The organism is Streptomyces inhibens (assembly GCF_022221585.1).
In the GTDB taxonomy this organism is placed as follows: Bacteria; Actinomycetota; Actinomycetes; order Streptomycetales; family Streptomycetaceae; genus Streptomyces; species Streptomyces inhibens.
In genome coordinates this window covers 5623964-5681278 of sequence record NZ_CP084681.1, presented here as the reverse complement: position 1 = coordinate 5681278, position 57315 = coordinate 5623964, and the positions used below count along the sequence as shown (strand labels likewise).

Sequence of the window (57315 nt, the reverse complement as noted above, 5' to 3'; positions counted from 1 at the left end):
CCGACCTGCTCACCGACGTGGACCTGGATCTGTGACAGGTGCGCGTACTGGGTGTACATACCGTTGTCGTGCTTGATCACAATGGCGTTGCCGTACGCCGGGCCGTCGCCGCCACCCCAGGGGCCGGCCTTGACGACGGTGCCCTTGTGGACGGCCTTGACCGCGGTGCCGGTCGGCACGACGAAGTCCTGGCCACTGTGGTTGTGCGCCCAGTGGCTGCCGGCCAGGCCGAAGGACGAGCCGAGGACGTACTTCTCGACCGGCTTGACCCAGGCGTTGGCCTTCTTGGCCGCGTCCTGCTCGGCCTTGGCCGCGTTCTGCTTGGCCTTGGCCGCGGCGGCCTTGGCGTCGACGGCGGCCTTGGCCTGCGCGTCGGCCTGCGCGGTGACGGCCGAACCGACGCCCGAGGTGAGGCTCGTCAGACCGCCGTCGGCGGCGGAGGCGACACCGGCGCCCAGGGCGGCGGCGACACCGACACCGGCGGCCACAACGGCGACGCGATTGCGCAGAGCGGACTTCTTCGAATTGCGAACAGCGGTGAACTTCGACATGCGGGTTTTTCCTCCGTGAATTGATTGGTTTCCCGGCTGCGGACCGGGATCGCCATTCCTTGGTAACCCGCATGCGCCGCCCCGCCAAGGGGCCTTTCTACTATCCCGGCCCGTATCGCGGACCCCGGCAATGAGGCCCTTGCGGTCCGGCCAGACCTCTGCACCAAACCCCCGAAATGGGACAACTCGGGCGAGGCCGGGGAGCCCTCACACCCCGCTTGAGCAGGGGCTTTACCCGTACGTGGCACGGGCGGCGCACAGTCCGCCGCATCCGCCGCCCACACACCCCGCCCCAAGACCCCAAAACCCCCACCTCCCCGCCCCGCACTTCCCCTAATTTCTTTAGTAGGCCCCAAATCGCCTGTGCGCCATGTCACGGAGAAGCAAGATCCAATGCCTTTTCCCTGTGACCTGGGCTACTCCGAAATCTGTGACGCGGGTTACTCGGCACCGCCGGATATCCCATTCGGAAGACATCCGAACGGCATTTCCGTGACCGGCGCCACACCTTTCCGGCCGCATTCGCGCCGTACTCGCCCCGCATTCGCGCCGTACTCACTCCGCACCCGCTCCGTACGCGAACCTGGCCGATCCCCGCCCGGCGCCCCCGCGGCCGCTCTAGCCTGGCCCGACGACATCGCCGGCCACGGGGGAGGGCGCACCGCACGATGGACCCGTCAGCAGTAGGTGTCCGACTCGCCTCCGGCGTGGTCGCACCGCTCGTCAGAAAGCTCTTCGTCAAGGAAGGGCCGGGCGCCGGCCTGGTGGCGGGACCCGTACGGATGTCGGCGCTGGTGTCCTTCAAGGGCGAGCAGCGCACGCTGTCCGACAAGAACCTGCACAAGCTCGCGGCAGAGCTGGTGGACCGGGCCGTACGCGCCGCCGGCCCGGGCGAGCGGCCGGTCCCCGAGGACGAGGAAGGGGCCGTGGCCGACGCGCTGGCCACCACGCTGCGCGGCCTCGGCGCTCTCGACATGGACGATGTACAGGCCGTGCATCTGGGCTCCACCGCCCTCGCCGAACGCCTCGAAGCGGCCAGTCCCCATGCCGTCCGCGGCCTCTCACGGGACGCCGAGCTGCTGCACGGCACCCTGCTGGGCATCGCCTGCCTGCACATCGTGCACTTCTTCACCCAGCGGTCGACCTTTGTGGCCCGCACCCTCGTCCAGCAGAGCCGGAGCCTGGACAGCCTGATCACGGTCATCGACGAGTTCATCGAGCGGCATCCGTCGCAGCGGGCCTCGGACACCGCTTTCGAGCGCGGCTACCTCTCCTACATCGCCCGCAAGCACAGCCGCCTGACCATCTACGGCATCGATCTCGCCCATTCCCCGGACCGGTGGCCGCTCGATGCGGCGTACATGAGCCTGGAGGCGACGGCCCCGGCCGCCCGCGAGCCCAACGCCATCAGCCCCTGGGACGACGAAACCGTCCCGCAGGCCGCGGCGCCCGCCCCCGTCCCCGCCGACCAGGCCCTGGCCGGCCGCGACCGGGTCCTGCTGCGCGGCGTCGCCGGCTCCGGCAAGAGCACCCTCGTCCAGTGGCTGGCCGTCTCCTGCACCAAGGCCCCCGGCGAGACCGCCCTCCCCCACCTCTACGGCCGGATCCCCTTCGTCCTCCCCCTGCGCACCCTCACCCGCGACCGTGCGCCCCTGCCCACCCCCGACCGCTTCCTTCCGGCCGTCGGCTGCCCCGTGTCCGGCGCACAGCCGGACGGCTGGGCCGACCGCGTCCTGACGTCCGGGCGGGCGCTCCTCCTGGTCGACGGCCTGGACGAGATCCCCGAGCGCGAGCGCGAACAGGCCCGCCGGTGGCTGCGCGATCTCCTCGACGCCTTCCCGCACAACCTGTGGATGGTCACCACCCGCCCCTCCGCCGTACGCGACGACTGGCTGGCCGCCGACGGCTTCGGCGAGCTGACGCTCTCCCCCATGCGCCGCGCCGAGGTCGCCGCGTTCATCGGCCGCTGGCACGACGCGGCCCGCTGCGACGCCGAGGACCCCGAGCGCCTCGACGCCTACGAGCAGTCCCTGCTGGCCGCCGTCCACACCAAACAGGACCTCGGCAGGCTCGCCACCAACCCCCTGATGTGCGGCCTGATCTGCGCCCTGCACCGGGACCGCCGCGGCTATCTGCCCAGCGGCCGCAAGGAGCTTTACGACGCCGCCCTCGGCATGCTGCTCTCCCGCCGCGACCGCGAACGCGATATGGCCGCCCCTACGGGCATCGAGCTGAGCGACGAGCCACAGATCCAGCTCCTCCAGCGGCTCGCGTACTGGCTCATCCGTAACGGGCGTACGGAACTCGACCGCGAGCGGGCCGAGCGCATCATCGGCGAGGCGCTGCCGGCCGTCCCCACGGCCGCGGCGCAGGGCACCGCCGAGGCCGTCTTCCGCCATCTGCTGCTGCGGAGCGGGCTGCTGCGCGAACCGTCACCCGGCTCGGTGGACTTCGTCCACCGGACCTTCCAGGACTACCTCGGCGCCAAGGCGGCCGTCGAGGACGGGGACTTCGGGCTGCTGGTGGCGCATGCGACGGACTCCCAGTGGGAGGACGTGATCCGGATGGCGGTGGCGCATGCCAGGCCGCGCGAACGCGCCGAGATTTTACGTGAGTTGATCGCACACGGGGATCGCATCGAGGACGAGCTCACCCGTCTGCGCCTCCACCTACTCGGCCTGGCCTGCCTGGAGCACGCCACCGAACTCGATCCGCGCGTAAGGGACCTGGTGAACGAGCGCGCCAGGGCGATCCTGCCGCCCCGCAGCCGCGAGGAGTCGAAACTGCTCGCGGAGGTGGGGCCCCTGGTGCTGGAACTGCTGCCCGGCCCGGACGGGCTGGAGGACGACGAGGCGCAGGAGGTGGTGGCCACCGCCGCGCTGATCGGCTCGGATGCGGCGCTGGAAATTCTGAAGCGCTTCCGGGGCCTTCCCTCTCTCGGCTCCCAATACCAACTCGCCTGGGCCTGGGCGAAATTTGATACCGACTGCTATGCACAGGAAATCATCCGCCATCTCGGTACCAACGTAACGGTCACCGCAGCAACACCCGCCGAACTGCGCGCTCTCCGAGCCCTCGGTGGCCGGCCGCGCACCCTCGTCAGCGGATCCTTCACCTCCGACGAACTCCTCGATGGACTGCACCCCGGCCAGATCACACATCTGACCCTCGAACACAACCCGGAGATCAGCAGTCTCGAATTCATCCAGGAATTCCCGGTACTGGAGTCACTGGCGCTCTGGGACTGCCCATCGGTCGCAAGCTTCGCCCCTCTCGCGCCCCTGCCTATTAGGACGCTTTCCGTCACCGGCCTGGAGGGCGACGCGGTGCCCAGCCCGTGCGGGCTCGGCCACCTGCGCCATACCGAGAGATTGATGGTCGGCACCCCGCTCCCGCCGGAGGGCCTGGAGGCACTACCGACGGATGCCCGGTTGACCAGCCTGACACTGCAGATGCCGATCGGATCCGAATGCAGCCGAGTGACGGCCTGGCCCCATCTGCAGCACCTCCGGCTGGAGCGCATCACCCAGGATTTCGGCGAAGCCCAGTGGTGTGCTCTCACGCGCCTTCCCAAGCTGGAGCATTTTGAGTTCGGCGCAGACAGCCAAGGCATCCTGCGTGTGCCACCCGGCCTTCAACTGCCTCAGGTGAAGGACCTCAGCATCCTCAACTTCTCACGCCATCCAGCATCCGATCTGAGTCAGATGCTGCGCACAACTCTCCCGGCCTTCCCCGGCCTCCAGAGCCTCCATCTGTACGGCATGACCGGCGTTCCAATCGCCCTTCCCCCCTTGACGGCTCTTTCCGGCCTCAAGAAGGTGCATCTCTCCCAGCTCCGCCCAGAGCCCGCCCCCACCCTCCCTCCCCACATCAAACTCACCCTCCACCCCCGCCCCCGCGCCTAGGCTGGCCGGCAACAACCTCAATACCCTTACCCGGCAGCGCAGTTACGGGGAGCCATGGATCCCACAACCATCCTCGCCCGCCTCGCCCCACACACCATCGATCCGCTGATCCGCAAGCTCTTCGTCACCGACGGGCCGGTCGCCGAGCCCGTCGACCGGCCCGTACGCATCTCCCACCTGGTCTCCTTCACCGGCGAGAAGCCGGCCCTGACCGAGCAGGAGCTGCACCGCCTCGCCGCGGCCCTCGTCGAGCAGGCAACGGGCGGCGAGGACGAGGACGACGACCAGGCCGTCACCAGCGCCCTCGCCCGCACTTTCCGGGCGCTCGCCGACATCGAGATGGACGACCTCGACGCCGTCCGCCTGCTCCCCGCCGAATTCGCCCATCGCCTCTGCGAGACCGTGCCCGGCGTCACCCGCGGGCTGACCCACGACGGAGCCTGGCTGCACGGGCTGCTGCTGGACGCCGCGGCGTTGCACATCCTGCACTTCTTCACCCGTCGGTCGGCCTATGTGGCCCGCACCCTGGCCGAGCAGACCCGTACCCTCGCCGAGCTGATCCACCGCCAAGCCACCGCCGGCCCGCTCATACCGTCCCCGCCCCCCGCCGCCGAGGACGGCACCGCCCAGGACGCCGACGCCGCCTTCGAGGCGCGCTACGCCCGCGCCACCGCCACCCTCCACAACCACCTCACCATCTACGGCATCGATCTCGCGCACTCCCCGGACAGCTGGCCGCTGGACGCCGCCTACCTGGGGCTGCAGTGCGAGCCCGGTCCGCCGGAGCCCGACGGGGGCCGACCGGACGGTGGCGAGGCCGCCCCTCAGGACACGACCGGCCAGGACGACCCCCCGCTCCCCGCCGAGCAGGCGCTCTCCGGCCGCAGCCGGGTCCTGGTCCGCGGGGTGGCCGGGTCCGGCAAGACGACATTGCTGCAGTGGCTGACCGTCGCCACCGCCCGTGACGAGCTGCCCGAGGCACTGGCGGCGCTGCGCGGCCGGGTGCCGTTCCTGCTGCCCGTACGCCGCTTCGCCCGGGAGGGACTGCCCTCGCCCGGCACGTTCCTGAGCGCCGTCGGCCACGAGGACACGGCCAAGGCGCCGGACGGCTGGGTGGAGCGGGTGCTCGACTCCGGCCGGGCGCTCCTGCTGATCGACGGGATCGACGAGGCCCCGGAGAGCGACCGCGAGCAGGTGCGCCGCAAGCTCGGCGAGTGGACCACCCGCTATCCGGGCAACGTCTGGATCGTCACCTCCCGGCCCTCGGCCGTACCCGGCCATTGGCTGGCCGGTGAGGGGTTCAGCGAGGTGTCACTGGCCCCGATGAGCCGCGAGGACGTCGCCGCGTTCATCCAGCGCTGGCACCGCGCCGCCGCCCAGCAGAGCCCGGCCGACCTGGGCCGGCTCGGCCATTACGAGCGGACACTGCTCAATGCCGTACGCATCACCCGCGATCTGGGGCGGCTGGCGACCAATCCGCTGATGTGCGGGCTGCTGTGCGCCTTGCACCGCGATCGCCGCGGCTATCTGCCCAACGGCCGCAAGGAGCTCTACGACGCCGCGCTGTCGATGCTGCTGGAGCGGCGCGACCGGGAGCGGGCGATGGCCGCCACCGACGGCGTCGAGCTGACCCGACAGCCCAAGATCCAGCTGCTGCAGAAGCTCGCCCACTGGATGCTGGTCAACGGCCGCTCCGAGATGGACCGGGCCGCCGCGATCGACACCCTTGCCCGGCATCTGCCCGCCATACCGGACGCGGCCCGCCAGGGCGGCCCCGAGGACGTCTTCCGGCATCTGCTCAACCGGACCGGGCTGCTGCGCGAGCCCACCCCCGGCACCGTCGATTTCGTCCACCGCACCTTCCAGGACTATCTCTCCGCCCGCGCGGTCGTTCAGCGGCACGATTTCGGGTTGCTGCTCGACCACGCCCACCACGACGACTGGGAGGACGTCATCCGGATGGCCGTGGCGCTGGCCCGCCCGGACGAGTGCGCGGCCCTCCTGGACGGGCTGCTCGCCCCGCACTCCGGCGTCCGCGCCGCCGAGGCCCGGCACCGCAAGCTGCTGGCGGCCGCCTGTCTGGAGCACGCCACCGAGCTGGACCCGGCGGTCCGGGCGCGGGTGCGGCGCTTCACCCGCGACATGGTGCGCCCCAGCACCCCGTCCGCGGCCCGCGCGCTGGGCTGGATCGGGCCGATCGTGCTGGAGATGCTGCCCGATCCCACGCCGGTGCCGGACAGCGAGGCATATCTCCTCGCGATCACCGCCACCTCGATCGCGGACGACCGGGCGATCGACTATCTGACGGCGCTGCGCGGCCGGGCGCACCATGACGTACGGGCGCAGCTCGCCGGGGCCTGGCGGCGCTATGACACCGCCCGCTACGCCCGCGAGATCATCGCCCATCTCGAACCGGCCGAGCTGTACTTTCCGGTCTCCGACCTGGAAGAACTGCACGCCCTGCGGCGGCTGGGCGGCCGCCCGCAGCTGCGGATCTCCGGGCCCTTCACCCCCGATCAGCTCGTCGAGGGCATCGCCCCGGCCGACGGGCTGACCCGGCTGTGGCTCGCCTACGACCTCGGCGTCTCCATGGAATGGCTGTCCGCATTCCCGAAACTGGACACGCTCCGGATCGGCCGTCGCATTCCGCCGGTGATCGGCGTTCCCGACGGCATTCGCGTTGTCCAGATGTAGGCCGGACGGCGCCGACCGGTCGCGCCGATAAGATCCACACAATCCCGGCACACCGAATTCTTACCGGATATGACCCCGGTACCACCGAATACAGAACTGCCCCGGAATCGTACGAAACGATTCCGGGGCAGTGCCGTATGCGAGATATGCGCCTTTGGCGCTGTACCGCTTAGGCGTCCTTGCTCAGGTTCGGACCCGAACCGCCGGCCGCGGACTCGATCGGCGGGGCGTCCGGCAGCGCGGACTTCTCCTCGCCACGGAAGGTGAACTTGGCAGCCTCACCCTCGCCCTCGACGTCGACGACCACGATGTGGCCCGGACGCAGCTCGTTGAAGAGGATCTTCTCCGAGAGGGCGTCCTCGATCTCGCGCTGGATCGTGCGGCGCAGCGGACGGGCGCCGAGCACCGGGTCGTACCCGCGCTTGGCCAGCAGCGACTTGGCCTCGCCGCTGAGCTCGATGCCCATGTCGCGGTCCTTGAGCCGCTCGTCCACCTTGGCGATCATGAGGTCGACGATCTGGATGATGTCTTCCTCGGTCAGCTGGTGGAAGACGACGGTGTCGTCGACACGGTTGAGGAACTCGGGGCGGAAGTGCTGCTTGAGCTCTTCGTTGACCTTGTTCTTCATCCGCTCGTAGCTGGACTTGGTGTCGCCCTGGGCCGCGAAGCCCAGGTTGAAGCCCTTGGAGATGTCCCGGGTGCCGAGGTTGGTCGTCATGATGATGACCGTGTTCTTGAAGTCCACGACCCGGCCCTGGGAGTCGGTCAGCCGACCGTCCTCCAGGATCTGCAGCAGCGAGTTGAAGATGTCCGGGTGGGCCTTCTCGACCTCGTCGAAGAGCACGACGGAGAACGGCTTGCGGCGCACCTTCTCGGTGAGCTGACCGCCCTCTTCGTAGCCGACGTAGCCGGGAGGCGAACCGAACAGCCGCGAGACCGTGTGCTTCTCGCTGAACTCCGACATGTCGAGGGAGATCAGCGCGTCCTCGTCACCGAAGAGGAACTCCGCCAGCGTCTTGGACAGCTCGGTCTTACCGACACCGGAGGGACCGGCGAAGATGAACGAGCCACCGGGACGCTTGGGGTCCTTCAGGCCGGCACGCGTACGGCGGATGGCCTGGGAGAGCGCCTTGATGGCGTCCTTCTGGCCGATGACGCGCTTGTGCAGCTCGTCTTCCATACGGAGCAGACGCGAGGACTCTTCCTCGGTGAGCTTGAAGACGGGGATGCCGGTGGCCGTGGCCAGGACCTCGGCGATCAGCTCCTCGTCCACCTCGGCGACGACATCCATGTCGCCGGCCTTCCACTCCTTCTCCCGCTTCGCCTTCGCGGCCAGGAGCTGCTTCTCCTTGTCGCGCAGGCCCGCGGCCATCTCGAAGTCCTGCGAATCGATCGCGGACTCCTTCTCCCGGCGCACATCGGCGATCTTCTCGTCGAATTCGCGCAGGTCCGGCGGCGCGGTCATCCGGCGGATCCGCATCCGGGAACCGGCCTCGTCGATCAGGTCGATCGCCTTGTCCGGCAGGAAGCGGTCGGAGATGTAGCGGTCGGCCAGGGTGGCGGCGGCGACCAGCGCGGAGTCCGTGATGGAGACGCGGTGGTGCGCTTCGTAGCGGTCCCGCAGACCCTTGAGGATCTCGATGGTGTGCGGCAGCGACGGCTCCGCGACCTGGATCGGCTGGAAGCGGCGCTCAAGGGCCGCGTCCTTCTCCAGGTGCTTGCGGTACTCGTCGAGCGTCGTGGCACCGATGGTCTGCAGCTCGCCTCGCGCCAGCATGGGCTTGAGGATGCTCGCGGCGTCGATCGCGCCCTCGGCGGCGCCCGCACCCACCAGGGTGTGGAGCTCGTCGATGAACAGGATGATGTCGCCGCGGGTGCGGATCTCCTTGAGGACCTTCTTCAGGCGCTCCTCGAAGTCACCGCGGTAGCGGGAGCCGGCGACCAGGGCACCGAGGTCGAGGGTGTAGAGGTGCTTGTCCTTGAGGGTCTCGGGCACCTCGCCCTTGACGATGGCCTGTGCCAGGCCCTCGACGACCGCCGTCTTACCGACGCCGGGCTCGCCGATGAGCACCGGGTTGTTCTTCGTACGACGGGACAGCACCTGCATGACCCGCTCGATTTCCTTCTCGCGCCCGATGACCGGGTCGAGCTTGGTCTCGCGAGCGGCCTGCGTCAGGTTGCGGCCGAACTGGTCCAGGACGAGGGACGTCGAAGGCGTGCCCTCGGCGGGGCCGCCTGCCGTGGCGGCTTCCTTGCCCTGGTAGCCGGAGAGCAGCTGGATGACCTGCTGCCGCACCCGGTTGAGATCGGCGCCCAGCTTCACCAGGACCTGGGCGGCGACGCCCTCGCCCTCGCGGATCAGGCCGAGCAGGATGTGCTCCGTACCGATGTAGTTGTGGCCGAGCTGGAGGGCCTCGCGGAGCGACAGCTCCAGGACCTTCTTGGCACGGGGGGTGAAGGGGATGTGCCCGGACGGGGCCTGCTGCCCCTGCCCGATGATCTCCTCCACCTGCTGGCGGACCGCCTCGAGCGAAATCCCGAGGCTCTCCAGGGCCTTAGCGGCGACACCCTCACCCTCATGGATCAGGCCCAGGAGGATGTGCTCGGTGCCGATGTAGTTGTGGTTGAGCATCCGGGCTTCTTCCTGAGCCAGGACGACAACCCGCCGCGCGCGGTCGGTGAACCTCTCGAACATCGTTAATCGCTCCTCAGAGCGGTCAGGCAGTTAGGGGTCGGTCCCCTCCCTGTCCTTCCGCATGCTAGTCCCGCGGGGCGGGACAGCTCATTCCAACTGCCGACACCCGTCCGGATCACCCCCGCTCCGGCGGGGAAATTTACTGCCGAACAGCTGACATCTGCTCCAACTCGATGGTGCGAGACGATGTTCCCGCAGGCCAGGCATATACGCCCTCCGCCACTACGCCCGTGGCGAACGCGCCCTTCGCCGACACGCCGTCCGAAGTCGGCCATCGGCCGGGGCGAGGCGCCTTTGGCGCCGGTCACACCGACTCTTCCCACTGAGACTGTCTTACCCGCTGCCACTGACACTCCATGCGGCGTGGGCTCCTTCCATCCGCTACGGGCGAACATCCGCACACCACCGGATGCCTCGGCACGCCCCCTCGCGCGGGCACGGTACGTATCCATGCCTGTACCCAGCGTAACTTCCTGGGTTTTCGGGAGTTGCACCGGGCATGCCCCGCGTGCTTCCGCGCCCCCGCAGCCCTCTCGCCGCCCTCCGCCGGTGGTACGAGGAGGAAATGGGCTGGCCGACCACCGCGACGGAGCCGGTGCAGCTGCTGACGGGGCTGTGCTTCGACGTACTGGAGATGCCCGCCGACGCGGGGAGCGCCGTCCTGCGGCGACTGCCGCGTACCGGCCCGGTGGCGCTCCTTCGGGCCGGACGCGGCGGGAATCACCCGGGTGATCGGCCGAAATTGCTCATGCTCATCGCGGCCGGCGGCGCCGAGGAACTCCCGGGAATCCTGGAATGGCTCGAGTGGGGCGCCCTCACCACGGATCTCACCACGCGTGGGCCCGGAGACCGGATGCCCGCGCCGTCGTTCCCCACAGACGCATCTTCGTCATACGGATTCGAGTCGTACGGATTCGGCGCATGGGAGGCCGCGGGATGGGTGCGACCTCCCCGGCCCGAGTACGAGGCGGAGAATTCCCTGCCCACCACGGGGCTCGGGGCAGGAATCGGGGACGGTGGGGGCGCCCCCGACCTCGTACGACTCGTGAGCACGGCGGCAACGGAGTGCCACCGAGCCCGGTTGTTGCGTGCTCGTAATGCCCAATCGGACCGCGCCTACGGCGATCAGCCGTTGGCCTTCTCGAATGCCTCGCGAATGTCGGCGGGGACACGGCCACGGTCATTGACGTTGTAGCCGTTCTCCTTCGCCCAAGCGCGGATCTTCGCGGTGTCCTGGCCGCCGGCGGAAGCCGCCGCACGCGCCTTGCCGCGGCCCGCAGAACGACCACCGGTCTTGCGGCCCGCCTTCACGAACTCCGCGAGCGACTCGCGCAGCTTCTGGGCGTTGGCGTCGGAGAGGTCGATCTCGTAGGACTTGCCGTCGAGAGCGAACGTCACCGTCTCGTCCGCCTCGCCACCGCTGAGGTCGTCGACAAGAAGAACCTGAACCTTCTGTGCCACCGGTTTCCCTTTCATCGAATGCGGATTACGACGGAAAGCAAACCGCTTTTCCGGGAAAAACACAAACCCTTGGGTAGGGTTCACTTGCCCACAGACCGGGGAACGCATGCTTCCGTAGCCATGAGATAGGGGAGCGATTCGGACATAGAACACTCATCACAGGTGCAGAAGCATGCGACTGTTACCCAGGGTGTTGGGCTTCACTCGTTCGAGACCGAGGAACTCCGCAACGCCCTCGTCATAGGAACGCAGCAGCTCGCTGTAGACATCACCGTCTACCGGAGCCTCGCCGATCTCCACGAAGCCGTGCTTGGTGAAGAACTCGACTTCGAAGGTGAGACAGAAAATGCGCCGCACTCCGAGCCAGCTCGCGGTGCGCACCAGCTTGTCCAGGACTTGATGGCCGACACCGGAGCCCTTCAACCGCGGGTCCACGGCCAGAGTGCGGACCTCTGCCAGGTCTTCCCACATGACATGGAGCGCCCCGCAGCCGACGACCTCGCCGTCTTCGTCGCGCTCCGCCACCCAGAACTCCTGGATGTCCTCGTAAAGCGTGACGGTGGCTTTGTCGAGCAGGATCCCGTCGCGTGAGTAGGCATCGATGAGGCGACGTACGGCCGGTACATCGCTGGTCCTGGCACGGCGGACGGTGAGGCCTTTTGAATGCGGAGGCATGCCCGGACGCTATCGCCCCTTGCCGGTGGCACTCGCCCCGGGTTCATCCCCTTCGGCGGATCCGGCTTCACCGGCCGCTTCCGGTGCCGCTTCTGCTTCGCGTTCTTCGGCCACCGTGCGCTCTTCTTCGGCCGGCCCGGCCTCTTCCGACTGTTGTTCCGCGTCTTCCGCCGGTTCGTCGACTTGGACCATCCGTACGGCATCGCGCAGGGCTTGTCGCTGTTCCGGCGACATCATGCCGAAGAAGGCCACAAGAGCGGCCGCGGGGTTGTCACTGGCGGACCATGCTTCGTTCATCAGTGCGGCCGCGTAGGCGGCGCGAGTGGAGACCGCCTCATATCGATAGGCGCGGCCTTCTGCTTCGCGGCGCACCCAGCCCTTCTGATGGAGGTTGTCCAATACGGTCATGACCGTTGTGTAGGCGATCGACCGTTCCTTCTGCAGATCTTCCAGGACTTCTCGAACGGTGACCGGGCGGTTCCACTCCCAGACCCGCGTCATGACCGCGTCTTCCAGATCACCCAATGGTCTCGGCACACAAGAACAATAGTGGGAGATGTCGCGAATGCCCGTTGATCTCGTGGCGTTTGTGCCGGAAAAAGGATGTACGACCCGGGACGGTCAATCCCGGGCCGTACAGGGCGTGCGGACCGCCGAAATGGCGGTGGGTGGATCAGGCGCCGTGCGCCGTGGGCTCCTGCCCCGCGGACTCGACGCGGGCCAGCGCGGCATCCACGACGGCGTCCTCCTTGGACTTGTTCGCGCCACCCTGGCTCTTGATCATCGTCACGATCAGAGCGGTGAAGGCCACGGCCATCACTACGGGCGGAAGCAACGCTGCGACGTAATCCATGGCGTACGGCCTCCCTTAGGTCATGAGTTTCCAGAGTACGCAGCGCTCAGGCGGTGCGGCTCTCGGGGGGCGGGCCGGGCTTGCGGCGGGGCGGGAACACCTCGCCCGGCGTGGGGATCGGCCGGTCCGGCCGCGGGGTCTTCGGCCGCGGCGCCGGCGCGGGCTCCGGCTTGCGATCCGGTTTCGGCTCGCTCCCGGGCTCCGGTTCCCGCCCGCCACGGGCGCCTGAGCGGCCGCCTGGCAGCGCGCGCAGCCGGACCCGTACGGAGATGTCGGCCAGCTGCTCGCAGTGGCGCAGCAGGGCGCTGCGGCACTCGCGCTCGGCCGGCCCGGCGCGCCGGGTACGCAGCGCGCGCAGGGCGGCGAGGTCGTCGGGGCCGGGGACGTACCCGGTGTCCAGCGCCTCCTTCAGCCGTGCGAGATAGCCGGCGGCGGAGCCCGGCAGGGCTTCGCGGTAGCGGGCGAGGTCGGCCAGCAGGAAGGCGCGCAGCCGGCCGCCTTCGCGGGCCGCCTCGTCGACCGCCTCGGCCAACCGGAGATATTCCTGGATGTCCTGCGACCACTCCGCACCGAAGGCACTGAGCGGGGCGGAGTGGGACGTCGTCTGGAGGGCATGGGCGAGGGCGCGACGGAGCACACGCAACTCATCGGCGCTGAACGCCATGCCGCCGCGGGTTCCGTTTGGCATTGGCATATGGCGACTTTACGACCGTTTTCGACAAAAGCCGCTTAATTCGCGAATGGTGGCGCGGCAGCCTGTGCGTGTCCCCCTGACGACCGGGCCGCCTACGACACCACCGGGCGGCGTCAGGACCGGGCGACGTTCCGCTCGTAGACCAGCCGCAGCCCGATGAGGGTGAGCCACGGCTCGTGCTCGTCGATCACCGAGGACTCGCCGAGCACCATCGGGGCGAGGCCGCCGGTGGCGATCACGGTCACCTCGTCCGGGTCCTCGGCCAGCTCCCGCGCCATCCGCTGCACCACACCGTCGACCTGACCGGTGAAGCCGTAGAGGATGCCGGACTGCATCGCCTCGACGGTGTTCTTGCCGATCACGCTGCGCGGCCGGGCAAGTTCGATCTTGCGAAGCTGGGCGCCCTTGACGCCCAGCGCGTCCACGGAGATCTCGATGCCCGGCGCGATCACGCCGCCGACGTACTCCCCGCGCGCACTGACCGCGTCGAAGGTGGTGGCCGTACCGAAGTCGACGACCACCGCGGGGCCGCCGTAGAGCTCGACCGCCGCCAGGGCGTTGATGATCCGGTCGGCGCCGACCTCCTTCGGGTTGTCCATGAGGATCGGCACACCCGTTTTGACGCCCGGCTCCACCAGGACGGCGGGTACGTCCCCGTAGTAGCGGCGGGTGACCTCGCGCAGCTCGTGCAGGACGGAGGGCACGGTGGAGCAGATGGAGATGCCCTCGATGCCGTCGCCCAGGTCGTCGCCGAGCAGCGGGTGCATCCCCATCAGGCCCTGGAGGAGGACGGCGAGCTCGTCGGCGGTGCGGCGGGCGTCGGTGGAGATCCGCCAGTGCTCGACGATCTCCTCACCGTCGAAGAGGCCGAGGACCGTGTGCGTATTTCCTACGTCGATGGTCAGGAGCATGCTCCGCACCGCCTCCGGTTCACATCACGCACGAAGGGCTCGCCTGGGGTGGTGGGTGGGGCGACGGGTGGGCCTACGTCGATGGTCAGCAGCATGGCGATCAGCGGTCCTCAGGCAGATCGGCGTCCTGGCCCTCGTCCTCGCGCAGGTCGAGGCCGATGTCGAGGATCGGGGAGGAGTGCGTAAGCGCGCCCACCGCCAGGTAGTCGACGCCGGTCTCGGCGTACGTCCGGGCGTTGTCCAGGGTCAGCCGGCCCGACGACTCCAGCATCGCGCGCCCGGCGACCAGTTCCACGGCCTCCCGGGTCTGCTCGGGGGTGAAGTTGTCCAGCAGGATCAGATCGGCGCCCTCGGCGAGGATCGGCGGGATCTGGTCGATCCGGTCGACCTCCACCTCGATCGCCAGACCGGGGAACTCGTTCCGTACGGCCGTGAACGCCGCGGCCACGCCGCCCGCCGCGACCACGTGGTTGTCCTTGATCAGCGCCGCGTCCGACAGCGACATCCGGTGGTTGACGCCGCCACCGCAGCGCACCGCGAACTTCTCCAGGGCGCGCAGCCCCGGCGTCGTCTTACGGGTGTCCCGCACCTTGGTCTTCGTCCCCTCCAGGACATCGGCCCAGGCCCGGGTCGTGGTCGCGATGCCCGACAGCCGGCACAGGATGTTCAGCGCGCTGCGCTCGGCGGTGAGCAGATCGCGGGTGCGGGTGGTGACGCTCAGCAGCTTGGTGCCGGCCTCGACCCGGTCGCCGTCCTCGACGTGCCGCTCGACCGCGAACTCGTCGGTGCAGACGATGGACAGCACCGCCTCGGCGATCCGCAGCCCGGCGACCGTACCGGCCTCGCGGGCGGTGAAGTCGCCGGTGGCGACCGCGCCTTCGGGGACGGTCGCCACGGTCGTGACGTCCACGCCCTGGTCGAGGTCCTCCTCGACGGCGAGATGGGCGATGTCCTCGACCTGTACGGGGTCGAGCCCGGCGTTCACCAGGAGCGCGGCCAGGTCGGGGTCGAGGCCGCAGGTCAGCGGGTCGATCTCGTACGAGCCGTCGTCGCCGGCGCAGCCGCAGGCGTCGCCGCAGCCTCCGCCGGTGGGGGCGCCGCCGGTGGGCCCGCCGATCTGGAGGAGGGGGAGGTCGTCGGAGGTGCTGCTCACGGGATGGGCTCCGTATTCGGGGTGGGGGTGGGGTCGGTCTGTCTTGGCGGGCGGTGGATCGCTGGTTACGGGGTGGCCGGCGACGGGAAGTCGGCGGTCTCCGTGGTCCGGATGCTCAGCGCGCGGTCCGCGTCCAGGGTGATGCGGAAGTGCCGGCGCCAGGAGGCATCGTCCCGGTCCGGGTGGTCCTCGCGCCAATGGCAGCCGCGGGTCTCCTCGCGACGCTGCGCGGCGGCGACCAGAACACGGGCGACGCACAGGAGGTTGGTGGCCTCCCAGGCCTCCACGCCGGGTTCGGGGGCCTTGCGGTCGGTGTCGGGGGCGGGGGCGCCGTCCTGGCCGGCCGCCGCGCTCGCCTCGCGGTGGATGCCGTCCAGTTCGGCGGCGGCCCGGGCCAGGCTCTCGGCGCTGCGCAGCACACCGGCACCGGCGGTCATGATCCGCTGGACGGCCGTGCGGTCATCGGGGGCGAGGAGCGGGAGGGTGGTGCGGGGGCCGGACGCGGTGGCTGCCCCGGTGGAGCGCGCCGAGGACGCCGGCTCGCCGCCGTCCGCACCGCCGGGGACGGCGATGTCCGAGGCGGCGATGTCCGAGGCGATCCGCTCCGCGAAGACCAGGCCCTCCAGGAGGGAGTTGGAGGCGAGCCGGTTGGCGCCGTGGACGCCGGTGCAGGCGACCTCGCCGCACGCGTACAGGCCGGGGACCGTGGTGCGGCCGCGCAGATCGGTGCGTACGCCGCCGGAGGCGTGGTGCGCGGCCGGGGCGACCGGTATCGGCTCGGTGACCGGGTCGATGCCATGGCTGCGACAGGCCGCGAGGATGGTCGGGAAACGGCTCTCCCACATCTGGGCGCCGAAGTGCCGGCCGTCCAAATACATGTGCTCGACGCCCTGTTCGTGCGCCCGGCGCACGATCGCCTTGGCCACGATGTCGCGGGGCGCCAGCTCGGCGAGCTCATGCATGCCGACCATGAAGCGGGTGCCGTCGGCGTCGACGAGATGCGCGCCCTCGCCCCGTACGGCCTCGGAGATCAGCGGCTGCTGGCCCTCCGCTTCCGGGCCCAAATACAGGACGGTGGGGTGGAATTGGACGAATTCCAGGTCGGAGACCTCGGCGCCGGCGCGCAGCGCCAGGGCGACCCCGTCGCCGGTGGAGACGGCCGGGTTGGTGGTCGCGGAGAAGACCTGCCCCATGCCTCCGGTGGCCAGCACCACGGCCGGGGCGTGCACGGCCCCCACCCCGTCGTGCTGGCCCTCTCCCATGACGTGCAGGGTGACGCCGGACGTACGGCCGTCGGCGTCCGTGAGCAAATCAAGGACGAGTGCGTTCTCGATGGTGCGCAGCCCGGCGGCGCGGACCGCTTCGACGAGCGCGCGGGAGATCTCGGCTCCGGTGGCGTCGCCGCCGGCGTGCGCGATACGGCGGCGGTGGTGGCCGCCCTCGCGGGTGAGCGCTATCTCGTCGCTGCCGGGCGTGGTGTCGAAGCGCGCGCCGGTCCCGATCAGCCGGTGCACGGCGTCCGGGCCTTCGGTGACCAGGGCGCGTACGGCCGTCTCGTCGCACAGTCCGGCGCCCGCGACGAGGGTGTCGGCCAGATGCTGTTCCGGGGTGTCGCCGTCGCCCAGGGCCGCGGCGATACCGCCCTGCGCCCAACGGGTGGAGCCGTCGTCGAGGCGGGCCTTGGTGACGACGACGGTCCGACGGCCGGCCGCGGCGCAGCGCAGCGCGGCGGTCAGCCCGGCCACCCCGGAGCCCACGACGACGACATCCGCTTCGATGGACCAACCGGGGGCGGGGGCGTTCAGGCGTATGCCGGTGCCTGATACGGGGCCGGGGCCGGTGGTGGTTCCGGTGGCGGTCATCGGGTCGCTCCGAGGGGGCCTTGAGGGGTGGTGGGTGCGCCGGAGGAGGTGGCGCCGGAGGAGGTGGCTTCCGTAGTGGATGCGTCGGTGGCCGTCGGGCTCCGGTGGTCCGTCGTTTCCGGGCGCGGGGCGCCGAAAGTGAGACGGATGTTGTCGATGAGCCGTGTGGTGCCGATCTTGGCGGCGACCGCGAGGATCGCCTCGCCCTCGTACGCGTCCGAGATCTCGGTGAAGTCGGACGGGTCGACCAGGGCCAGGTAGTCGAGCACGAGCGGCGGGTCGAGGCGGGCGGCGTCCTCCAGGACCACGCGGGCCGCGGCGCGCGCCACGGACGGGCCGTGCGGCGGTCCCGCGGCGGCGTAGGCGACGGCGTGTGCGTCGGCGGCGGCCCGGTCCTCGCCGAGGGCGGCCAGCGCCGCGGAGCGGTCCTGTGCCGGGTGGCCCGTGGAGGCGGCGCGGGCGCGCAGCGCCTCCTCGGCGGCGAGCCGGTCGCGGGCCGCGAACAACGCCGCGGACAGCGCGAGCGCGGTGTGCCGCTCCGGGGAGGCGAGGTAGCGGTTACGGCTCGACAGGGCGAGCCCGTCGTCCTCGCGCACCGTGGGGACACCGACGATCTCGACGGGGAAGTTGAGGTCGGCGGCCATCCGCGTGATGACGGCGAGCTGCTGGGCGTCCTTCTGCCCGTAGAACGCGATGTCCGGGGCGGTCAGATGCAGCAGCTTGGCGACGACGGTCAGCACGCCGTCGAAATGGCCGGGGCGGCTGGCGCCCTCCAGGAGGGTGCCCATGGGGCCGGCGGCGATCCGGATCTGGGGCTCGCCGCCCGGATAGACCTCGTCCACGGACGGGGCGAAGACCACGTCCGCACCCGCCGCGGTGGCCAGCTCGACATCCGCGTCCAGGGTGCGCGGATAGCGGTCCAGGTCCTCGCCCGCCCCGAACTGCAGCGGATTGACGAAGACCGTGACGACGACCTGGCCCTGCGGCCCGACCCGGCAACGGGCGGTGCGGATCAGGGTCGCGTGGCCCTCGTGCAGCGCTCCCATGGTCATGACGACGCCGCGCGCGCCGGTGCCGCGCGGCAGGTCACGGAGGGCGGCGGCGGTGTGGACCAGGTGGACGGGCCGGGAGGGCGAAGGCGCGTCCGGGCCCGGGGGCGGGCTCATCGGGGAGGAGGTCACCGGTCGCCTCCTTCGGGGCCGTGGTCGGGGGCGTCGGGGGCCGGGCCGGAGGCGCCGGGAGCGGGGCCGGGGCCCTCGTCGGGGTCGGCGAGCACGCCGAGCAGGTCCTCGGCCAGTTCCGGCTTGAGCAGACCGTGGGCCAGCGCCCGGTCCGCGGTCATCCGGGCCATGGCGAGATACCCGGCGACGCTCTGTGGCGCGTGCCGGCGCAGCTCGGTCACATGGGCGGCGACGGTGCCCGCGTCACCGCGTGCGACCGGGCCGGTCAGCGCGGCGTCACCGGACCGCAGGGCGTTGTCCAGGGCGGCGCCGAGCAGCGGGCCCAGCATCCGGTCCGGGGCCTGCACGCCCGCGTCGCGCAGCAGCTCCATCGACTGGGCGACGAGCGTGACCAGGTGGTTCGCGCCGATGGCGAGCGCCGCGTGGTAGAGCGGACGAGCGGATTCCGCGATCCACTCGGGCTCCCCGCCCATCTCGATGACCAGCGCCTCCGCGGCCATCCGCAGCTCCTCGGGCGCGGTCACACCGAACGAGCAACCGGCCAGCCGCTGGACGTCCACGGAGGTGCCGGTGAACGTCATGGCCGGGTGCAGCGCGAGCGGCAGGGCGCCGGCCCGGGTCGCCGGGTCCAGCACCGCCGTTCCGTAGCGCCCCGAGGTGTGCACCAGCAGCTGGCCGGGCCGTACGGCGCCGGTCTCCGCGAGGCCGCTCACCAGGTCGGCGAGGGCGTCGTCGGGGACGGTCAGCAGGACGAGCTCGGCGCGGGCGAGCACCTCGGCCGGGGGGACCAGCGGAACGTCGGGCAGCAGCTCGGCGGCGCGTCGTACGGAGGCGTCGGAGACTCCCGACACGGCAACCGGGCGATGCCCTGCGAGCTGCAGGGACGCGGCGAGGGCGGGCCCGACGCGGCCCGCGCCGACGACTCCGACGGTCAGCCGGGCGGGGCGGTCCTGGGCCTCGATGGGTGGAATTGAGTTCACGCGGCGATGGCCTTCCGTTCCAGTCCGCGGGGGGTACCGGACGATTCCTCGCCATGCTACGCGAGTGTTTCCGGCGGGCTTCAGAGCTGTACGGCGGGTGAGACGGGGGTCTCTTTCGTGAGTTATCCACAGGGGTCGCGGGCCCGCGACGGGCTGCGTCATGATCGGGGCAACGGCGCGCGAAGAGCACGCGAGGAATGGCAGGCAGGGGGGCATGTGAGGCACATGGGGGAAGAAGAAGGCGGAGGCGTTCCGGGCGGGACCTGGCGGGACGCTGCGGGCGGCGGTGAGACGGATGGTGCTTCGAACGACGCGGCGGACGGCGCGACGAACGGCCCGGCGCACGCTTCGGCGGACGGCTCGACGAGCAGCTCGGCGGACGGCTCGGTGGGGGCTTCGAGCGGCGGTCCGGGTGATGCTCCAGGCCGCGCGGCGGACGGCCCGGCGGGGGCCTCGGCGAGCGCTTCGGCGGACGGCTTGGCGGACACTGCGTTGGTCGCTGCGGCGGACGGCTCGGCGGACGGCGCGCCGGTCGCTCCGGTGGACGGCTCGACGGGCGCTTCCGCGAGCGGCTCGGCGGGCTCTCCTGTGAGTGGCTCGGCGGGTGCTCCGCTCTCACGGGCGCGGAGGCTCGCGGCCTTCCGTGGCTCGGAACGGGTGCTGGCGGGCGGCACGCCGATCGAGACGGTCCGCGAGCGGCTGAACCGCCTGGCGGCCGACGCTCCCGCCGCCTACGACCTGGACGACTGGACCGACATCTACGCCAACGAGGACGGCATAGTCGGCGAGCTGGAACGCCGGACCGCGGACGCCCTGGGCACCGAGGCCGCCGCCTTCTTCCCGACCGGCACGATGGCCCAGCAGGTGGCGCTGCGCTGCTGGGCGGGGCGTACGGGCAACGCGACGGTCGCCGGCCATCCGCTGTCGCATCTGGAGGTGCATGAACGCGATGCCTATGCGGTGGTCAGCGGGCTGCGCATGGTGCATCCGACGAGCGCACCGCGACTGCCGACCGCGGCGGAGATATACGACCTCCAGGAACCGTTCGGGACCCTTGCGCTCGAACTTCCGTTGCGGGACGCCGGATTCGTGCTGCCGGAGTGGGACGAGCTGACCGCGGCCGTGGCGGCGGCGCGGGAGCGTGATGCGGTGGTGCACTTCGACGGCGCGCGGATATGGGAGTGCGGCCCACACTTCGGCCGCCCCGTCCCGGAGATCGTGGCCCTCGCGGACAGCGTGTATGTCTCCTACTACAAGTCGTTGGACGGCATATCGGGCGCCGCCCTCGCGGGCACCGAGGACTTCGTGGCGGAGGCACGGGCCTGGCGGCACCGCTATGGCGGCCAGCTGTTCCAGCAGTGGCCGGCCGCGCTGGCCGCGCTGGCCGGCCTGGACCGCGAACTGCCGCGGCTGCCGGACTACGTGGCGCACGCGAAGGTGGTGGCGCGGGCACTGCAAGACAGCCTGGCCGACGCCGGCGTGCCGTGGTTCAGGGTGCACCCGCAGGTTCCGCACACCCATGAGTTCCAGGTGTGGCTGCCGCACCCGCCCGACGTGCTGAACGAGGCCGTCGTACGACAGGCGGAGGAGACCAGGACGACGCTGTTCCGCAAGTGGTACGAGCCGGGCGCGGCCGGACCGCCCGGAGTGGCACTGACGGAGGTGACGGTCGGCGCGTCCGCCCTGGACTGGACGGCCGACGATGTGCGTGCGGCGGTCGCGGAGTTCGTGGGCTTGGTGGGGCGTGTGGGCGGTGAGGAGGGAGGGACGCGTCAGGGAGCGGGGTGAGGCCCGCGCCGGTCCGGTCCACCGCGTCGCCGAACCAACAGGCTTCCCAGAGCGGTGCGTTGGTGCAGGACCGCCCGTCCGGCGCGGACCGTGGTGATCAGGCCCGCGCCGCGTAGCGCGGCGGTGTGGGCGGAGGCGGTGGCATTGCTGACGCGCAGACGTCGGGCGAGCTCGCTGGTGGTGTGTTCGTCCGCGAGCACGAGCAGGATGTCGAGGCGGGTCCGTCCGAGCACCCCGGCCAGTGCGTCGTCCGTGCCACCCGCCCCGTCGGGTGGGAGCGGGATTCCCGGACCGGCCGGGTAGGTCACGGCCAGGGGGTGACCGGGCAGGTCGGCGAGGAGGGGGTGGCCGGTCCAGTGGAAGGTGGGCAGTAGCAGCACACCACGACCGCGCAGCTTGATGTCCTGCTCGAAGGGTGCCTCCAGCTCCCAGACATCCTCGTCCAGCCGGGCGCCGGGCAGGAGTTCGGCGAGTGCGGCGCCGATGCCGTGCTCGGCCACGGCCAGGGCATGGCGGGTGAACTCCGCCTGGTGCAGGTCCTGCACCAAGGACCACGTGGGGCGCAGCACGGTATCGAAGGCCGCACGCTGTGCACGGCCGAGGAGGTGCCAGGCCTCGGCGTCTCCGCGGTGCAGGTCGCGGATCCACAGCGGGGCCGGGGAGGGGCCCTTGGCATACACGCGCTCGATCTCGGAGCGGACCAGGTCCGGGGGCGACGCCCGGACGGTTTCCAGTCCCTCCTCCAGGCTGTCGCTGAACACATCGATGAACTTGGGGGCCTCGTCCGCAGGAACCAGGTCCCCCAACGGCACGACGCTGACCGGCAAGGACCGGAGCACCCGTTGTCTCCAGCGACCGAAGAGCAATGCGTCGTCGGGGCGGCACATCTTGCTGAACGCCGCGTTCAGCTCCTGCAACGGGGCCGGCCGGGACGCGAACCGGACCCGGGCGAAGTCGGCGGCCGTGAAGTGGATCCGGATCACTACTCTCCCTGGTGGCGCTGCGCCATCGTTTCGGGCAGGCCCTGAACCCTCGCCTGTGCTCCCCGCCGGGTGTCACCTTCAGGTCATGCCCCCTTCATTCACTCAGGGGGCCGCCGCACGGCACAAGAACCGAAGCCACAGAAGCGTGCAGTCGCAGAGGCACGCAGTCACCAAGGCATGAAGTCACCGAGGCGTAAGGGGAGAGCCATGTTCCGCAACAAGGTCGGCGACGGTGGGCGGGGAGGCCGGGCCGGTGCGCCTGGGCAAGGTCCCGGTGCCGTCCCCGGGAGTGAGGGCGGCGCCGGGGTGGACCGGCGTACGGTCGCCAAGTCGGCCGCGCTGGCCGCGCTGCTGCTCGCGGGCGGCGGGGGCGTCGCGCAGGCACGTACCGCGGGCGACGTCACCGTACGGCTGCCGGCGCCGACCGGCCCGCACCGGATCGGGCTCACCACCCTGTATCTGGTCGATGACTCCAGGCCCGACCCGTGGGTGCCCGAGATCCCCGTGCGGGAAGTGATGGTCACGGTGTTCTATCCGGCCCGGACCGTCCGCGACCACCCGCTCGCACCGCAGATGACCGAGGGTGCCGCGGGCCTGTTCCCGCAGATCGACCCCGCCTTCCACGAGGGGCTGCCGGCGAGCGGTGTGAACTGGGCGGCCACCATGACCCATGCGCATACGGGTGCGCCCGCGCAGGCGGTGCGGCGGCCGGTGCTGCTGTACAGCCCGGGAGGCGGTGACCCGCGCACGCTCGGCACCGGCGTCGCCGAAGAGCTGGCCGGCCGGGGCTATGTGGTGGTGACCATCGATCACCCCGGCGATACCAGTGAGGTCGAGTTCCCGACCACGACGGCGTACCGGAAGGCGCCTTTCCGCACGACCGTCTTCAGGGAAGATCCCCGGACGGATCCGAAGCGCTTCCGCACCGTGATCGACACCCGGATCGCGGACACCCGGTTCGTGCTCGACCAGCTGGAAGTCCTGGCAGCCGGCCGGAACCCCGACGCGGCGGGCCGCCCGTTGCCGGCGGACCTCGGTCGCGCACTGGATCTGCGGCGGGTGGGTGTCTACGGCCACTCGGCCGGCGGCACCACCGCGGCCGAGACGATGTACGAGGACCGCCGCATCGACGCGGCGATCAACCTGGAGGGCTTTCTGGACCACCCGCCGGAGACGCCCGGCCAGGAGGGGAAGCTGTTCCCGGTCGCCCAATACGGGGTGGACCGGCCGTTGCTCCTGCTGGGGACCGATGGCTTCTCCTACAAGCAGGAGTTGGAACGTTCCTGGTCGGCCATGCTCGCCCACTCGCGTGGATGCACCCGCCGGCGACAGCTCGACAACGCCACGCACTGGGTGTTCACCGACTACGCCGCCATCGCCCCCCAGTTGCAGGCTGCCGGGCTGATGACCGCCGACAACCGGATCAAGCTGATCGGCGCGATCGACCCGGCCGAATCGGTGCCCGCGGTGCGCCACTACGTGCACGCGTTCTTCGCCCGGCATCTGCCTTCGCACTGACCGGTGCAAGGGCTGACGGGGACGGCGCGCGTACCGGCTCACGGCACGGCGCCCGAGGCACAACGTGCCCGGGGCACGGCATCCGAGTTCACGGCATGGCGCCCGAGCGCGGCCTCGGCGCCGGTGCGGGCGTCGTCTCGGGCAGCGGCCGGCGGGGCCGGGTGCGCAGAAGGGACGCGACGGTTGTGCGGAGGGCGCGGCGGATGCGGGCCGGGAGCCGGTCGCCGGGGGCGGTGACGATGGCTTGGAAGCGATGCCACCGGTGGATCTCGCGGGTGGTGCGGGCGATATGGGTGCCGGGGTCCGGTGGGGCGGACTCGCCTCGTCGGGCGGCGCGGTAGGTGTCGAGGAGGTGCTGCTGGCTGGCGTTCATGCCCCTCACTGTGGGTCGGGCCGGTGGGCCGGGGCGCGTCGATTGACGGGAGCCGTCAATCGACGGCCGTGCAGGTGGCGGCCTCGCGCATGATGGGCGTATGGCCAACGTCATCGACATCACCGGGCTGCCGCCGGAGCGCATCCTCTTCTCGCCCTCCCCCTTGGCGGAGCTGGGCGCCGCGCTGCATGCGCTGTCCGAGCCGGGGCACCACCCCGGGCTGCACGGCTGGGTGACCGCGACCAACGCGGGTCTGAAAACCGACCTTGCCGACCGGCTGTGCGAGGCGGATTTCCTGTGGCGGTCCTCCCGTTCCGACATCCTGTTGCCGGCCCGCCCCGGGGCGACGCTGGCCGAGGAGCTGGACGAGATGGACAAGATCGACGACGAGCGGTTCGTGGCCGCCGCGTTCGAGATCAACTGCTCGCCGGCCTACACCCGCCCCACGCCGTCGCCCCTCGTCGACGCCGACGAGCGGGCCCGGGTACGGGAGATGGCCGCCGCGCGCGGCCCGCGGCAGGCGGCCTTCACCGACCGGATGCTCACCGACCCGGACGGCCTGCGGGTGTGGCTGCGCCGTCTGCTGGAGGAGTGCGAGCAGGCCTTCTTCGGGGACATCTGGCGGCGGGTGAGCATCCAGCTGGCGGCCGACGCCCGGCACAAGACCGAGCTGCTGCGCCACAAGGGCCTGGCCGAGACGCTGTCCGCGACATCGCGGGCACTGTCCCTGGAGGACGCGCAGGACGGCAGCGGCAGCACCCGCATCCTGGTCGACAAGCTTGCCCGGGGACGTACGACGGCCTTCGCGAACGCCGCGGATCCGGGCGTCACCTTCCTGCCGACGTCGTTCGGCTGGCCGCATCTGCTGTTCGGCCACGCCCCGGGATGGCGTCCGGTGCTCCAGTACCCGGTCGCCAGCCCGGAGTTGCCGGCGCCGGCCGCGCTGGAACTCGTCCAGCAGCGACTGGAGGCGCTGGGGCACCCGATGCGGATGCAGCTGTGCCGGACGCTGTCCCGGGGGCCGCATACGACGGGGGAGCTGGCGACCGCGTTCGGCATCACCTCGCCGGAGGTGTCCCGGCACATCGCGACGCTGAAGAAGGCCGGGCTGATCCAGACGCGGCGCCGTGGGCGCTATGTGCTGCACCAGCTGGACCTCCAGGTGGTGGCCCGGCTGGGCAGCGACTTCCTTGAGGGCGTGCTGCGTTGAGGGTGTGCGGTGTTGAGGCTGTGCGGTGTTGAGGCTGTGCGGTGTTGAGGCTGTGCGGTGTTGAGGCTGTGCGCGTGCCGCGGCCGGGGTGCCGTCCGGTCGCCCTACGGCCGTCGTGCCGCGCTCAGTTGTCCCGCAGGAACTTCTTCGCGAGGGCGTCGCCGCGGCTGACCGCGTCGGAGTGGCTCTCGATCGGTGAGGCCTTGGAGTTCTTGAAGAGCAGGTAGGTGACACCCGTATCGACGCCGCCGGTCTCCGGGTCGGGGTCGATGCCCAGGCCCTTGGCGGTCGCGTACGACGCCTCGCCGATGATCTTGTCGGGCCCGGTGTCGCCGACAACCGCGTATTCGACCTTGTTGTCGTAGATGACGGCGACCACGCCGCCGCCCTTGATGCCGGCCGAGGCGTAGTTCCAGATGCCGCTGGAGCTGGGCACGACCACGTACGGCAGCTTCTCGGCGTTCAGCGGCTGCCCGTTGGACTGAGGGAAGGCGGTGTCGTCCTGGTACCAGGGGTCGGTGTCGGCATTGCACTTCGAGGTGGTCTGGCCGTCACAGTCGATGTCCATGTCGGCCTTCCAGAAGACCGCGCCGTTCTTGCCGCAGACCGGGACGGTGGCGGAAGTCTCCTCGTCCGTGCGGTACTTGCCGTGGGAGAGCTGCGAACAGTCCTTGAGCTTTGCCAGGAGGTCGGCCGCGCTGACCGTGCCTTCCTGGACGCCGGCCCCCTTGGCGGCGGTGGTCGTGGCGCCGTGTGCGGAGGGCTGGGCGGTGGCGGGGAAGGCCGCGGCGGCGAGCAGGGCGGCGCCGGAGGCGGTGGCGAGAGCGAGAGTTCTTCTGCGCACGAGGGAACCCTTCTGTTAGGAAAGCTTCCTTACCGCGCGCCAATCTGCTCCCCCTTACGTGTCCCCGTCAACCCTGCGTCGACCGATACGTCCGCCGTTACGTAGACCGATCCGTCCGCCGCCCGGCCCACCCAGCGCCCGCCTACCCGCCTACCCGCCTACCCGCCCGAGGATTTACGCCCCCGCTCCCCCGGCCCGCACCAACCCCGTCTCGTACGCGAGCACCACAGCCTGGACCCGGTCCCGGAGGTTCAGCTTGGTGAGGATGCGACCGACATGGGTTTTGACGGTGGCCTCGGACAGCACCAGCCGCGCCGCGATCTCACCGTTCGACAGCCCCTGGGCGACCAGCAGCAGCACCTCCCGCTCACGGCCCGTCAGCCGTTCCAGCTCGGGGCGGGCCGATTCGGCGGAGGTGGCGGGCAGCATCGGCGTGAAGCGGTCGAGGAGCCGGCGGGTGGTGGAGGGTGCGACGACCGCGTCGCCGCTGTCGACCGCCCGGATCGCGGCGAGCAGTTCGCTGGGCGGCACGTCCTTGAGCATGAAGCCGCTGGCCCCGGCCTTCAGCGCGGAGAAGGCGTATTCGTCCAGGTCGAAGGTGGTCAGGATGAGCACCTTCGGTGCGCCTTCCTTCTGCCCGCCCTCGCAGATCCGGCGGGTGGCCTCGACCCCGTCCAGATGCGGCATACGGACGTCCATGAGGATCACGTCGACCTTGGTGGAGCGCAGCACCTCCAGGGCCTGCACACCGTCACCCGCCTCCGCGACGACTTCCATGTCGGGCTGTGCGGCCAGCACCATCCGGAAGCCGGTGCGCAGCAGCATCTGGTCGTCGACGAGCATCACGCGGATGGTCATGGCAGGGGGATCCCTTCGAGCACGAGTGGGCTGAGCGTACGGGGTGGAGTGCGGTGGGGTGGGACTCGTCGGCGCGTCCCATCAGGCCGGGCGATGCCCTCACCGGGTCGGCTTGAGCGGCAGTACGGCGCTGACCCGGAAACCGCCGCCCGGCCGCGGCCCCGCCGTCAGGCTGCCACCGACCATGCCGACCCGCTCACGCATCCCGATCAGGCCGTGGCCGAGGCCGTCCGCGCCGCCCTCTTCGTAGAGCTCGTGCTGCGCGCCGCGCCCGTCGTCCTCGACCAGCAGATCGAGATCGTCGTCCTTGTAGGAGAGGCGGACGGTCGCGCCGACGTCGGGGCCGCCGTGTTTGCGGGTGTTGGTGAGCGCTTCCTGGACGATGCGGTACGCGGTCAGTTCGACGCTGCTGGGCAGTGGCCGCGGCTCGCCCTCCACCCGGAAGTCGACCGGCAGTCCGGCGCCGCGTACCTGATCCATGAGGTCGGTGAGCTGTTCGACGCCCGGCTGGGGGACGTATTCGCCGCCCTCGGCCTGTTCGCCGGTGCGCAGCACGCCCAGCAGCCGGCGCATCTCGGCCAGCGCCTGGCGGCCGGTGCCGGAGATCGTCTCCAGGGCCTGCCGGGTCTGTTCGGGCGCGGCATCGAGAACGTAGGCGGCGCCGTCGGCCTGGACGACCATCACCGAGACGTTGTGCGCGACGACGTCGTGCAGCTCACGGGCGATCCGGGCGCGCTCGGCCGCGACCGCGATCCGGGCCTGCGCCTCGCGCTCCTTCTCCAGCCGGGCGGCCTTCTCCTCCAGCTGCGCCCAGTACGCGCGCCGGGTGCGCATGGAGTCGCCGAGCACCCAGGCGAGCACGAAGGGCACGGTGAGCAGCGCCGTGAAGAACAGCATTTCCCACACCGGCCGGCTCTCGGGCCCCTCCCCGAAGCGCCACAGGGAGAGGGCGGGACTCACGAGGGCGCCGGCAAGTGCGCAGCGGGAGGCCCAGCGGGTGGTGCCGGACGCGACGGTGTACGTGATCACGAACATCGCGAAGTCGCCCGGGTTGGACTCGATGTCGAAGATCAGTTGGCCGATGCCGATGGCGGCCGTCAGCAGCAGCATCTTCTCGGGGTATTTGCGGCGCAGCGCGATGACGAGGCAGAGGCCGATGGTGAAGAGCGTGGCGATGGGCTGCTGGGCGCCATGGACTTCGGACACGAGCCACAGGCCACTGAACCCGAGGAGAAGGACGGCCCAAAAGGTGTCCACTCCCGTCGGGTGCCTGCGGAAGAAGTCGTAGAGGCGCTGCACGTAACCCAGCGTAGGCAGCGCGGATAGGTGTACGAGTCAACCGGAGGAGCGATCCTGTACGCCGGGCGTACTCCCCAAGGTGGAGACTCTATGCACCAAATGTGTCGGACCGGGGGACAGCTTGTACGCCACCCCGTGGGGCGAGCCGGCGCCCGCCCGTACCGTGGGGCAGGTGATGAACGAGTGGTGCGGCTGGCGGGATGCGGCGGAGCGGGCGCTGTACGGTCCGGACGACGGCTTCTACACCCGGCCCGGAGGCCCCGGCCCGGCCGGGCATTTCCGCACCTCCGTGCACGTCTCCCCGCTGTACGCCGGCGCCGTCACCACCCTCCTGTGCCGCGTCGACGACGCCCTCGGCCATCCGGACGAGCTGACGCTGGTCGATGTGGGCGCGGGGCGCGGTGAGCTGCTGACCGGCGTGCTGGCCGCGCTGCCGGACGAGGTGGGCGCGCGGCTGCGCCCGTACGCCGTCGAGCGCGCCGCCCGCCCTCAGGGCCTGGACCCGCGGATCGGCTGGCTTGCCGAGCTACCCGCCCCGGGCTCGGTCACCGGCCTGCTGTTCGCGAACGAATGGCTCGACAATGTGCCGGTGGACGTGGTGGAGACGGACGCGGACGGAGTGCCGCGCCGGGTTCTCGTACGCGCCGACGGCACGGAACGGCTGGGCGAGCCGGTGGACGGCGCGGACGCGGAGTGGCTGCGCCGGTGGTGGGCGCCGCCGCTGGCCGCGGACGCCACCGAAGACACCGCAACCACGGGCGGCGCCCCCGCCCCCGGGATCCGCGCCGAAATCGGCCGCCCCCGGGACGAGGCCTGGGCGCGGGCCGTCCGTACGCTGCGCGCCGGGCTCGCCGTCGCCGCCGACTACGCGCACGAACGGGGCGGCCGCCCGCTCTTCGGCACGCTCACCGGCTTCCGCGACGGCCGCGAGGTGCACCCGGTCCCGGACGGCAGCTGCGACATCACGGCGCATGTCGCGCTGGACGCCTGCGCCGGACCATCGGCCGAGCGGCTGACCCAGCGCGAGGCGCTGCACGCCCTGGGGGTGGACGGCCGCCGCCCGCCGCTCGCCCTGGCCTCCACCGACCCGGCCGGTTACGTACGGGCCCTGAGCGCGGCCGGCTCGGGGGCGGAGCTGACCGATCCGGCGGGCCTGGGCGGCTTCGGCTGGCTGCTGGAGCCGGTGGGCGACCAGTGCGCGGGGCTGCTCAGGCCCGGGGGCGCCTGAGGGCCACGAAGGCCCCGGGACGGCGTGCTGCGAGACTGTTCCCATGACGGAGACGACGGTCGGCATCGGCGGCGCGGCGGAAAGCACCGACATGGTGCTGAACATCGGCCCGCAGCACCCCTCCACACACGGTGTGCTGCGGTTGCGCCTCGTCCTGGACGGCGAGCGCATCCAGCACGCCGAGCCGGTGATCGGCTATATGCACCGCGGCGCCGAGAAGCTCTTCGAGGCGCGCGACTACCGCCAGATCATCATGCTCGCCAACCGGCACGACTGGCTGTCGGCGTTCTCCAACGAGCTGGGCGTGGTGATGGGCGTCGAGCGGATGCTCGGCATGGAGGTGCCCGAGCGCGCCGTGTGGACGCGGACGCTGCTCGCCGAGCTGAACCGTGTGCTGAACCATCTGATGTTCCTCGGCTCGTACCCCCTGGAGCTGGGCGGGATCACCCCCGTCTTTCACGCGTTCCGTGAGCGCGAGGAGCTCCAGACCGTCATGGAGGAGATCTCCGGCGGCCGGATGCACTACATGTTCAACCGCGTCGGCGGCCTCAAGGAGGACCTGCCGGCGGGCTGGCTCGGCCGGGCCCGGCAGGCCGTCGCCGATGTGCGCTCCCGGATGGACGTCTTCGACAACCTGGTCCTGGGCAACGAGATCTTCCGCGGCCGGACCCGCGGGATCGGTGTGCTCGCGCCCGAGACGGTGCATGCGTACGGCGTCTCCGGGCCGATCGCACGCGCCTCCGGTGTCGACTTCGACCTGCGGCGCGACGAGCCGTACCTCGCCTACGGGGAACTGCGGTCCACGCTCAAGGTCGTCACCCGTGAGGAGGGCGACTGCCTGGCCCGCTTCGAGTGCCTGCTGGACCAGAGCCACAACTCCCTCGATCTTGCCGATGCCTGCCTGGACCGGATCGCGGAGCTGCCGCCGGGGCCGATCAACCAGCGGCTCCCCAAGGTCCTGAAGGCTCCCGAGGGTACGACCTACGCCTGGACCGAGAACCCCCTCGGCATCAACGGCTACTACCTCGTCTCCAAGGGCGACAAGACCCCCTACCGCCTCAAGCTGCGCTCGGCGTCGTACAACAACATCCAGGCGCTGGTGGAGCTGCTGCCGGGCACGCTGGTCTCCGACATGGTCGCCATTCTCGGCTCGCTGTTCTTCGTCGTCGGCGACATCGACAAGTAGGCGTTAGGCGCCCCGCTCCCCCTCCTCCTTGCGGAGGGTCTGGAGATGGCGGCGCAGGACGCTGCGGAGCAGATCCGGTGTGACCCGGTCCGGTTCCAGCGTCGCCTGCAGGGTGAGGCCGTCGAGCAGGGCCGACAGCCGTAGCGTCTCCAGCTCCAGGTCCAGATCCTCCGGCAGGCTGCCCGCCTCCTGGCCGCCGCGCAGCATCCGCATCAGCAGATCCCGCATACCGGCTTCCAACTCGACCGCGTGCGGGCGCAGTTCGGGGCGCGTACGGGCGGCGGTCGTGAATGCCTGCCAGAGCATGCCCTCCTCCCGGCGCTCGTCGTCCAACGGCAGGAATTCGGCGAGCAGCTCCTCCGCGCGGGTGCGGCGCTCGCCCGCCGCCCCGGGGTCGAGCAGCCGCTCGGCATGGCCGCCTACGCGGTATTCGATACGGGCGCCGAGCTCCTGCATCGCGAAGATCATCACTTCGTCGTGGTCGCTGAAGTAATGGCGGACCGACCCGATGGCCAGGCCCGCTTCCTCGGCGACGTTACGGAGCGACGCGCCCGCCACCCCTTCTCGGCGCACCACGCGGAGTACGGCCTCGGCGACGGCGCGGCGGCGGGCCTGGGGATCGACGATCTTCGGCATATTGCGATTGTGGCACACCCGCGCTAAATTATTTTTTGGCACGGGCGAGCTAAATAATCCGGCTGCTGCCCGCCGCCCTCCCATCCACGGAGACCGACGACATCGCACCGAAAACCAGGGGGACCCATGAACGGCTGGCTGCTCGCGGCACTGATCCTCGTCGCCGTCATCGCCGTGATCATCAAGCGGCTGCGAGGCGAACCGCTCAACGTCCGCGATCTGTTCGCGCCACCGGTCGTCCTCATCGCCATCGGCGTCTTCGCCGTGGCCAAGGCCGAGGACCTCGCCGGCAGTGACATCGCCTGGGCCACCGCCGGCGCCCTCCTGGGCTGCGCGCTCGGCGCCCTGCGCGGCACCACCATCCAGCTGTTCGACCGGGACGGCGTCCTCTGGCAGCGCTACACGGGCCGCACGTTCGCCGTGGCCGTCATATCCCTGCTCGGCATGGCCGGCTTCGGGCTGCTGGCGGTGAAAATGGGGATGCACGAAGACGCCCGCCCCGTCCAACTCGGCATTGGCGTCAGCTTCCTGGGTGAGGCGCTGGTGGTCGGCCGCCGCGGGCTGGCGAGCGGCACGCCGTTCGCCCCGGAACGCCGACGGATCTGAGACGCGGCACACGGCCCCTTCGCGCCCGCACACTTCATCCACACCCTGTGGACAACGGAGCTCGCACCGATCAGGGCGGTGCCGGCCCCGTCGTGGGCCACACAGCCGGGGGCATACCCGGCCCCGGCACACGAACGAGGCGGCGTACTCCGACTCTGTGCCGGAGTACGCCGCCCTGGGGCGCCGGGAGCTGCGGGGGGGGGCGGCCCTCGCAGCTCATGGCGGCTACTTCGGGTCGCGGTTGTACTTCGACGTCGACCTGCCGGAGCGTGTGGGCCGGATGGACCTGGTCGTCCCTGCCGGCGGGCGTCGGCCGGGGTGAGCGAGCCGGCTTGGCCCGTGCGGGTCCACGCCGCTCGACCCTGTCTACCGAGCCGACTCGGCCGCGTCGGCCGACCCGGCCTGCCCACCGCCGAACACCTCCTTGACGAGCCCTTGCGTCGCCTTCTGGAACGCCGCTGCCATGGACAGTGCAGCGTCGTCGACATAGTTCAGCGCGGCGGTCAGGGTCTTGCTGCCGTCGGGCGTGCTGTACATCAGCGCCGCGTGGCCCGCCATGCCGCCGTTGTGGGTGATGACGGTGCCGCCGTTTTCGCCCGCGTCCTGCACGAACACCCCCAGTCCGTAGCCGACCTTGGGATGCGGCTTGCACATCTCGGCCAGCAGCGGGGCCGGCAGGAGCTTGCCGCCCATCAGCGCGGAGATGAACGTGTGGAGGTCCTGGGTGGTCGAGATCATGTCTCCGCCGGTGGAGATCCAGGAGGGGTTCTGGCGGGTGACGTCGACCGTCTTCTGCTGGCCGGCGTCCTCGTACCGGTAGTAGGCGTGGGTGTGCGGCTCGGGGATCTCCGGGCCGGTGCCCGGCACCACGGTGCCGGACAGCCCGAGCGGCCCCAGGATCAGCCGCTGCATCTCCTCGGCGAGCGAGTGGCCGGTGACCTTCTCGATCAGCAGCCTGGCCAGCACGTAGTTGGTGTTGGAGTAGCTCCAGTCCGTCCCCGGCTCGAACCGCGCCGGCTTGGACAACGCCAGCCGTACCAGCTCTTCCGGCCGGTAGGTCTTGAACCGGTTGTCCACCCACTCCTGGCCCGCGGTCGTGGCGGGGATCCCCGGCGCGAACGTCCCGTCGTCGTAGTACTCGCCGGTGAAGTTGAACACCCCGCTGGTGTGCTGCAGCAGCATCCGCACCGTGATCTTCGGGTCCAGCCCGAACTCGGGCAGGTGGTCGGCCACCGGGGCGTCCAGCTCGATCGCGCCCTCGGCCACCAGTTGCAGCACCACGGTCGCGGTGAAGGTCTTGGTGTTGCTGCCTATCCGGACGTGCCCGTTCGTCGGGGGCTTCGCGGTCTCGCCCAGCTTGCGCACCCCGGCGCTGCCGACCCACTCGCCCCGCTCGTCGTGCACGCGCATCGTCACCCCGGTGAAGCCGGACTCGACCATCTCCTCGATGGCCTTCTGCAGCTCCGGGCGACCCTGGTCGGTAAGGGCGATGGACATGGTGGTGTGCTCCTTCAGAACTGTTACGGATAGAACTGTTACGGAATTCAGCCGAGCGGACGGGATCGCCGCGCCTGAGGGGTGCCCCTCTTACAGGCTGCGGGCGGTGATGTCTCCGTAGGCGGTGGTCGCGTGGATGGTCAGGGCGGCGTCGGCGCCGTCGGTGTTCTTGAGCGCGTTGTGGATCCGGCCGTAGGAGGTGCCGGCGTCCAGGGAGGCGGAGACTCCGCGGGCGGCGCCGACCGAGATCTCGCCGTGCTCGGTGCGCAGCGTGACCGTGCCGCGGACGGCTTCGGTGATGCGGATGTCGCCCTTTTGGGTGCTGATCTCGGCGGGGCCGCCCAGACGGCCGGCCGAGATGTCGCCGGCGAGGAGGGTGAGGCGGGCGCTTTCGGCCTCGTCGAGCTTGACCGAGCCCTGCGCGCCCTCGAAGGCGACGTCGCCGAGCCGTCCGACGCCGCGGAGCTCGGCGCTGGCCGCCTTCGCTTCGACGCGGGAGCCGGCGGGCAGCTGGACGGTCACCTCGACGGATCCGGAAGCGCCGAGGATCTGGTTCTTCGCCTCCGGGACCTTGATCCGCAGGACGCCGTCGCCGTATACGACCTCGGTCTGCTCCGCCGCCTTCACGTCGCGGCTCTTGGAGGCGTTCGCGGGGAGGACCTCGACCGCGGTGTCGGCCCGGTCGGCGGCGATGAACTGGATGCGGCCGGCGGGGATGTCGAGGACGGCGGTCACCGGGGCGGGGGTGTCGAACTTCTGCATCGTACTTTCCTTCGGCTCGTTGTTTCTGATGACGGAAAAGCTACGTTGCATTTCGAGATGTGGCAATCGATTCGTTGCACACTTTCACCATCATCGCAGGTGAGAGACGGTATTTCGTTGCAATGGTTTTGACTCTAATGCAATAATCCTCGCCCCGGCCGTTGCAATGAATCGAAGATGAACGCTATGCTGGAGACACCACGGACCACGAAGGAGACCGCGATGCCGGGAGGCAGACTCACCCAGCAGGAACGCCAGCAGATCGCGCTGGGGCTGGCCGACGGCCTCCCCTACGCGGAGATCGCCAGACGCCTCGACCGTCCGACCTCGACCATCACACGCGAGGTCATGCGCAACGGCGGCCCCACCGCCTACCGCGCCGACCTCGCCCACCGCGCCACCGAACGCCGCGCCCACCGCCGCAGAAAGGCCGCGCCCCGGGATCCCAACACGCCCCCGCAGGCCCACGGACGCGATGCCGAAGCCGTACGCGAGTACGAGGAGACGTTCACCACCGTCTTCATGCAATCGGGCCTGCCCAGGATGACGGCCCGGGTGCTGGCCAACCTCTACACCACCGACGCCGGCAGCCTCACCGCCTCCGAACTCGCCGGGCGCCTCCAGGTCAGCCCGGCATCCGTCTCCAAAGCGGTCACGTTCCTCGAAAGCCAGGGCCTCATCCGCCGGGAACGCGACGAACGCCGCCGCGAGCGCTACGTCGTCGACGACGACGTCATGTACCAATCCACGATGGCCAGCGCCCGCTCCACCGCCCACCTCGGCGAGATCGCCCGGCAGGGCGTGGGCATCCTCGGCCCCGACACCCCGGCCGCCGCCCGCCTGGAGAACATCGCCCGCTTCGTCGACTTCGTCTCCGAGAGCATCGCCCGCGCCGCGGACCAGGCCCGCGAGATCCTCCACACGAAACCCGAAACGACCTCGGACAGCACTACCTGAGCCACCTTCAGGTCGCGGGCAGGCAGCCTCGGCGACCGCCGCCGGGACGTCGGCCGACTTCGGGACACACCCCAACCGCCGGTACGGCTTCAGCCACACCAACAGCGCCAGCAAACCGCCGCAGCCGTAGCCCGCTCAGTCCTCGCCGTCGCCGTCGTCGTCATCGTCGTCATCGACGTCATCGACGTCATCGCCGTCCCGCTCGGCCGCGTCCGCGTTGCGCAGCGGGCGCAGGCCGCCGCCGGCCGGAGTGGAGGCGCGGAAGGTGTAGCGGCCCAGCGCGTTGAGGTTCGCGTGCTTGAGCGGGGAGAGCCGGGCGACGTCCTCGTTCAGCACGTCGTGCTCACGCTCGTCGGCGGGCAGCGCCCGTACCCGCCCGTGTCCACCCCGGGCATCTCCGCGCGCCAGAACCGTTGGTCGGCAAGGTCCTTGAAGCGGGGCGAGAAGTTGTAGCCGAGCATGGCGAGCAGTCCCTCGCCCCAGTGCTCCACGAGCGCCACCGCCGCTGGGCCTCGAACAGCTTCGCGTTCGCCGCGGCGATGGTGTCGGCGCGCAGGTAGTGCTGGTCGACGTGCACCGGCCGGGCCGGGGACAGTGCCTCGTCATCGGCGTTGATGACCGGCGTGTACCCGATGTTGCACGCCTCGCTCACCAGCAGCGCGACCAGCGGGGTCTTGCTGTCCTCCCTGCGCGTCCTGCCGTCGCCCAGGTGCACGAAGGCGTCCAGGAACCCCGTCCAGGAGTCGACCTCGAACAACAGGTCCGGCAGGTCGATCTTCGGGAGCATCTTCGCGCTGGTCGTGCGCAGCCACTTCCCACCACGGTTCCATTGATCCCGGGGCCGATACCGGCCGGAAAAGCCGCTTGGCCCCGGAAACTCGTGGGAGCTTCGGGGCCAAGCGGTCGAACGGGTGGGGCGGCGGATGTCGCGGTGTCAGGAAATGGCGCTGCGCAGCTCGCCGAGGTCGAGCTGTTCGGTCTCGTCGTGTGCGGTCAGATCGATGACCGCACCGACGCCGGTGGTCGTCTCACCGTCGGCCACAAGGGCATCGGGCCGCTCGTCGGCGGCGGTCCGGTCACCGGCCGTCGCCTCCCCGGCCTCCCCGGCCTCCCCGGCCGCCGCGCCGTCGGCCTGCTCGGCCGCGGCGTCCCCCGTGTGCCGGCCCGTACGCGTCTGCGCACGCACCGACTGCTCCGCCAGGGCCTCGTCGCCGACGACGTCCGCCAGATCGTCCTCCAGCGGCGCGGTCAGCTGCCGGGGCTCGGCGGCGGCCGCGGTGCCGAAGAAGTCGAAGCCGCCCAGCGCGCGGGATGCGGCGGGGCGGGACGGTGCGATGGCGGCGGCGGCCGCCGGGACCGGACGGAGCGCGGGTCCGGTGGCGGTGGCCGTACGGGCGTGAGGTGCGTCGCCCGTGCGCTGCGCGGCAGCCGCCTTTGCATTCCCCCGGCCGTTGTCACCCTCCTGACCGCCCTGGGCCGCACGGCCGGCCCGCTGTCCGGGCGGGCCCGCCGTTTCGGCCGGTACGCCGTCCCGCGGGGCGCTCTGGGCGGCGTGCTGCCGGGCGGCGTTGCGCGCCAACTGGCGGAGCGCCTGGGCGGCCTGGGCGTACGTGGCGGTGGTGGGGGCCGTGGCGGGGCGGTCAGGCTGCGTGGCGGGCTCGCGCCGGGCCGGCCGGCTGTCGGCGACGGCCGGCAGCGCCTTGGCCGGGGCCGCGGCCTCGATGGCGAGCAGCCGGCGGCCCTCCAGGGCGCTGGCCCGCTCGGTCTCGGCGGTGGCGTAACGGCGCAGCAGCTCGGCGTGTTCGCTGCGCAGCCGGGCCAATTCGGCGCGCTTGGCACGGAGTTTGGCGTCCAGGGCGGAGCGGATCTCGCGGGACTCCTCGATATCCGTTTCGAGCTCGGCGATCCGCTCCTCGGTGCGCCATTCGTCGCGCACCCGGGCGCGGGTGAGTTCGGCGACCCGTCGGCCGGCCTTGCGGTCCCAGGTCCGCAGAAGGACGGCGCCGGTGAGTGCGGCGGCCGCCGCACCCGCGGCGAGCACCCGTTGCACCAGATCGTCGCCGACAAACCACGCGCCCGCGGCGCAGGCGATTGACGCACCGGCGACCGTCGAGGGAGGAAGCAGCCGGTGGAGGGGTGGTGAATGGCGGTGGCGTCCTCGTGGCATGGCCAGAAACTTACCGTGCGTGCGGGGCTTATGGGGCCCCGCACGCCAATCCGTTTCCCGCTGGTTACTTCTTGACCAGCCCCTTGGACTCCAAATATGCCCGCGCGACATCGACGGGCTTCAGTCGCTCGGCATCGACCTTGCGGTTCAGGTCGATCAGGTCTTCGGTCGTCAGCGCACTCGTGAGCTTCCCGAGGGCGGCCTCGATCTCCTTGTCGCCGGCGCTCTTGGCATTCACCACCGGCAGCACATTGTCGGCGTTCTGGAGCTTCTTGTCGTCCTTCAGAAGCACCAGCCCGAAGTTGTCGAGTGTGGCGTCCGTGGTCGTGGTGAGCACCAGTTGGTCGGCGCCGTCCTTGACCGCCTGCTTGGCCTGCGGGGTCCCGACGCCCTTGGGGTCCAGGCCCGTGATGTCGATGCCGTACGTCCGCTCCAGGCCCGGCTTGCAGAACACCCGGGTCTCGCACTCCTCACCCGAGGCGAGTTTGATCTTCTGCTTCGATTTGCCGAGGTCGGAGAGGGTCTTCAGCTTGTGCTTGGCGGCGAATTCCTTGGTGACCGCGAACGCGTTCTGGTCCGTCGCGCCGCCCGCCGGCAGCACCTTGAGTCCGCGCGGCCCGGCGAGCTTCTTGAGCGCCGTCACCGTCTTGGCGATGTCACTGGAGGCGACGGGCTTCGCCTTGCTGCCGTTCTCCTTCGCATTGAGGAATTCGGCGAGCGTGGAGGCATATTCCGGAACGACATCGATCTGGCCCTTCTCCAGGGCCGGTTCATACAGCTCACGATTGGCGAGCGTCTGCACCCGTGTGTGGTAACCGGCCTCGCCGAGGAGCTGGGAATAGATCTCGGCGAGCACCTTCGACTCGGTGAAACCGGCCGAGCCGATGACGATCTCCTTCCCGCCGACCTTGCCGTTGCCGCCGCCCTTCTGCTCCAGGCTCTGGCCACCGCACGCGGCCAGCCCGCCCGCCAGCGCGATGACCGTGCCCGCGACAAGCGCGGTACGGGCCGCGCGCGATCTGCTGCTCATAGATGCCACCATTCAGTCCGTTCGGATCAGGTCTGGTCCGGTCGAATCGGTCGACGCGGTCGACGCGGTCGATGCTTACGGTCCGGCTGCCGGGCCCGGTAAGGAGCCGGTCGCCCCCGACCGCTCGCCGCCGGTCGTACGCGATCCCGCACGCGAGGCACGCCGCCGCCCTCGCATCGGGTCGAGGAGCCGCTCCGCCAGCACCAGGACGCCCTCCACCCCCAGGGCGAGGACGGCCACCAGCAGGGCGCCCGCGACCACCTGCGCGGTGTCGTAGTTGCCGAAGCCCGCGGTGATGATCCGGCCCAGGCCCCCGCCACCGGCCAGCGCGGCCAGCGTCGCGGTCGCCACCACCTGCACCGTGGCCGACCGCAGGCCCGTCATGATCAGCGGATAGGCGAGCGGTATCTCGACCCGCAGCAGGAGCTGCGGCCCGGACATGCCCATCCCGCGGGCCGCCTCGACCACATCGCGGTCCGCCTCCCGCATGCCCAGATAGGCATTGGTCAGCAGCGGCGGCACCGCGAACAGCACCAGCGCGATGATCGTCGGCCAGTCCCCCTGCGTCCCCAGCGGACTGAGCGTCAGCAGCACCAGGACCGCGAAGGTCGGCACCGCGCGCCCCACATTGGAGAGGTTGACCGCCAGCGCCCCGCCCTTGCCGATGTGCCCCAGAAACAGCGCCACCGGCAGCGCTATCAGACAGGAGAGAGCCAGGCACAGCGCGCTGAGCCAGAGATGCTCGGCCAGACGGTGCCACACCCCCTTCTCCCCGGCCCAGTTGGCGGCCGTCGTCAGCCACTGCCATGCGCCCGCGATCGCCCCCATCGCTCAGCCCGCCACCTTCGCCACACGGCCACCGCGCCCAGCACCGGTCTTCGCCCGCGCCTGCGCCCGCGTCCAGGGCGTCAGCAGCCGCTGAAGGCCCATCAGCAGCAGATCGGCGAGGAGCGCCAGCAGCACACACAGCACCGACGCCGTCAGCACCTCCGCCTTGAAGAAGCCCTCCATGCCGCTGGCTATGAGATTTCCCAGGCCGCCGTAGCCGACGACGGAGCCGATGGTCGTCATCGCCACCGTCGAGACCGTGGCGATCCGCAGTCCGGCCACCAACGCGGGCACCGCCAGCGGGAGTTCCACCTCGAACAGCAGCCGCGCGGAGCCGTATCCCATCCCCCGGGCGGCCTCCCGCACCTCGGCGGGCACCGCCTGCAGACCGGCGAGGATGTTGCGCACCAGGATCGTCAGCGAATACAGCACCAGGCCCGTGACGACCACCGCCGCCGAGACTCCGAAGACCGGTGTCAGCAGCGCGAACATTGCCAGCGAGGGGACCGTGTAGAGAACCGTCGTCAGCCCGAGGACCGGTCCGGCCGCACCCCGCCAGCGGCGGGCCGCCAGCGCCAGCGGGAAGGCGATCAGCACCCCCAGCGCCACGGACACCGCCGTGATGCCGATGTGCTGGACCGTCGCGTCGACCAACTCCTGGCTGCGGGTGCGGAGATATTCACCGCAGATCCAGTCGTTCGTCTGCAGACAGCTCGGCCCCGCGGCACCGCCGCTCATGGCACGTCACCTCCCCCGCCCCTGTCGCTCACCGTCCGGTGACTGTCTGCGACCCTAAACCCCACCACTGACAATCGGCCCGGCCCCGCAGCTCACGGGCGACATCGCCATCCACACGCAACACCGCGTTCACGACAGCCCGTCCACAATGGGCCCGTCCACCATGGGGGGAATCATGATCCGTTTCGAGCACGTCACCAAGAGCTACCCGGACGGCACCACGGCCGTGGACGACCTCACCTTCGAGGTCGCCGAGGGCGAACTCGTCACGCTCGTCGGGCCTTCGGGCTGCGGCAAGACCACGACGATGAAGATGGTCAACCGGCTCATCGAGCCCACCAGCGGCCGTATCAGCCTCGGCGGCGAGGACATCTCCGCGATCGACCCCGTCCAACTGCGGCGCCGCATCGGCTATGTCATCCAGCAGGTCGGACTGTTCCCCCACAAGACCGTCCTGGACAACACCGCCACCGTCCCGCACCTCCTCGGCCGGCCCCGCAAAGAGGCCAGGGACCGCGCAGCCGAACTCCTCGACCTGGTCGGTCTGGACCCCTCGACGTACGGCGACCGCTACCCCGACCAGCTCTCCGGCGGCCAGCGCCAGCGCGTCGGTGTGGCCCGCGCGCTCGCCGCCGACCCGCCCGTCCTGCTGATGGACGAGCCCTTCGGCGCGGTCGACCCCGTCGTGCGCGAGCACCTCCAGAACGAGTTCCTGCGACTGCAGTCCACGCTCCGCAAGACGGTCCTCTTCGTCACCCACGACATCGAGGAGGCGGTCCGGCTCGGCGACCGGATCGCCGTCTACGGTGCCGGCCGGATCGAGCAGTTCGACACCCCCGCGACGGTCCTGGGCGCCCCGGCGACCCCGTACACCGCGCAATTCGTCGGCGCGGACCGGGGCCTGAAGCGGCTCTCCGTCACGCCCGTCGAGCCCGGCGACCTGGAACGGCCCCCGGTCGTCCGTCTCGACGACCCCGCAGCCCGCGCCGCCGGCCGGCTCAGCGCCGACGGCGCCCCCTGGGCGGTCGTCCTGGACGCCGACGGGTCGCTGTACGGCTGGGTCCCGTCCACGGCGCTCACGGGCGCAGCCGACGGCTCAGCGGCCGGGCCGGGCACCAAGAAGCTCGCCCCGCAGGGCACCGTCCGTGATCACGCCCGGCGGATGGACGCCTGGCTGCCGCTCGGCGCCCCGCTCAAGCAGGCGCTCAGCACGATGCTGCAACACGACGCCGGCTGGGTCGCGGTCCAGGACGGCGGCCGCTTCCTGGGCGTCCTCACGCCCGCCCGGCTGCACACCGCGCTGCGTCGCTCCACCACGGCGGACGCCGCGAACCTCCCGCGCGGCGAGATAGCGCTCGACACCGTCCCGGCATCCGGCCACACGGTCCCGGGCCCGATCGACACGGTCCCGGGCCCCGGCGCCTGACCGGGCGACGGCGGCGCTACGTCCCCGCCTACCTGGGCCCGGCCGGGCCCGGCGTCACAGCGCCGCGTCCACCCCGCCGTTCCCGTTGCCGTCGTCCTCCGGCAGCTTGCACACCCGCTCCAGGAAGATCGCCGCGGCCACCACCGCCGCACCGGCGACCACCGACAGACCGGCGTGGATCGCCTGGTCCCGGCGCGGTACGACATCGAGCCCCGCGGTCAGCAGAAAGACGCCGACGCCGCCGTAGAGCCCGGCGACCAGCGACGCCACCAGCGCGCTGGCCTGCCCGAAGACCACCGCACGGGCGGCCACCAGCGGATCGACGCCCTTCGCGCCGGGCCGGCGCTCGCGCTGTGCGCGCAGCCGCGACCGGAGCGAGAACGCGGTGGCGGCGAGCACCGCGGCGATCAGCGCCAGCACGATCGGCGCGGCCACCGGCACGCTGGGGAGGGTGCCGAACGTGTCCCACAGCCGGGCGCCGCCCCAGGCCAGCACCCCGGCCGCCAGAAACAGCCCGACCAGCACCTTGATGTGTAGCTGCTTCACCGAGCGATCGCCCCTCGCGCCGTCATGACCATCCCTGCCGTCACGACCATCCTTGCCGCTATGGCCGCGCTGTCCGTTCCGTACGGATGCATCCCGCGGGGAACCGACCCGCAACCCTAACGGCTACTCCGGCAGCCGCAGTTCCAGGTCCGCTCGCGCGCTCACGCCTTCACGGCCGACCACCGACAGCAGTTCGGCCACCGCGCCGCGCCCGGGGACCTCCGCCTCCGGGTCGATGTCATGCCACGGAACGAGGACGAACGCCCGCTCATGGGCGCGCGGGTGCGGCAGCGTCAGCCGCGGGTCGTCGGAGATCACGTCCTGATAGGCCAGGATGTCGACGTCGATCGTGCGCGGGCCCCAGCGCTCGTCGCGGACCCGTTCGAAGGCTTCCTCGATCGCATGCCCGCGCTCCAGGAGGGAGTCCGGCGGCAGCGTCGTCTTGATCAGCACCACGGCGTTGAAGTACGACGGCTGAGAGCCGGGGACGACGCCCCAGGGCTCGGTCTCGTACACCGGGGAGACCGCCTTGACCCGCAGACCAGGGGTGTCCTCCAGCGCGTCGACGGCGCCCTGCAGCGTCTCCAGGCGGTTGCCGAGGTTGCTGCCGAGGGAGATCACGGCGCGTTTGGGATTGGAGAGCGTCACATCCGCGGCGTCCACCTGCTCCACGACGGAGGCGGGCACCGGCTGTACGGTCGGGTCACTGCTGGTGTTCATGTACTCGACTCCGAGTGATGGTGATGGTCACGTCGTCGAAGGGGACGGTGATCGGCGCGTCGGGCTTGTGCACCACCACCTCCACTTCCTGCACACCCTCGTGCTTGAGGCACTGGTCGGCGATGCGCTCGGCCAGGGTCTCGATGAGGTCGACGGGCTCGCCCTCCACGACGGCCACCACCTCCTCGGCCACGACGCCGTAGTGCACGGTCTTCGCGAGATCGTCGGAGGCGGCCGCCTGGCGGGTGTCCAGACCGAGCACCAGGTCGACGATGAAGGTCTGGCCTTCCTCGCGCTCCCGGGGGAACACCCCGTGGTGGCCTCGGGCCTTCAGCCCACGCAGCGCGACACGATCCACGCGAATCACTCCCACTGGTCCCACGGCACCTCTGGCGCCACTGTTCGTCGGTTTCGGGCAGGCACCAGACGGATCCGGCAACACTGCCCCGCCATCGAATCTACCTTCGAGCACCGACAGTCCTCGCCCACGGGGGCTATGGACAAGACCCCGTCCTGCTGCTAGGCGCCGCCCCGCAGGGCAGCCCTGAGCAGGCCGGGAGACCGTCCGCGCGGCCTCTTACCCCCCTCCCCACGCCCCACCCCTACCCGTGCCGCACTTGGCTCGAACGGGTGCGCCTCGACCGGACGGCTGACGCCCGCCGCTGACGCGTGCGCAGGCCATCGACCCGCGCGCAAGGGCGGGCGGCCATGGGAAGGCTCACACCCCGCCCACACCGGGCCCGGCGCCCCCGTCCCCCTGGGGGAACGGCCTCAGAGGACGTCCTCGTCGCCCTCGCCCTCGCCGGCTCCCCCGTCCTCGTCCTCCTCCTCGTCGCGGTCCGCCAGCACCGGCGACCCGTGGTGCGACCACACCCGCCAGCCGTCCTCCGTACGCCGGAAGACATTGGTCGCCACGACCAGCTGGCCGATCAGCGGCCCCACCGAACCGTCGTCCTCGGCGGGCCCGCCGCTGAGGATGTTCTCGGTGCAGGTCACCAGCGCGGTGTCACCGATGACATCGATCTCCACGTCCGTGAGGAAGAACTGGATGTACTCGGTGTTCGCCATGATCAGGGCGTACGAGCGGAGCACCTCTCCGCGCCCACGCAACACGGGCCACCCGGGGTGGACCACACTCACCTGACCGTCCAGCCACAGCTCGGACAGCGCCTCGTGATCGCCGCGCTCGATGGTCTCGTACAGGGTCGTGTTCGCCTGCTCGACCAGCTCGATGTCCGTCCGTGGGCCCAAGCCGCTCACACCGTTCCCGTCGTGTTCGCCGTCGTCTCGCTCGCATCACTGCCATCGGCCGTACCGGCCGCACAGGCGCCGGCGGCCGCTGCCGTCGCGCCCTCCACGGCACGGGCCACCCGTACCGCGTCCGCGCTCGCCCTGACCTCGTGCACCCGCACCGCCCAGGCCCCCTCTCGCGCCACGATCGCCGACACCGCCGCCGTCGCGGCGTCCCGCTCCCGGGCCGGCGGCGGGGCGGCTCCCTCGCCGCCTGCCAGCACCCTGCCCAGGAACCGTTTCCTCGATGCGGCCACGAGCAGCGGCCGGCCCAGCGCCCGCAGCCGCGCCAGATGGGCGACCAGCGTGAGGTCGTGCCCGGCGTCCTTGGCGAAGCCCAGACCGGGGTCCAGGACGATCCGGTCCGGATCGATACCGCCGGACACCGCGCGCTCCATGCTCCGCCCGAGCTCGTCGACGACCTCGCCGACCACGTCCGCGTAGACGGCGCGGTTGTTCATGTCGATGGACTGGCCGCGCCAGTGCATGACGACGAACGGGACGTGGTGCGCGGCCACCACCGGCACCATCGCCGGGTCGGCGGCGCCCCCGCTGACGTCGTTGACCAGGCGCGCCCCGGCCTCCACGGCCTGCTCGGCGACCGAGGCGCGCATGGTGTCGACGGAGACCACGACACCGGCCGCGGCCAGCTCCCGTACGACCGGGACGACCCGGCGCAGCTCCTCGGCCTCGTCCACCCGCGCCGCGCCCGGCCGGGTCGACTCGCCGCCCACGTCGACCATGTCGGCGCCCTGCGCCACCAGGTCGAGACCGTGTTTGACGGCGAGTTCGGTGTCGAACCAGTCGCCACCGTCGGAGAACGAATCGGGCGTCACATTCACGACGCCCAGCACCGCGCAGCGGTCCCAGTCCGGCAGTCCGGCCACCCGGCCACGCAACGTACTCATGGCACCAGCGTAGGCCGTGTGCCGACCGGCCGGATTGCGGCCACCGTGTGGGGGGACCCACCGGGCGCCGGACCACCGGGACGCCCCGCGCCGCCCCTGACCGGACGGCCGTCCGGGTGTCCGTCAGGCCGCCCGCTCGACCGCGTTCGCGGCCCGGACCGGCTCCACCATGTGCGCGCACGGCCGCGGCTCTGCGGCCTTCCTGCGGCGCAGTACGCGCGGCAGCTCCAGATAGCCCTCCGCCTGCATGGTGGCCAGGCCGATGCGCGGGATGTCCCGGGTGGTGCGGAAGACCACGAAGCGCGGCTCCCAGCGCGGCCGGAACTTGTCGTTGAACTTGTAGAGCGACTCGATCTGGTACCAGCGCGACAGGAAGAGCAGCGTCCCGCGCGTGATGCGCATCACCGGCCCCGCGCCCAGCTTCTCGCCGCGCTCCAGGTAGGAGCGGAAGACCGCGAAGTTCAGCGACAGCTGCTTGATCTTCAGGTCCGGCGCGGTTTGCAGGGCGGCGACGATCAGCAGCTCGTTCATGCCGGGGTCGGCGCTGCGGTCGCGCCGCATCCGCTCCAGCGAAATGCCGTCCGAGCCCCAGGGCACGAAGTACTGCAACGCCTTCAGGTCGCCGAACAGGCCGGGCTCCTCGCCCTCCGCCGGGGCCAGATGCGCGGTCGCGATCACCGCGTCGCCGTCCTTGACCGCGTCGATGCGGCCCAGCGCCATGGAGAAGCCACGCTCGTCGTCGGTGTCACGCCAGGCGTCGGCGGCCTTCTGTACGTGCTCCAGCTCCTCCGGCTCCAGGTCGCGCACCCGGCGCACCTGGGTGGTGTATCCGTTGCGCTCGATGCGCTTGACCATCTGGCGCACGTTGCGCATCGCGCGACCGGACAGCGTGAAGTCAGCGACGTCGACGATCGCCTCGTCGCCCAGCTCCAGCGCGTCCATGCCGGTCTCGCGGGTCCAGACCTGGCCGCCGGTCTCGCTGCAGCCGTGCACCGCCGGCGTCCAGGAGTGCGCCCGTGCCTCCTCCATGAAGCGCTCGATGGCGCCCGGCCAGGCCTCGACATCGCCTATCGGGTCACCGCTGGCGAGCATCACACCGGAGATCACCCGGTAGCAGACCGCGGCCTTGCCGGTCGGCGAGAACACCGCGCCCTTGTCGCGGCGGAGCGCGAAGTAGCCGAGCGAGTCCCGGGCGCCGTGCTTGTCGAGCAGCTCGCGCAGCCGCTGCTCGTCGTCGTCGGTCAGCCGGGCCGCCGGGCGTTCGGGCCGGAAGGCGAGATACGCGGTGGTGGCGACGGTCAGCAGGCCCAGCGCGCCGAGGGAGTAGCCGACGGTGTAGTCGACCTGGTTGGTGTAGCCGATGGGGCCCTCGAAGCCGAACAGGCCCCACAGGACGTGCTGGGCGCGGTCCCAGAAGGACGGCGAGCCGACGATCTGGTGGTGGTGGGAGCTGACGATCACCATGCCGATGGCGAAGCTCGCGCCGCCGAGGACGACGAGGTTGGCGACGGCCTTCCAGCGGCTGCGTGGATCGGGCAGGGCCGCGAATTCCTTCCGGTGCCACATCAGGAACGCCAGCAGCGCAAGCGAGAGCACCGCTCCGAAAACGGAGTGGCGGTACACGAGCTGAGCGGCGATCCCTACGGGGAGCAGCGCCACGGCCGCTCCCCAGGCCCGCCGCTTGCGTCGTTTGAGCCCATGGGCCAAAAGGAGCAGCAGGATGCCGACGACGATGGAGGCGGCGGCCGCCAACGGGCTCACCGCGCCCGGCAACACCTCCGCCAGGGCATGCATCCGGCTGTGCCGGAATCGCGGGAACACTCCGGCCACCAGGTTCAGCAGGCCGACGACCACGCCGGCCGTTCCGACGAACCCCGGCACCGATTCCGGCCGCGGGCCGCGGAGCCAGCGTGGCGTTCGCCACGCAACCGTCTCCGACTTTTCGCCATCTAGCCTGTCAGACATCACTTTCCCGTCGCCCCGGTCGAGAGAACGTGCGAGCCTTGTCGCAGCATCTGGACTTTTTGCGCCCTGTATGACGGCGTTTCAGGGCTCGGGGTTCCATTAGCGGTACGGATGGCCCGGCCGCCCGGAAGAAAGCACCACATGGGTCTCACCAGCAAGAAAGTGCTGCTTCTTGCCGTCCTCGTCGCGGTGGCACTGTTCATCCTCACTGTTTGGCTCTGGCCGCGCCTGTCCAAGGGGAACTGGCGCGCCGTCCTCGGGCGCATCGGACTTCTGCTGGCAACCCAGCTCTCCCTCTTCGCCTCGATCGGCCTGTTCGCCAACAACTCCTTCGGTTTCTACGCCTCCTGGGCCGACCTCTTCGGCCAGGAGCAGGATCCGGGCGTGGTCACCAACTATCAGACCGGCCCGAACGGAACGAAGTTGCAGATGCTGGGCACCGAGCGCATCAGCGTCGAGAACGGGTCCCGGCCCAAGGCCGCGGGCCGGATCGACAAGGTGCTGATCCGCGGCGAGCATTCCAAGATCGCCAGCCCCGCGTTCGTCTATCTGCCGCCGCAGTACTTCCAGAAGAAATACGCGAACACGAAATTCCCCGCGGCCCTGGTCCTCACCGGCTACCCCGGCACCGCCGAGGCCCTCTACAAAAAGCTGCATTTCCCGCAGACCCAGCACGATCTGCTCAAGCAGCGCAAGATGCGGCCGACGGTCCTGGTGATGATGCGCCCGACCGTCGCACCGCCCCGCGACACCGAGTGCGTGGACATACCGAACGGCCCGCAGACCGAGACCTTCTTCACCAAGGACCTGCGCACGGATATCGCCGAGCACTACCGAATAGGGCGCGAGGCCAAGAGTTGGGGGGTCATGGGCGACTCCACCGGCGGCTACTGCGCGCTGAAGATGACCATGCGCCACCCCGAGGCGTACTCCACCGCCGTGGCCCTCTCGGGCGTCTACAAGGCCCCTCTCGACGCCACCACCGGTGACCTCTTCGGCGGCAGTCCGCAGCTGGAGCGCGAGAACAATCTGCTGTGGCGTCAGCGCAACAAGCCCGCGCCTCCGGTGAACCTGCTGGTCACCACCAGCAAGCAGGGCGAGGCGAACTACCGCCAGACGCTGCGGTTCATCCAGCAGACGAAGTCGCCGACCCGCATCTCGTCGATCATCCTCGACAGCGGCGGCCACAACTTCAACACCTGGCGCCGCGAGATCCCCGCCGCCCTGGAGTGGATCGGCAACCACCTCAAGGCCTGACCGGCCGGGCCACGCGCCCGTACGGCATCGACAACGGCCGGGTACCCGCACCATTCGGGGCCCGGCCGTCTGCTGTCCGGCTGCGCCCTAGCGCGCCAGTATCAGGCTCATCGCCTCGGCGCGCGTCGCGGCGTCGCGCAGCTGGCCGCGTACGGCCGAGGTCGTCGTCTTGGCGCCCGGCTTGCGTACGCCGCGCATCGTCATGCACATGTGCTCGCACTCGATGACGACGATCACGCCACGCGGCTCCAGGATCTCCATCAGCGAGTCCGCGATCTGCGTGGTCAGTCGCTCCTGGACCTGCGGGCGCCGGGCGAACACATCCACCAGCCGGGCCAGCTTGGACAGACCGGTGATCTTGCCGTCGGTGGACGGGATGTAGCCGACATGCGCCACACCGACGAACGGCACGAGGTGATGCTCGCAGCTGGAGACCAGCTCGATGTCCTTGACCAGCACCATCTCGTCATGGCCCAGATCGAAGGTGGTGGTGAGCACGTCTTCCGGCTTCTGCCACAGCCCGGCGAAGATCTCCTTGTACGCACGTGCCACCCGTGCCGGCGTCTCCAGCAGCCCCTCGCGGTCCGGGTCCTCGCCCACCGCGATGAGCAGCTCGCGGACGGCGTTCTCGGCGCGCTTCTCGTCGAATATGCCGATCTTGCCGTCGACGTCCAGCGTCACAGGGTCCGTCATGTGGTGCCTCGTTCCTTCTGCGCCCGCTCGGATCGCGGTCGAATCGCGAAATGCCGCGCCCCCCAGGCTAAACCTGAGGGGCGCGGCATTTATTCCGGGGCCGCTGGGGCCGCCGGGATGCTCAGCTCTCGGGGCGCTTGTCCTCGGGAACCTCCGCCTTCTCCGTGGAGACGGTGGCGGTCGTCGCGACGGAGCCGTTGGCCGGGGCCAGCTCCTTGGGCGACAGCACCGGCGGACGGGTGGAGGGCGTACGACGCGAGGAGCCGGTCCACGCCGGGCGGGCCGGGCGCTTGACCACGTGCTTGAAGAGCTCGGCGATCTCTTCCTTGTTGAGCGTCTCCTTCTCCAGGAGCGTCAGCACCAGGTTGTCGAGCACATCGCGGTTCTCGACCAGGATCTCCCACGCCTCGTTGTGCGCGGTCTCGATGAGCTTCTTGACTTCCTCATCGACCAGCGCGGCGACCTCTTCGGAGTAGTCGCGCTGGTGACCCATCTCACGGCCCAGGAAGGGCTCGGAGTTGTCGGTGCCGAACTTGATCGCGCCGAGCCGCTCGGTCATGCCGTACTGCGTGACCATCGCGCGGGCCGTTGCGGTGGCCTTCTCGATGTCGTTCGCGGCGCCCGTGGTCGGGTCGTGGAAGACCAGCTCCTCCGCCGCGCGGCCGCCCAGCATGTACGCCAGCTGGTCGAGCATCTCGTTGCGGGTGGTGGAGTACTTGTCCTCGTCGGGCAGGACCATGGTGTAGCCCAGGGCCCGGCCGCGGGACAGGATCGTGATCTTGTGGACCGGGTCGGAGTTCGGTGAAGCCGCCGCGACCAGGGCGTGTCCGCCCTCGTGGTACGCGGTGATCTTCTTCTCCTTCTCGGACATGATCCGGGTCCGCTTCTGCGGGCCGGCCACGACGCGGTCGATCGCCTCGTCCAGGAAGTGGTTGTTGATCAGCTTCTCGTCGCTCCGGGCCGTCAGCAGCGCGGCCTCGTTGAGGACGTTCGACAGATCGGCACCGGTGAAGCCGGGGGTGCGCTTGGCGACGGCCGAGAGGTCGACGTCCGGGGCGACCGGCTTGCCCTTCTGGTGGACCTTGAGGATCTCCAGACGGCCCTGCAGGTCCGGACGGTCGACGGCGATCTGCCGGTCGAAGCGGCCGGGGCGCAGCAGCGCCGGGTCGAGGATGTCCGGGCGGTTCGTGGCGGCGATCAGGATCACGCCGCCCTTCACGTCGAAGCCGTCCATCTCGACCAGGAGCTGGTTGAGGGTCTGCTCGCGCTCGTCGTGGCCACCGCCCAGGCCCGCACCACGGTGCCGGCCGACGGCGTCGATCTCGTCGACGAAGACGATCGCCGGGGCGTTCGCCTTGGCCTGCTCGAACAGGTCACGGACACGGGAGGCACCGACGCCGACGAACATCTCGACGAAGTCGGAACCGGAGATCGAGTAGAACGGGACGCCCGCCTCGCCGGCGACGGCGCGCGCGAGCAGCGTCTTGCCCGTTCCGGGCGGGCCGTACAGCAGCACGCCCTTGGGAATCTTGGCGCCGACGGCCTGGAACTTCGCCGGCTCCTGGAGGAACTCCTTGATCTCGTGGAGCTCCTCGACCGCCTCGTCCGACCCCGCGACGTCCGAGAACGTCGTCTTCGGGGTGTCCTTGGTGATCAGCTTCGCCTTCGACTTCCCGAAGTTCATCACCCGGGAGCCGCCGCCCTGCATCTGATTCATCAGGAACAGGAAGGCGATCGGGATGAGAATGAAGGGGAGCAGCGTCAGCAGCACGCTGACGAACGGGTTCTGCTTCGACGGCGAGACGGTGTACCCGTCCTTGATTTCGCCGGTCTGGTACTTGGCCTGCAGGTTCTTCGCCAGATCGACGCCCTGGTCGCCGATGTAGCTTGCCTGGATCTTGTTGGAGCCGTCGACCTTGTTGGAGCCCGACAGCTCGACCTTGATCTTGTTCTCGTCACCGGTCGTCAGCTCGGCGGACTTCACCTTGTTGTCAGCGATCGCCTTGACGACCTGACCGGTGTCCACCGTCTTGTAGCCGCCGGACGAGCCGACGACCTGCATCAACACGACCACGGCGAGGACGGCCAGCACGATCCACATGACCGGCCCACGGAAGTATCGCTTCACGTCCATCCATACGGAGCCGCTAAGGCCCCGTCCCTCCTGCCACAGTGAGGCACAACGCCCTTGGGAGGGCTGGTCGTGCGTACGGTGTATTACTGGCCCGAAAAAGAACTGCCTTCGGACGGTACCCCAGCATTGTCACCCGGCGCCTGCGCCGACGGTGAACATGCAGCCGAGGATTCCGTTCTCCCTGCTCCAACGGCGAGAAGCCCCGAAGGGTTCCCGCCGGGGTGCAGCGGCCCGTGCGAGCCTCGCCCGGCCACGCCGGCCGGACGAGCGCGAGGACTCCCTCAGCCGCCGTAGACGTGCGGCGCGAGGGTACCGACGAACGGCAGATTGCGGTACTTCTCCGCGAAGTCCAGGCCGTAGCCGACGACGAACTCGTTGGGGATGTCGAAGCCGATCCACTTCACGTCGATGGCTACCTTGGCCGCATCCGGCTTGCGCAGCAGCGTGCAGACCTCCAGCGAGGCCGGCTCGCGCGAGCCGAGGTTCGACAGCAGCCACGACAGCGTCAGGCCGGAGTCGATGATGTCCTCGACGATCAGGACGTGCTTGCCCTTGATGTCGGTGTCGAGGTCCTTGAGGATGCGGACCACGCCGGAGGACTGGGTGCCCGCGCCGTAGGAGGAAACGGCCATCCAGTCCATCGTGACGGGGGTGGACAGCGCGCGCGCCAGATCCGCCATCACCATCACGGCGCCCTTGAGGACTCCGACGATGAGCAGGTCCTTGCCCGCGTACTCCGCGTCGATCTTCGCGGCCAGCTCGGCCAGCTTCGCGTCGATTTCTTGCTTGGTGATGAGCACCGACTGAAGGTCGGTGCTCATGTCCTTGTCGTCCACCCGTGCCACTCTCGCTTGGTTCGGTGTTCACGTCAGTCGTGAGACTTCGGATGCGGGGCAGCGTCTGCGGCTCAGCCCTGCCGAATGACCAGTCTGCCACCCTGCCGACGGACACCGACGCGCCCGGGGAGGTTGATGGCCCCCTGCCCCCGCCAGGCCGTGATCAGCCGGTCCACTTCCTCGATGTGGCGGGCGAAGAGCGAACCGGCCGGTGAACCGGCGCCGATGACGGCCCGGCGCAGAACCCGGCGGCGCACCGCGGGGGGCAGGGCGAACAGGGCGGCGACGTCGAGGGTGCCGGTGTCGTCGAGCACCGTGCCCTCGGCATCGACGGCCCAGGCGTCCAGGGCGTCGGCGTCGTCACGGGAGAGCTGGGCGGTACGGGCCAGCGCCTCGACGACGCCCTTGCCGAGCGCCTTCTCCAGGGCGGGCAGCCCTTCGTGGCGCAGTCGTGAGCGGGTGTAGGCGGGGTCGGCGTTGTGCGGGTCGTCCCAGACGGGCAGCGACTGGATCAGACAAGCCTTGCGGGCGGTCTGGCGGTCCACGTCCAGGAAGGGGCGGCGGTAGCGGCCGTTCCTGCCGCTGGTCGCGGCCATCCCGGAGAGCGAGCGGGTCCCGGAGCCGCGGGCGAGACCGAGCAGCACCGTCTCGGCCTGGTCGTCGCGGGTGTGGCCGAGGAGGACCGCGGAGGCGCCGTGGCGTTCGGCGATGGCGTCCAGGGCGGCGTAGCGGGCGTCACGGGCGGCGGCCTCGGGCCCGCCCACCCGTCCCACGTCCACGGCGATGGCCTCTACCGGGTCGAGCCGCAGGGCCCGCAGCCGCAGGGCGACCTCGGCGGCGCGGAGGTCGGAGCCCTCCTGGAGCCCGTGATCGATGGTGACGCCCCCGGCGCGGACGCCCAACTTGGGGGCCTCGAAAGCGAGAGCGGAAGCGAGCGCCATCGAATCGGCGCCGCCGGAGCACGCGACGAGCACGAGCGGGGGCTCGCGCCGGTCCTGCGCGCAGTCGTGGTTGAGCACGTCGTGGAGTACGCGGCGGACCGCCAGGCGTATCGCGGCGACCGCTGGATGGGGACCCATGTCCGTTTCCAATCGTTCAGCTGGGGAGCCTCGGGCTGCGGACGGCACGCCGTCACACAGAGTGCCTAGATGGTGACAGAGACGAGCGGTTCCCCGAGCATTGCACGCCTATCCATCGGCAACGGTCCCTCAGACGGGTGATTGAAGGGGCGCTCTTCTGCCACGCGGCGTGCCCAGCTCACGCCGTTCGCTTACGGTGCCCCGTCGGCCTTGCGGTGCACCCGCGCGATCCAGTCCGCCGGTTTGGCGATCTCTTGTTTGGTGGGGAGAGTGTTCGGCGACGTCCAGACACGGTTGAAACCGTCCATGCCGACCTCCTCGACGACGGCGCTGACGAACCGCTCACCGTCGCGGTACTGCCGCAGCTTGGCGTCCAGACCGAGCAGCTTACGCAGCGCCTGGTCCAGCCGTCCGGCACCACTGGCCCGGCGCTTTTGGAACTTCTCCCGGATCTCGGCGACCGAGGGCACGACATCCGGCCCCACGCCATCCATCACATAATCCGCATGCCCCTCCAGCAGGGACATCACCGCCGTCAACCTGCCGAGAATCTCGCGCTGCGCGGGCGTCTGTACGAGATCGACGATGGAGCGGCCGCCGTCGTCGCCCTCCTCGCCCTCGGGCTTGGCGCCGGCCAGCGACTGGGCGGCCTCGCGCAGCCGCTCCAGGAGCGTTCCCGGATCGATGTCCGTCTCACCGAGGAACGACTGGATCTCGCCCTCGATGTGGTCGCGCAGCCACGGGACGGCCGTGAACTGGGTGCGGTGGGTCTCCTCGTGGAGGCACACCCACAGCCGGAAGTCGTGCGGTTCCACATCGAGCTCGCGCTCCACATGGACGATGTTCGGAGCGACCAGGAGCAGCCGGCCGCCCTGGGCCGCCGCCGGCAGGTCACGGGAGGCAGGGGCGAACGTCTCGTACTGGCCGAGGACCCGCGAGGCCAGGAACGACAGCAGCATGCCCAGCTCCACGCCGGTCACCTTGCCGCCCACCGCGCCGAGCACCGCGCCACCGGGGACCGTCGAACGGCGGTCCTCCATCTTGGCCAGCAACGGCTTGAGCACGGCCCGGAACCCGGCGACATTGGCCTTGATCCAGCCGGGCCGGTCCACGACCAGGACAGGTGTGTCGTGCGGCAGCTCGCCCGTCGCGTCGGGCTGTGCCATCCGCGTGAACGCGCGGACGTGCGCCTCGGAGGACTTGGCGTGCCTGCGCAGCTCGGCGACGATCGCCCGCGCCTCGTCCCGGCTCACCTCCGGCCCCGGCCGCACGAACCGGGTCGCGGTCGCGACCGCGAGATTCCAGTCGACCATCTCGGTTCCACCGATGCTCGTCATGGGTTCACCGTACGTGGGCGCTCCGCCAGGGGGTAGCGGACCACGTCTTTGGCTTTCCGTCGAGGCGCCCGGGCCTTAGCGACACCCGCAGTTGGCCACCGCCGAGGCGAGTTTGTCGAGGGCCTGTTGGGCGCCCTGGGGGTCGGTGGTGCCGGTGGTCATGAAGGAGAAGACCAGGAGGCGGCCGTCGGCGTCGACGACGGTGCCGGCCAGGGTGTTCACGCCGGTAAGGGTGCCGGTTTTGGCGCGTACGGCGCCGGCGCCGTAGCTCTGGCCCGTGTAGCGGTTGCTGAGGGTGCCGGTGAAGGCGGCCACCGGGAGGCCGGTGACGACGGGGCGCAGGGCGGGGTGGTCGGGATCGGAGGCCTGCAGCAGGAGGTGGGAGAGCAGGGCGGCGGAGACCTTGTCGTCGCGGTCCAGGCCGCTGCCGTCCTCGAAGACGGCGCCGGACAGGGGCAGGTGCGCTCGTTCGAGGGCGGTGCGTACGGCCTTGCCGGCGCCGTCGAAGCTGGCCGGCTGACGGGAGGCGAGGGCGGTCTGGCGGGCCAGCGCCTCGGCGATGTCGTTGTCGCTGTAGGTGAGCATCCGCTCGACGAGCGCCGAGAGCGGGAGGGAGTGGACGGCGGCGAGGCGCTCCGGCTTCTTGGGGGCCTTGGCGCCGGTGGGGTCGCCGTCGACGGTGATGCCGCGCTCGTGGAGGAGGTCGGCGAAGGTGCGGGCGGCGGTATGGGCCGGGTCGGCGTCGCGGGGGGCGGTGCCGTGGTCGCTGTCGTCCAGGCGCGCCTCGTCGGCCATCAGGGGTGTGACGGGGGCGATGTTCTCGTTGGGGCCGATGGGGTGCTCGACGGGGCCCGAGTAGGCGGAGGTGTCGTAGCCCAGGCTGATCTTGGAGAGGTGGCGCTGCTTCAGGGCGCGGGCGGTGGCGTCGGCGAGGGTGCGCAGATTCGCGGGCTGCTCCTCGGCGCCGGGCCGCGGGGCGCGGGCGGTGAGGGTGGGGTCGCCGCCGCCGACCAGGACGATGCGGTCCTTGCCGGCCATGACGACCGTGGTGTCGATGCGGTGGTCGGGGCCGAGTGCGGAGAGCGCGGCGACGGCGGTGGCGAGCTTGACGGTGGAGGCGGGGGTGGCGGCCTTGCCCTGGCCGGCGCCGAAGACCTCGCGGCCCGCGGCGACGTCGAGGACGGAGGCCGTACGCAGCGGGCCCAGCGCCGGATCCTTGAGCAGCGGTGCGAGCGCGTCGGCCAGCCCCTCGTTGGTGGGTACGGGGGCCGCGCCACGGCCTGCGGGGCCGTGCGCGGGGCCGCCGAGCGCGGGCAGTACGGGCGGTGCGCTGGGCGCGGGGCGGTCGGGCCGCGCGGCGTGATGCTCGCCACTGACTCCGTCCACGACGGCCGCCTCCGTGCGCTCGGCCGTACGCTGACCGGAATCCCACGGGCCGGCCGCCGCCACCGCGACGATCGCGACCGTCAGACCGGTGGCCGCGGAGACCGCCGTGAGCCGCCAGGTCTGCTGGGTGTGGCGCGGTGTGGCCTGCCAGGCCTGCCGCGCGGCGTCGGCCGCCGACCGTGCGGACCGCCCCGCCGCGCGCGACGCCGCCCGAGCGGAACGCTGCACCGACTGCCATCTGACCTGCCACGTTCTGGTCTCCGGCACCGCGGACCAGCCCCTTTCGCCACCACACACCTGCGTGGGGGACACTTAATCACCAGACGTATGTGTTGATCATGGAGGAGCCACCCGTGGAGTTCGACGTCACCATCGAGATCCCGAAGGGTTCGCGGAACAAGTACGAGGTGGACCACGAGACCGGTCGGATCCGCCTGGACCGTCGACTCTTCACCTCGACCAGCTACCCGGCCGACTACGGCTTTGTCGAGAACACCCTGGGCGAGGACGGCGACCCGCTGGACGCGCTGGTCATCCTGGACGAGCCGACCTTCCCCGGTTGCCTCATCAAGTGCCGTGCCATCGGCATGTTCCGGATGACGGACGAGGCCGGCGGCGACGACAAGCTGCTGTGTGTCCCGGCGTCCGACCCGCGTGTGGAGCACCTTCGGGACATCCACCACGTGTCGGAGTTCGACCGCCTGGAGATCCAGCACTTCTTCGAGGTCTACAAGGACCTGGAGCCCGGTAAGTCCGTCGAGGGCGCCAACTGGGTCGGCCGCACCGAGGCCGAGGCCGAGATCGAGGCCTCGTACAAGCGGCTCGAGGCGCAGGGCGGCGCGCACTGACGTAGCGCGCTCGCGTCCCGGTATCGGAGCGGGTTTCCCGACCCGCTCCGCGCCGGGAATCGCGCTCTGATTTTCGTACGCGAACGGGCGGCACCCATCCGGGGGCCGCCCGTCGTCCGTGTCACGGCTCCGCCGGGCCGCCGGGCCGGAGTTTGGCGTCAGGGCCAGGGCTTCCCTGCCAAGGCGGCCTGAGTTGCCGACAAGCTGCGAGGGCATCGGGATGGCGCGACGGCGTTGCCCCGGCGCAGGTAGGCGTGCAGGGCCGGAGAGAAAGAGGCCTGACCGCGTGTCAGAGCACCGCGGCGGCGTGCAACGGCTGGATCCGTCGTCGAGGACGATGCCGGGCAGTCGATGACGCCGCCGCGTGCCAGGAGCTGGGGCCACAGAAGGTCGGCCCCCGGTCGTTCGGGTGCGGGGACGCGGCTCCGGCCGGGTGCCGATGGCGGGCATGACCTGCTACAAGCCGGGCGAGCGGTCCCGGACCTGCTACGCGGTGCGCGAGTACAGTGGGTGCAAGGACCAGCCGAAGGGCTTCACCCGGCGGGACTTGCACGACCTTCTCATCCGAGCGCGCAGCCGAAGTTCAGGCGCAGTACAAGAGGTTGGCCTACGCCATGCAGCAGATCCGGGCCCGCCGGTGTTCCGGAGAGCGCCCTCCCCCATCTGGTGGGGATGATGCGCTGACCCTGTCGGAGACGGCTGGACTTCAGCGCCTTCGATAAGTCAGCGGCGGCTTTGTGCGGAAGATGTCTGGGTCACTCGCAGGT

At 70.7% G+C, this 57315-nt stretch carries 49 protein-coding genes and 2 pseudogenes (1 of these 51 running past the window's edge); 14 read left to right on the top strand and 37 right to left on the bottom strand.

The features are described from left to right. On the bottom strand, window positions 1-551 hold the 5' portion of the coding sequence (locus KI385_RS25900; RefSeq protein WP_238574571.1) for a M23 family metallopeptidase. 142 nt of this gene lie to the left of the window's left edge; 551 of the gene's 693 nt are visible here — the first part of the coding sequence; its start codon is at window positions 549-551; its stop codon lies off the left edge, out of view. A 668-nt stretch (window positions 552-1219) separates the two neighbouring features. Between KI385_RS25900 and KI385_RS25895 the strand changes: the two genes are divergently transcribed. Then, window positions 1220-4456: an NACHT domain-containing protein gene (locus KI385_RS25895; RefSeq protein WP_238574570.1), complete on the top strand. Its 3237-nt coding sequence runs from the start codon at window positions 1220-1222 to the stop codon at window positions 4454-4456. A 54-nt stretch (window positions 4457-4510) separates the two neighbouring features. Next, on the top strand, window positions 4511-7150 hold the full coding sequence (locus KI385_RS25890) for an NACHT domain-containing protein (RefSeq protein WP_238574569.1): 2640 nt from the start codon (window positions 4511-4513) through the stop codon (window positions 7148-7150). Between the two features lie 169 nt (window positions 7151-7319). Here KI385_RS25890 and KI385_RS25885 read toward each other — a convergent pair whose 3' ends face one another. After that, a complete protein-coding gene (locus KI385_RS25885; RefSeq protein WP_238574568.1) occupies window positions 7320-9845 on the bottom strand; it encodes an ATP-dependent Clp protease ATP-binding subunit in 2526 nt (841 codons plus the stop codon). 499 nt (window positions 9846-10344) lie between these two features. Between KI385_RS25885 and KI385_RS25880 the strand changes: the two genes are divergently transcribed. Then, window positions 10345-11040, top strand: coding sequence for an SCO3374 family protein (locus KI385_RS25880; RefSeq protein ID WP_238574567.1), 696 nt, complete (start codon window positions 10345-10347; stop codon window positions 11038-11040). Here KI385_RS25880 and KI385_RS25875 read toward each other — a convergent pair. The 10 genes from KI385_RS25875 to KI385_RS25830 form a co-directional block, all read right to left on the bottom strand. After that, a complete protein-coding gene (locus KI385_RS25875) occupies window positions 10971-11306 on the bottom strand; it encodes a histone-like nucleoid-structuring protein Lsr2 (RefSeq protein WP_128511685.1) in 336 nt (111 codons plus the stop codon). The genes KI385_RS25880 and KI385_RS25875 overlap by 70 nt on opposite strands. Window positions 11307-11462: 156 nt before the next feature. Beyond that, window positions 11463-11981, bottom strand: coding sequence for an amino-acid N-acetyltransferase (locus KI385_RS25870; protein WP_238574566.1), 519 nt, complete (start codon window positions 11979-11981; stop codon window positions 11463-11465). Window positions 11982-11990: 9 nt separating this feature from the next. After that, window positions 11991-12518: a BlaI/MecI/CopY family transcriptional regulator gene (locus KI385_RS25865; protein WP_281066903.1), complete on the bottom strand. Its 528-nt coding sequence runs from the start codon at window positions 12516-12518 to the stop codon at window positions 11991-11993. Between the two features lie 136 nt (window positions 12519-12654). Further along, a complete protein-coding gene (locus KI385_RS25860; RefSeq protein ID WP_238574565.1) occupies window positions 12655-12834 on the bottom strand; it encodes a hypothetical protein in 180 nt (59 codons plus the stop codon). 46 nt (window positions 12835-12880) lie between these two features. Beyond that, window positions 12881-13498 (bottom strand): hypothetical protein, encoded by a 618-nt coding sequence (locus KI385_RS25855; protein ID WP_425357094.1) that lies wholly within the window; start codon window positions 13496-13498, stop codon window positions 12881-12883. Window positions 13499-13641: 143 nt separating this feature from the next. Further along, a complete protein-coding gene (locus tag KI385_RS25850; protein WP_238574563.1) occupies window positions 13642-14439 on the bottom strand; it encodes a type III pantothenate kinase in 798 nt (265 codons plus the stop codon). 100 nt (window positions 14440-14539) lie between these two features. Beyond that, window positions 14540-15592 (bottom strand): carboxylating nicotinate-nucleotide diphosphorylase, encoded by a 1053-nt coding sequence (nadC, locus tag KI385_RS25845; RefSeq protein WP_238574562.1) that lies wholly within the window; start codon window positions 15590-15592, stop codon window positions 14540-14542. 65 nt (window positions 15593-15657) lie between these two features. Continuing rightward, a complete protein-coding gene (locus KI385_RS25840; protein WP_238574561.1) occupies window positions 15658-17454 on the bottom strand; it encodes an L-aspartate oxidase in 1797 nt (598 codons plus the stop codon). Next, on the bottom strand, window positions 17451-18620 hold the full coding sequence (panC, locus tag KI385_RS25835) for a pantoate--beta-alanine ligase (protein WP_238577837.1): 1170 nt from the start codon (window positions 18618-18620) through the stop codon (window positions 17451-17453). The genes KI385_RS25840 and panC overlap by 4 nt, the downstream gene beginning before the upstream one ends. A gap of 11 nt (window positions 18621-18631) precedes the next feature. Next, window positions 18632-19615, bottom strand: a complete 984-nt coding sequence (locus tag KI385_RS25830; RefSeq protein ID WP_238574560.1) for a Rossmann-like and DUF2520 domain-containing protein — start codon at window positions 19613-19615, stop codon at window positions 18632-18634. Window positions 19616-20203: 588 nt separating this feature from the next. Between KI385_RS25830 and KI385_RS25825 the strand changes: the two genes are divergently transcribed. Continuing rightward, a complete protein-coding gene (locus tag KI385_RS25825; RefSeq protein WP_238577836.1) occupies window positions 20204-21403 on the top strand; it encodes a threonine aldolase family protein in 1200 nt (399 codons plus the stop codon). Here KI385_RS25825 and KI385_RS25820 read toward each other — a convergent pair. Continuing rightward, entirely contained in the window at window positions 21388-22386 is a 999-nt protein-coding gene (locus KI385_RS25820; RefSeq protein WP_238574559.1) for an ArsR/SmtB family transcription factor, read from the bottom strand. The genes KI385_RS25825 and KI385_RS25820 overlap by 16 nt on opposite strands. A gap of 207 nt (window positions 22387-22593) precedes the next feature. Here KI385_RS25820 and KI385_RS25815 point away from each other — a divergent pair, with 207 nt between their 5' ends. Then, window positions 22594-23904, top strand: coding sequence for an alpha/beta hydrolase family protein (locus KI385_RS25815; protein WP_238574558.1), 1311 nt, complete (start codon window positions 22594-22596; stop codon window positions 23902-23904). An 88-nt stretch (window positions 23905-23992) separates the two neighbouring features. Here the strand turns inward: KI385_RS25815 and KI385_RS25810 are convergent, their stop codons facing one another. Beyond that, complete coding sequence (locus KI385_RS25810; RefSeq protein WP_238574557.1) at window positions 23993-24277, bottom strand: hypothetical protein; 285 nt, start codon at window positions 24275-24277, stop codon at window positions 23993-23995. Between the two features lie 100 nt (window positions 24278-24377). Between KI385_RS25810 and KI385_RS25805 the strand changes: the two genes are divergently transcribed. Further along, window positions 24378-25487 carry a DUF5937 family protein gene (locus KI385_RS25805; RefSeq protein WP_238574556.1) on the top strand — a complete coding sequence of 370 codons (1110 nt, stop codon included), beginning with the start codon at window positions 24378-24380 and terminating at the stop codon, window positions 25485-25487. A gap of 124 nt (window positions 25488-25611) precedes the next feature. Here the strand turns inward: KI385_RS25805 and KI385_RS25800 are convergent, their stop codons facing one another. The 3 genes from KI385_RS25800 to KI385_RS25790 form a co-directional block, all read right to left on the bottom strand. Continuing rightward, window positions 25612-26331: a glycoside hydrolase family 75 protein gene (locus tag KI385_RS25800; protein WP_238574555.1), complete on the bottom strand. Its 720-nt coding sequence runs from the start codon at window positions 26329-26331 to the stop codon at window positions 25612-25614. 174 nt (window positions 26332-26505) lie between these two features. Next, a complete protein-coding gene (locus tag KI385_RS25795) occupies window positions 26506-27189 on the bottom strand; it encodes a response regulator (protein WP_238574554.1) in 684 nt (227 codons plus the stop codon). Between the two features lie 99 nt (window positions 27190-27288). Beyond that, the gene (locus tag KI385_RS25790; protein WP_238574553.1) at window positions 27289-28488 is read right to left on the bottom strand and encodes a sensor histidine kinase; all 1200 of its coding nucleotides are present in this window, start codon (window positions 28486-28488) and stop codon (window positions 27289-27291) included. Window positions 28489-28663: 175 nt separating this feature from the next. Here KI385_RS25790 and KI385_RS25785 point away from each other — a divergent pair, with 175 nt between their 5' ends. Continuing rightward, window positions 28664-29716, top strand: a complete 1053-nt coding sequence (locus KI385_RS25785; RefSeq protein ID WP_238577835.1) for an SAM-dependent methyltransferase — start codon at window positions 28664-28666, stop codon at window positions 29714-29716. A gap of 43 nt (window positions 29717-29759) precedes the next feature. Then, window positions 29760-30902: an NADH-quinone oxidoreductase subunit D gene (locus KI385_RS25780; RefSeq protein WP_238574552.1), complete on the top strand. Its 1143-nt coding sequence runs from the start codon at window positions 29760-29762 to the stop codon at window positions 30900-30902. A 3-nt stretch (window positions 30903-30905) separates the two neighbouring features. Here KI385_RS25780 and KI385_RS25775 read toward each other — a convergent pair whose 3' ends face one another. Further along, window positions 30906-31538, bottom strand: coding sequence for a TetR/AcrR family transcriptional regulator (locus tag KI385_RS25775; RefSeq protein WP_238574551.1), 633 nt, complete (start codon window positions 31536-31538; stop codon window positions 30906-30908). A 126-nt stretch (window positions 31539-31664) separates the two neighbouring features. Here KI385_RS25775 and KI385_RS25770 point away from each other — a divergent pair, with 126 nt between their 5' ends. Further along, a complete protein-coding gene (locus KI385_RS25770; protein WP_238574550.1) occupies window positions 31665-32144 on the top strand; it encodes a DUF1453 domain-containing protein in 480 nt (159 codons plus the stop codon). 366 nt (window positions 32145-32510) lie between these two features. Here KI385_RS25770 and KI385_RS25765 read toward each other — a convergent pair whose 3' ends face one another. Both KI385_RS25765 and KI385_RS25760 read right to left on the bottom strand, forming a co-directional pair. Then, window positions 32511-33641 (bottom strand): serine hydrolase domain-containing protein, encoded by a 1131-nt coding sequence (locus KI385_RS25765; RefSeq protein ID WP_238574549.1) that lies wholly within the window; start codon window positions 33639-33641, stop codon window positions 32511-32513. A gap of 90 nt (window positions 33642-33731) precedes the next feature. After that, window positions 33732-34403, bottom strand: coding sequence for a DUF4097 family beta strand repeat-containing protein (locus KI385_RS25760; RefSeq protein ID WP_238574548.1), 672 nt, complete (start codon window positions 34401-34403; stop codon window positions 33732-33734). A 222-nt stretch (window positions 34404-34625) separates the two neighbouring features. On the opposite strand from KI385_RS25760, the gene KI385_RS44640 reads away from it, so the two are divergent. Next, window positions 34626-35360, top strand: coding sequence for a GbsR/MarR family transcriptional regulator (locus KI385_RS44640; RefSeq protein ID WP_425356952.1), 735 nt, complete (start codon window positions 34626-34628; stop codon window positions 35358-35360). A gap of 135 nt (window positions 35361-35495) precedes the next feature. Here the strand turns inward: KI385_RS44640 and KI385_RS25740 are convergent. From KI385_RS25740 to KI385_RS25720, 5 genes and pseudogenes are all read right to left on the bottom strand, one after another. Further along, window positions 35496-36171, bottom strand: a pseudogene (locus KI385_RS25740) (Tn3 family transposase); the annotation flags it as partial. A gap of 123 nt (window positions 36172-36294) precedes the next feature. Continuing rightward, window positions 36295-37527 carry a hypothetical protein gene (locus KI385_RS25735; RefSeq protein WP_238574545.1) on the bottom strand — a complete coding sequence of 411 codons (1233 nt, stop codon included), beginning with the start codon at window positions 37525-37527 and terminating at the stop codon, window positions 36295-36297. Between the two features lie 64 nt (window positions 37528-37591). Beyond that, a complete protein-coding gene (locus KI385_RS25730; protein WP_238574544.1) occupies window positions 37592-38557 on the bottom strand; it encodes an ABC transporter substrate-binding protein in 966 nt (321 codons plus the stop codon). Between the two features lie 75 nt (window positions 38558-38632). Next, window positions 38633-39385 (bottom strand): ABC transporter permease, encoded by a 753-nt coding sequence (locus KI385_RS25725; RefSeq protein WP_238574543.1) that lies wholly within the window; start codon window positions 39383-39385, stop codon window positions 38633-38635. A 3-nt stretch (window positions 39386-39388) separates the two neighbouring features. Further along, on the bottom strand, window positions 39389-40123 hold the full coding sequence (locus KI385_RS25720) for an ABC transporter permease (RefSeq protein WP_238574542.1): 735 nt from the start codon (window positions 40121-40123) through the stop codon (window positions 39389-39391). A 175-nt stretch (window positions 40124-40298) separates the two neighbouring features. Between KI385_RS25720 and KI385_RS25715 the strand changes: the two genes are divergently transcribed. Then, entirely contained in the window at window positions 40299-41549 is a 1251-nt protein-coding gene (locus tag KI385_RS25715) for an ABC transporter ATP-binding protein (protein ID WP_238574541.1), read from the top strand. Between the two features lie 54 nt (window positions 41550-41603). Here the strand turns inward: KI385_RS25715 and KI385_RS25710 are convergent, their stop codons facing one another. The 6 genes from KI385_RS25710 to KI385_RS25685 all read right to left on the bottom strand — a co-directional run bounded on the left by KI385_RS25710 (window position 41604) and on the right by KI385_RS25685 (window position 46978). Continuing rightward, a complete protein-coding gene (locus KI385_RS25710) occupies window positions 41604-42095 on the bottom strand; it encodes a DUF3180 domain-containing protein (protein WP_238574540.1) in 492 nt (163 codons plus the stop codon). Between the two features lie 123 nt (window positions 42096-42218). Then, window positions 42219-42815 carry a 2-amino-4-hydroxy-6-hydroxymethyldihydropteridine diphosphokinase gene (gene folK / locus KI385_RS25705; RefSeq protein WP_238574539.1) on the bottom strand — a complete coding sequence of 199 codons (597 nt, stop codon included), beginning with the start codon at window positions 42813-42815 and terminating at the stop codon, window positions 42219-42221. Beyond that, the gene (gene folB / locus KI385_RS25700; RefSeq protein ID WP_030414985.1) at window positions 42799-43173 is read right to left on the bottom strand and encodes a dihydroneopterin aldolase; all 375 of its coding nucleotides are present in this window, start codon (window positions 43171-43173) and stop codon (window positions 42799-42801) included. Before folB ends, folK begins: the two co-directional genes overlap by 17 nt. Before the next feature lie 413 nt (window positions 43174-43586). Next, on the bottom strand, window positions 43587-44066 hold the full coding sequence (locus KI385_RS25695) for a nuclear transport factor 2 family protein (protein WP_238574538.1): 480 nt from the start codon (window positions 44064-44066) through the stop codon (window positions 43587-43589). Window positions 44067-44071: 5 nt separating this feature from the next. Further along, window positions 44072-45013: a dihydropteroate synthase gene (folP, locus tag KI385_RS25690; protein WP_238574537.1), complete on the bottom strand. Its 942-nt coding sequence runs from the start codon at window positions 45011-45013 to the stop codon at window positions 44072-44074. A 123-nt stretch (window positions 45014-45136) separates the two neighbouring features. After that, window positions 45137-46978, bottom strand: coding sequence for a phosphatidylglycerol lysyltransferase domain-containing protein (locus KI385_RS25685; RefSeq protein ID WP_238574536.1), 1842 nt, complete (start codon window positions 46976-46978; stop codon window positions 45137-45139). Between the two features lie 141 nt (window positions 46979-47119). Here KI385_RS25685 and KI385_RS25680 point away from each other — a divergent pair, with 141 nt between their 5' ends. Further along, complete coding sequence (locus tag KI385_RS25680) at window positions 47120-48235, top strand: alpha/beta hydrolase (RefSeq protein ID WP_238574535.1); 1116 nt, start codon at window positions 47120-47122, stop codon at window positions 48233-48235. A gap of 87 nt (window positions 48236-48322) precedes the next feature. Here the strand turns inward: KI385_RS25680 and folE are convergent, their stop codons facing one another. The 6 genes from folE to dacB all read right to left on the bottom strand — a co-directional run bounded on the left by folE (window position 48323) and on the right by dacB (window position 55967). After that, entirely contained in the window at window positions 48323-48928 is a 606-nt protein-coding gene (gene folE / locus KI385_RS25675) for a GTP cyclohydrolase I FolE (protein ID WP_238574534.1), read from the bottom strand. A 121-nt stretch (window positions 48929-49049) separates the two neighbouring features. Then, window positions 49050-51062: an ATP-dependent zinc metalloprotease FtsH gene (gene ftsH / locus KI385_RS25670; protein ID WP_238574533.1), complete on the bottom strand. Its 2013-nt coding sequence runs from the start codon at window positions 51060-51062 to the stop codon at window positions 49050-49052. Window positions 51063-51343: 281 nt separating this feature from the next. Further along, window positions 51344-51883 carry a hypoxanthine phosphoribosyltransferase gene (gene hpt, locus KI385_RS25665; RefSeq protein WP_128511914.1) on the bottom strand — a complete coding sequence of 180 codons (540 nt, stop codon included), beginning with the start codon at window positions 51881-51883 and terminating at the stop codon, window positions 51344-51346. Window positions 51884-51969: 86 nt separating this feature from the next. Beyond that, window positions 51970-52977: a tRNA lysidine(34) synthetase TilS gene (gene tilS / locus KI385_RS25660; protein WP_238574532.1), complete on the bottom strand. Its 1008-nt coding sequence runs from the start codon at window positions 52975-52977 to the stop codon at window positions 51970-51972. A 191-nt stretch (window positions 52978-53168) separates the two neighbouring features. Continuing rightward, window positions 53169-54314: a zinc-dependent metalloprotease gene (locus KI385_RS25655; RefSeq protein WP_238574531.1), complete on the bottom strand. Its 1146-nt coding sequence runs from the start codon at window positions 54312-54314 to the stop codon at window positions 53169-53171. A 75-nt stretch (window positions 54315-54389) separates the two neighbouring features. Continuing rightward, window positions 54390-55967 carry a D-alanyl-D-alanine carboxypeptidase/D-alanyl-D-alanine endopeptidase gene (gene dacB / locus KI385_RS25650; protein WP_425356951.1) on the bottom strand — a complete coding sequence of 526 codons (1578 nt, stop codon included), beginning with the start codon at window positions 55965-55967 and terminating at the stop codon, window positions 54390-54392. Window positions 55968-56053: 86 nt separating this feature from the next. On the opposite strand from dacB, the gene KI385_RS25645 reads away from it, so the two are divergent. Both KI385_RS25645 and KI385_RS44635 read left to right on the top strand, forming a co-directional pair. Further along, entirely contained in the window at window positions 56054-56548 is a 495-nt protein-coding gene (locus KI385_RS25645; RefSeq protein WP_108151010.1) for an inorganic diphosphatase, read from the top strand. Between the two features lie 269 nt (window positions 56549-56817). Continuing rightward, window positions 56818-57143: pseudogene (locus KI385_RS44635) on the top strand (IS630 family transposase); the annotation flags it as partial. Between the last annotated feature and the right edge of the window lie 172 nt (window positions 57144-57315).

Excerpts from the sequence above, each read along its gene's own strand:
- KI385_RS25895 (WP_238574570.1), top strand. The coding sequence starts at position 1,220 with ATGGACCCGTCAGCAGTAGGTGTCCGACTCGCCTCCGGCGTGGTCGCA.
- KI385_RS25890 (WP_238574569.1), top strand. The coding sequence starts at position 4,511 with ATGGATCCCACAACCATCCTCGCCCGCCTCGCCCCACACACCATCGAT.
- KI385_RS25885 (WP_238574568.1), bottom strand. The coding sequence starts at position 9,845 with ATGTTCGAGAGGTTCACCGACCGCGCGCGGCGGGTTGTCGTCCTGGCT.
- KI385_RS25880 (WP_238574567.1), top strand. The coding sequence starts at position 10,345 with ATGCCCCGCGTGCTTCCGCGCCCCCGCAGCCCTCTCGCCGCCCTCCGC.
- KI385_RS25870 (WP_238574566.1), bottom strand. The coding sequence starts at position 11,981 with ATGCCTCCGCATTCAAAAGGCCTCACCGTCCGCCGTGCCAGGACCAGC.
- KI385_RS25860 (WP_238574565.1), bottom strand. The coding sequence starts at position 12,834 with ATGGATTACGTCGCAGCGTTGCTTCCGCCCGTAGTGATGGCCGTGGCC.
- KI385_RS25855 (WP_425357094.1), bottom strand. The coding sequence starts at position 13,498 with ATGGCGTTCAGCGCCGATGAGTTGCGTGTGCTCCGTCGCGCCCTCGCC.
- KI385_RS25850 (WP_238574563.1), bottom strand. The coding sequence starts at position 14,439 with ATGCTCCTGACCATCGACGTAGGAAATACGCACACGGTCCTCGGCCTC.
- KI385_RS25840 (WP_238574561.1), bottom strand. The coding sequence starts at position 17,454 with ATGACCGCCACCGGAACCACCACCGGCCCCGGCCCCGTATCAGGCACC.
- panC (WP_238577837.1), bottom strand. The coding sequence starts at position 18,620 with ATGAGCCCGCCCCCGGGCCCGGACGCGCCTTCGCCCTCCCGGCCCGTC.
- KI385_RS25815 (WP_238574558.1), top strand. The coding sequence starts at position 22,594 with ATGTTCCGCAACAAGGTCGGCGACGGTGGGCGGGGAGGCCGGGCCGGT.
- KI385_RS25810 (WP_238574557.1), bottom strand. The coding sequence starts at position 24,277 with ATGAACGCCAGCCAGCAGCACCTCCTCGACACCTACCGCGCCGCCCGA.
- KI385_RS25805 (WP_238574556.1), top strand. The coding sequence starts at position 24,378 with ATGGCCAACGTCATCGACATCACCGGGCTGCCGCCGGAGCGCATCCTC.
- KI385_RS25795 (WP_238574554.1), bottom strand. The coding sequence starts at position 27,189 with ATGACCATCCGCGTGATGCTCGTCGACGACCAGATGCTGCTGCGCACC.
- KI385_RS25785 (WP_238577835.1), top strand. The coding sequence starts at position 28,664 with ATGAACGAGTGGTGCGGCTGGCGGGATGCGGCGGAGCGGGCGCTGTAC.
- KI385_RS25780 (WP_238574552.1), top strand. The coding sequence starts at position 29,760 with ATGACGGAGACGACGGTCGGCATCGGCGGCGCGGCGGAAAGCACCGAC.
- KI385_RS25775 (WP_238574551.1), bottom strand. The coding sequence starts at position 31,538 with ATGCCGAAGATCGTCGATCCCCAGGCCCGCCGCCGCGCCGTCGCCGAG.
- KI385_RS25770 (WP_238574550.1), top strand. The coding sequence starts at position 31,665 with ATGAACGGCTGGCTGCTCGCGGCACTGATCCTCGTCGCCGTCATCGCC.
- KI385_RS25765 (WP_238574549.1), bottom strand. The coding sequence starts at position 33,641 with ATGTCCATCGCCCTTACCGACCAGGGTCGCCCGGAGCTGCAGAAGGCC.
- KI385_RS25760 (WP_238574548.1), bottom strand. The coding sequence starts at position 34,403 with ATGCAGAAGTTCGACACCCCCGCCCCGGTGACCGCCGTCCTCGACATC.
- KI385_RS44640 (WP_425356952.1), top strand. The coding sequence starts at position 34,626 with ATGCCGGGAGGCAGACTCACCCAGCAGGAACGCCAGCAGATCGCGCTG.
- KI385_RS25735 (WP_238574545.1), bottom strand. The coding sequence starts at position 37,527 with ATGCCACGAGGACGCCACCGCCATTCACCACCCCTCCACCGGCTGCTT.
- KI385_RS25730 (WP_238574544.1), bottom strand. The coding sequence starts at position 38,557 with ATGAGCAGCAGATCGCGCGCGGCCCGTACCGCGCTTGTCGCGGGCACG.
- KI385_RS25725 (WP_238574543.1), bottom strand. The coding sequence starts at position 39,385 with ATGGGGGCGATCGCGGGCGCATGGCAGTGGCTGACGACGGCCGCCAAC.
- KI385_RS25720 (WP_238574542.1), bottom strand. The coding sequence starts at position 40,123 with ATGAGCGGCGGTGCCGCGGGGCCGAGCTGTCTGCAGACGAACGACTGG.
- KI385_RS25715 (WP_238574541.1), top strand. The coding sequence starts at position 40,299 with ATGATCCGTTTCGAGCACGTCACCAAGAGCTACCCGGACGGCACCACG.
- folK (WP_238574539.1), bottom strand. The coding sequence starts at position 42,815 with ATGAACACCAGCAGTGACCCGACCGTACAGCCGGTGCCCGCCTCCGTC.
- folP (WP_238574537.1), bottom strand. The coding sequence starts at position 45,013 with ATGAGTACGTTGCGTGGCCGGGTGGCCGGACTGCCGGACTGGGACCGC.
- KI385_RS25685 (WP_238574536.1), bottom strand. The coding sequence starts at position 46,978 with ATGTCTGACAGGCTAGATGGCGAAAAGTCGGAGACGGTTGCGTGGCGA.
- KI385_RS25680 (WP_238574535.1), top strand. The coding sequence starts at position 47,120 with ATGGGTCTCACCAGCAAGAAAGTGCTGCTTCTTGCCGTCCTCGTCGCG.
- folE (WP_238574534.1), bottom strand. The coding sequence starts at position 48,928 with ATGACGGACCCTGTGACGCTGGACGTCGACGGCAAGATCGGCATATTC.
- ftsH (WP_238574533.1), bottom strand. The coding sequence starts at position 51,062 with ATGGACGTGAAGCGATACTTCCGTGGGCCGGTCATGTGGATCGTGCTG.
- hpt (WP_128511914.1), bottom strand. The coding sequence starts at position 51,883 with ATGAGCACCGACCTTCAGTCGGTGCTCATCACCAAGCAAGAAATCGAC.
- tilS (WP_238574532.1), bottom strand. The coding sequence starts at position 52,977 with ATGGGTCCCCATCCAGCGGTCGCCGCGATACGCCTGGCGGTCCGCCGC.
- KI385_RS25655 (WP_238574531.1), bottom strand. The coding sequence starts at position 54,314 with ATGACGAGCATCGGTGGAACCGAGATGGTCGACTGGAATCTCGCGGTC.